Origin of the sequence: Niveibacterium sp. 24ML (genome assembly GCF_026586805.1) — a bacterium.
Lineage (GTDB): Bacteria > Pseudomonadota > Gammaproteobacteria > Burkholderiales > Rhodocyclaceae > Niveibacterium.
Genome location: NZ_JAPFHA010000005.1, coordinates 57,672 through 113,695 on the forward strand (window position 1 = coordinate 57,672; position 56,024 = coordinate 113,695).

Sequence of the window (56,024 nt, forward strand, 5' to 3'; positions counted from 1 at the left end):
GAACCATGCTGCCTTCATACTCGGCCAGCGCCTTGGTCAGCGCGTGGCGCATCTCCAGATCAAGGTGGTTGGTCGGCTCGTCGAGCAGCATCAGGTTGGGCTGGCCGCGCACCAGCAGCGCCAGCGCGAGCCGCGCCTTTTCGCCACCGGAGAACGGCCCGATCGGCGTGTCCGCCATCGTGCCGCGGAAATCGAAACCGCCGAGGTAGTTGCGCAGATCCTGTTCGCGCGTCTGCGGTTCGCGGCGAATGAAGTGCGCGAGGGGGGATTCGTCTTCGCGCAGTTGTTCGAGCTGGTGCTGGGCGAAGTAGCCGACCGCCAGCCCGCGCGCCTCGGTACGAACCCCGCCGAGCGGGGTCGTGTCGCCAGCGAGTAGCCGGATCAGCGTGGATTTGCCGGCGCCGTTGGGCCCCAGCAGACCGATCCGCATGCCGGGCCGCAGCGTCAGCTTCACATGCTCCAGCACCCGTTTGTCGCTGTAGCCGGCGGCGATGTCGTCGAGCACCAGCATCGGGTCTGGCGCGCGCTCAGGCGCCGGGATCGTGAAGTCGAAGGGCGTATCGACGTGCGCGGCGGCAATGCGCTCCATGCGGTCGAGCGCCTTGATCCGGCTTTGCGCCTGGCGCGCCTTGGTGGCCTTGGCGCGGAAGCGGTTGATGTAGCTTTCCAGGTGCGCGACTTCGCGCTGCTGGCGCTCGAACATCGATTGCTGTTGCGCCAGTTGTGCCGCTTTCTGGCCTTCGAAATCCGAATAGTTGCCGGTGTAGAGCGTGAGTCGCTGATCGGTAAGGTAGAGCACATGATCCACCGTGCCGTCGAGGAAATCGCGGTCGTGCGAGATCAGCACCAGGGTGCCGCGGTAGCTGGCCAGCCACTTTTCGAGCCACACCACTGCATCGAGGTCGAGGTGGTTGGTTGGTTCGTCGAGCAACAGCAGATCGGAGCGGCACATCAGCGCCTGCGCCAGATTCAGCCGCATGCGCCAGCCGCCCGAAAAGCTCGCGACCGGTCGCTCGATCTCGTTCGGCAGGAAGCCGAGGCCATCAAGCAGTGCGGCGGCGCGGGCGCGCGCGCCGTAGGCGTCGATTTCGAGCAGCCGCGCATGGATTTCGCCGATGCGGTGGCCGTCGTGCTTCTCCTCGGCTACCTTCAGCTCGGCCTCAAGCCGGCGCAATTCGGCGTCGCCATCCAGCGCGTACTCGATCGCCGGCTGATCGAGCGCCGGCGTTTCTTGCGCAACGTGCGCGATCGTCCAGGTGGCCGGCATCTCAAGGTCGCCGGACTCGGCGTGCAGCAGACCGCGCAAGGCCGCGAACAGCGTCGACTTGCCACTGCCGTTGGCGCCGACCAGGCCGATTCGCCAGCCGGGGTGGATCTGCAGGCTGGCGCCGTCGATCAGGCGCTTCGCGCCGCGCGCGATGACTAGGTTGCGAAAGAGGATCATTCGAGTGCCCGGCAACAGCAAAAACCAACGATTGTAACGGCGCGTTGCACTGCAAAATCGGCTATCTTTCAGCCTCTGCGTTTTCCGTCGGTCCCATGCCGCGCCTAGCTCCACCGATCCTGTTTGCCTTGCTCGCCATCGCGATGCCGGCGCTTGCCGAGCTCGACCCGCTGGCGCGCGACAAGTCCGACCTGCAACAAGCCGAAGCGCTGCGGGCAAAGGCCGCGGAAGAGTTCGCCACGATTGAACGCGACCGCGTTGCGGGGCAGGCCGTGTGCGCGAAGAAGTTCCTCGTCAATCGCTGCCTGGACCAGCTCAACGATGAACTGGTCTTGCGCCGCAAGGCGGTGCGCGAGAAGGAAACCGCCGCCGGCAACCTGGAGCGTGCAGTGAAGGCGCGCGAAGTGGCTGCCCGCGAGGCCGAACGCGAAGCGGCGCGCCCCGCACGGGCCGAGAAGCGTGCTGAGGAATCCGAGGCATACCGCGCCGACGACAAGAAGCGCCGCGAGGAAATCGCCCGCAAGCAGGCCGAGCACAACAAGCGCATCGCCGAAGGCCCGGCGCGCGCCGAGATGGCCTTGGCGGATCGTGCCGCGCGTGACGCGGCCCTTGCGCAGAAACGCACAAAAGAAGCAGAGGCGGCCGCCGCGCGCGCCAAGCAGGCGCAGGAAGATCGACAGCGCTACGAACTCAAGCGCCAGAAGTACGAGGCCAAACAGGCGTCGAAGCCGGCAGCCAAGCCCAGCGATCTGCCCCCGCTCGAAGAGCAGGGCGGGCCGCTCCCCCAGAACGCAGCGCCTCCGCCGCCGCTTGCGCCGGCCCAGACGCCCCCGGCTGACGGCGGGATGCCGCCGCCGCCCCCCCCGCCGCCGGCCTTGTAAGCGGGCGTTGCTACCTTTCACAGGCGCTACACGCCTCATCAAGACATGAAACGACCTTTCACCATTGCAGCAATTCTCGCCTTGGCCGCAAGCAGCACCAGCCAGGCTCAGACCGTCAGCTTTACCGCGCAGTACGAGGTCAGTGCCTCAGTTGATGCGCGGCGCGCGAAAGACCACCCCGATGCCGCCCGCTATGCAGAAAAGCTGATCGGCATGTTTGGAGGTGCGATCCCGGTTGGCACCATGACCGACACCGTGAGCCTCGCGCCCACCAGCTACCGCGTCAATTCCACCGTGAAGGCGGCGTCGATGATTGCAGCCTTGCTCCCCGGCGACACCGCAGTGCGGACCAGCGAGGGAAGCGCCGGCGGCGGCTACCTGACGTCGCGCCGCTTCACCGAGAAGCGCGGAAACGGCGAGCCTCGGCTGGTCACGCTGGATTACACCAGCAAGGTTGCCGCGTACTACAAGGGTGGCAAGATCACCAAGCGCGAGGCGATCAAGTACCGCACCGCAGACGTGGCCGCTTTGCCCTACCTGTTCTACAAGCAGCCGCTGCCCAAGGCTGAAACAACGATTGCGGCAACCGATGGCATCTCCACCCGCCTGATGAGTTTTGTTCCCGGCAAGGACACCGCGAAAGTCGCGGGCGTGATGGTTCCGGCGGTGAAACTGACGCGCAAGCGCTACGCCAAGGATGACCCGATGGTCGAGATCTGGTTGCGCGAGAGCGATGGCTTCCCGCTGCGTGTGCGGCTTGATCTGAACGCCAAGTACGGTGTGATCTTCGACCAGCGCCTGTCAGCAATTCCCGCACTGCCCAAGTGAATCTGCTCAGGCGCCGCCCACCCGCACTTCGGCTTCGAGGCCGCCTTGCGGGTGGTTTCGCAGGCGCAGTTGGCCAGCCTGGGCGCTGACCAGGTTGGCCGCGATGGCCAGCCCCAGGCCGGTGCCGCCGGTTTCGCGCGAGCGTGAATTTTCCAGGCGGAAGTAGGGCTTGAGCACGTTCTCGAGTTGATCTGGCGGAATGCCGGGGCCGTGGTCGCGCACCCTCACCACCACGTCCGCTTGCTCACGACTGACCTGAACGGTTGCGCTGCCGCCGTACTTGACTGCGTTGTCGATCAGGTTGAGGAAGACGCGCCGCAAGGCGTTGGCGCGTGCGGGCACGATGATGCCGGTCCAGCCCTTGAAGTCCACTTGCTGGCCGGTCTCGCGCGCGTCGTCGCACAGGGTTTCGAGCAGGGCCGATAGATCGATCCGTTGTGCCTGCTCCTGGGCATCGAGGCTGCGTGCGAAGTCCAGGCCCTCGTCGATCAGGGTCTGCATCGCGGCGAGGTCTTCCCCCAGCTTGCCGCGCAGGGCTTCATCGTCGACCAGCTCAAGGCGCAGGCGCATGCGGGTGAGCGGGGTCTTCAGGTCATGCGCAATCGCGGCCAGCATCTGGGTGCGTTCATCGATCTGACGGCGGATCTGCGCCTGCATGGCATTGAACGCGTGCGCGGCATGCTGCACTTCGGTCGGCCCGTGTTCGTCGAGCGGTGCGCGCTGCAGATCGCGGCCCAGCCCGGTGGCGTGTTCGGCGAGCGCGCGCAGGGGCCGGGTGGCGATCCGCACCGACAGCCAGGCCAGCAGCACCAGCATGCCGATGCCGATCACCCAGGGTACCCACTCGGCGTCGCCCAGTTTGATCCAGCGGGTGGTGTATTCCACCCGCACCGGCTGGCCGTCGGCCAGCTTGAGCTCTGCGGCGAAGCGCTTGGCGAGGTTTTCACAGTCCGGGTTGGCCTCGGGCGTGCACGGATGTGGCGGCAGGGCTTCGAGCCTGACCTTGCCGGGCGCGCGCCGGATGCCGCGAGCGAGCTTGTCGCTGAGTGCCGCATCGATCTCGCTACCGGCGCCCACGGATTCAGGGAAGCTCACGGCCAGCCGCTCGAAGCTGATCGCCGCCGCTGCGCTGGGGCGCGCCTCGGGCGGCAGGGTGTCGAGCACCCGTACCACGTCGCTGATGCGTTCAACCGCCGAACTGCGGCCGAGCTGTTCCAGTTCGCTGGTGTAGAGCTGCTCCATCACCCAGCGTGACAGGAAGGTGGCCGCGACAATGCCGCCCACCATCAGGAAGAAGATGCGTACCGCGAGCGAGCGCGGCACCAGGCGTGGCTTGAGCTTCATGCCGCGGGCTCGCTATCGACCGGCACCGCGAACACATAGCCTTCGCTGCGCACGGTCTTGATCAGGCGCGGGCTGCGGGCGTCCTCGCCGAGACGGGTGCGCAGGCGGCTGACCTGCAGGTCGATCGAGCGATCGAAGGGGTCGGCGTCGCGGCCCTTGGTCAGATCCATCAGTTGATCGCGGTTGAGCACGCGGCCCGGGTGGGTGAGAAAGGCGTTGAGCAGGCGGAACTCGGCGCCGGAGAGGGGCACCAGCACGCCGTCCGGCGTGCGCAACTCGCGCGTTTCAACCGTCAGCACCCAGCCTTCGAAGCGGAAGTTGCGCGCCGGCGGGCTGCTCAGGTTGGCGGGCAGCGATTGCGCACGGCGCAGCACGCTGCGGATGCGGGCGAGCAGTTCGCGCGGCTCGAAGGGTTTGGGCAGGTAGTCGTCGGCACCCATTTCAAGGCCGAGGATGCGGTCCACCGGTTCGCCGCGCGCGGTCAGCATGATCACCGGGGTGCGGTCACCGGCGCCCCGCAGTGAGCGGCACAGCGAGAGGCCGTCTTCGCCGGGCATCATCAGATCGAGTACCACCAGATCGATTCGCGATGCGGCCATGACTTCGCGCATCTGGCGACCTTCGCCTGCCAGGCTGACGCGGCATTCGTTGCGGCCAAGATAGGCGGCGAGCAGGGCGCGGATCTCGCGGTCGTCGTCGACGATGAGGATGTGCGGCAGAGTGTCCATGCTGCATTTATACCGCCATCGACCCCCCGTTTGGGCGAACCCGGTATCGCTTGGTGTCGCGCGCATGAGGCGATACAGAAAGATACACGGCGCCGGGTGAGCGAAATCTGCCTGCCATGCGCGGGCCCTCTAATGCCGCCGTGTGCTGCCTTGCCCGACGCTGGCGCCAAGCTGCAGCGCATCCGACGCCTGCCGGTTCCGGGCGCTCAGAGAGACGAGGAAGACATGCCACAGACCATTCTGCAGAAAGCCGCCCTGCTGACGGCCGCAACGCTCTGCTTCGGCGCCGCGCAGGCGCACGAGGCCAAGCAGGCCCCGCCGCAGAAACCCGCGTTCAGCGCCAGTATCCCGAGCGGAAAGATTGTCGTGATCGGGCACCGCAAGGCCTTGCAGGCGAAAGCCAAAGCGCCGAGCGCCACGCCCCCGGCGCCGCTTGCCGCCGCCAGGCCGGCCGCAGCGTCCGCCACGCCGTGTCGCGGCTAGCCGCGGCGCCTGCCGGCTTGTAGGGTCTTGCGCCGCGGCGGCCTCACAAAGGCTGGCCGCGGCATTCTTTTCATCGTTCGACCGCGGCGGTGTAAGCGTCGCGCAGGTCGCGCTCGCGGCCGATGCTCATGTCAAGATCGCGCACCAGGCCGTCCTGCAGCCCGTAGCACCAGCCGTGCACGCTGATCTGCTGGCCGCGTTGCCAGGCGTCCTTCATCACCGTGGTTTGCGCGATGTTCACCACCTGCTCGACCACGTTCAGCTCGCACAGGCGATCGACTTTCAGCTTTTCGTCTTCAATCGTCTCAAGCTGGGCGCGGTGTTTGTCGCGCACATCCTGAACATGCCGCAGCCAGTTATCCACCAGGCCCAGGCGCAGGTCGGCCAGTGACGCCTTGACGCCGCCGCAACCATAGTGACCCACTACCAGAATGTGCTTCACCCGCAGCACATCCACCGCATACTGGAGCACCGAGAGGCAGTTCAGGTCGGTATGGACGACCAGATTGGCGACGTTGCGGTGGACGAACACTTCGCCCGGTGCCAGATTCACGATCTGGTTTGCGGGCACCCGACTGTCGGAACAGCCAATCCAGAGGTACTCGGGGTTCTGCTGGGCAACCAGGCGGGAGAAATACTCGGCGTCGGTGGCGATCATGCCGCGCGCCCATTCCTGATTGCGTTCGAGTAGTTGATCGAGTCGTTTCATCATTGATACGCCAGTGCGGGGGGAGCGCGGATTTTACCTGCTGCCGGGCGGCTTGCCTGTACCGCTACAATCGCAACACTGCTTGGGGGACACCATGGGAATCATCACCTTCAAATCACGCGCGGCAGGCGACGTCATCATGTTTGGCAAGGTCGCGCAGGCAATGCTCGAACTGATCGGCAAGGATCCGCTCGATGCGCGGGGCATCGTCACCGTGGCGCAGCTTCCTGCCGCGATTGCCGCCTTGCGCCAGGCCGCGGCCGCCGACAAGGCGCGTGCGCCGCTGGATGATGAGGAGGCCGACCCCGCCGACGCCCCGCGCGGCATGGGCGGCCCGGTTGCGCTGTGGCAGCGCGCTGCGCCCTTGATCGAGTTGATGGAGTACTCGCTCAAGGAGGAACAGCCGGTCATCTGGGAGTGAAGCACGCTTTTCTGGGCCTGCTACTGGCCCTGGGTGTCTGCAGCGCGCGTGCGGGTGAGGCGCAGGCGCTGCTTACGGTTGTCGGTGACCATGCGCCACCCTTCCGTATCTTCGGCGCCAGTGAGCCTGGCGGGATCTACTTCGACCTGGCGCGTGCGCTCGCAAGGCGGGCGGGCTACCGTGTGCGCTTTGTTGAAGTGCCTTCTGCGCGGGCCTTGGCGATGATGCGGGCGGGCGAGGCCGACTTGATGATCGGCTTGCTGCAAACACCTGATCGTGAAGCCTTCCTGCATTACCTCTCGCCCAGTCTGCCGCCGGTCGACAAGCGCATCCTGCTGCGCAGTGGCGTGCCGCTGTCGGTCGAGCAGTACGCTGATCTTCAGCGTCTGACGATCGGCGTCGAACGCGGGAAGTCCTACTCGCCCCAGTTCGATCACGACGCGCTTCTGAACAAGGATGTGTCGGACACCTATGCGATCGCGCTGAAGAAGCTGCAGGCCGGGCGCGTTGATGCCGTGGTGATCCCCGAAGCCGAGGCCGACTGGCTGATGCGCGAGATGGGCCAGCGCTTCCCCAAGGCCAGCTACCGGATCAGTGGTTTGCCCACCTTTGTCGTGTTCGCCCGTGCCTCGCCCAACGCCCACCTGTTGCCGCGCCTGGAACAAGCGCTGCGCGAGCTGGCGGCGAACGACGAGTTCTCCGCCATCGCCCGCTCGTATCGTTGAGCCTCAGCCGGCCAGCACTTCGTTGACCAGGGCTGCGCCCGCTTCGAAAGCGCTCACGTTCTGCAAGGTCGTCGTGGCGATCGCGACCAGCGCCTCGCGCGTCAGGAAGCCCTGGTGCGAGGTGATCAGCACGTTCGGGAAGGTCATCAACCGCGCCAGCGTGTCGTCTTGCAGCGGCTGGTCAGAGAGGTCGTGGAAGAACACGCCTTCCTCCTGCTCGTACACATCCAGCCCGACGCCGCCAACCTGCCCGGACTTGAGCCCGTCGATCAGCGCCTGGGTGTCGATCAGCCCGCCGCGGCTGGTGTTGGCAATCACCACGCCACGCTTCATCTTCGCGATCGATTCCGCATTGATCAGGTGATGGCTCTGCTCGCTCAGCGGCAGGTGCAACGAGAGGATGTCCGCTTCGGCCAGCACGCGATCAAGCGAGGCATACTCGAAGCCCACCTCGGCCGCCGCCGCCGGGTTTTCGTAGGGGTCGTAGGCCAGCAGCTTGCAGCCGAAGCCCTTGGCGATGCGCAACGCGGCCTGCCCGATACGGCCGGCGCCCAGCGCGCCGTAAGTGCGGCCATGCAGGTTGAAGCCCTCCAGCCCGTCGAGCGAGAAGTTCTGGTCGCGCACCCGGTTGTAGGCGCGGTGCGTCTTGCGGATCAGCGTCAGCAGCAGCGCAAAGTTGTGCTCGGCCACCGCCTCGGGCGAGTACGCCGGCACCCGCACCACCTTGATCCCCAGCCGCGCCGCGGCCGCGATGTCGATGCCGTTGAAACCGGCCGCGCGCAGCGCCACCAGCTTCACGCCAAAGCCGGCCAGCTTGGTGAGCACCTTGTCGGTCAGGCGGCAGTTGATGAAGGGGCAGACCGCGTCAAACCCATGCGCCAGATCCGCCGTCTTGCTGTGCAGGCGCTCTTCGAAGAACTCCAGCTCATGCGCGCCAGCGGCATTGGCTTCGTTCAGCGCGCGTTCATCGTAGGGATGGGTGTCAAATACGGCGATTCGCATGGTGGCTCCGGGTGTGGGTTCAATCAGGGGCGGGCGTCGCGGTCGATCACGACGAAGTGTTTGCGCACGGCTTCGATCACCTCAAAGCTGCCTTCAAAACCGGCGGGGATGAGGCCGGCGTCGCCGGGGCCGTATTCGCGGGTGTGGCCGGCGGTGTCGGCAATGCGCAGGCGGCCTTCGAGCACATGGAAGTATTCCTCCTTGCCGGCGGCGAAGGCGATTCGCCAGGCGCCCGGTTCGCAGGCCCAGATGCCGGCGCTGGTGAGGCCGTCGGCGCTCTCGTGCAGCGTCCAGGTCAGGCGCGCCGGGTTGCCGTGGATCAGGCGATCCGGGCGCGGGCGGTCCGGGCTGGGCGCCGGGAGAGAGTCGGAAAAGTGGATCAGGGCTGACATGGCGGATTGCCTGGAAAGGTTTGGTGACAAGACTGGCATCGAACTCGGCGGGCGGCAAGCCGATGGCTGCGCTAGCATCGCGCCAGCCTGACTTCATTCAATTCAATGCGCCCGCACGACGAAGACCCTTTCGACCCCGCCCCCGAAGCCCCCGAACCGCCCCACGACGGTGAGTGTTGCGAAAGCAACTGTGGCGAGCAGTGTGTCTGGACGCGCTACAACGCCGCAAGGGCTGAGTTCGAGCGGCAATTTGCCGCCTGGCGGGCGCGCCATCCGGCAGATGGTCGCTTTCCCTGATCAGCCGGCCTGCGTGGCGCGTAGCGGGCTGCATTCGATCAGGCCGGTGAAGCGGTCGAACAGCCAGGGGTCGAGCTTGCGGCCCCGCTCGGCTTCAAGCGTTTCCATCGTGTGTTCGTGGGGGCGGGCGTCGCGGTACACCCGCCGAGTGGCGATCGCGTCGTAGCTGTCGGCCAGGGCGATGATCCGCGCGATGATCGGGATCGATTCGCCGGCCAGGCCGTCCGGGTAGCCGGCGCCATCGAACTGCTCGTGGTGATGGCGGATTGCCAGGCCCACCTGGTCCGCCTGATCCAGGCCTAGCGTGGCCAGTATCCGTTGGCCGCGCTCAGGATGGGTCCGCATCACCGCCCAGCCCTCGGCATCGAGTGGGCCCGGGTTGTGCAGCACCTCATCCGGCACGCCCAGCTTGCCGATATCGTGCAGGCAGGCGGCCATTCGCAGCACCTTCAGTTCGCGCTGTGTCAGCCCGCAGGCAAGGCCAAGCGCGTCGGCCAGGCCGACAACCCGTTCGCAATGCGCGCGGGTGCCTTCGTCGCGCTCGCCCAACGCGGTGGCCAGCGTGCGCGCAACGCGCAGGGATATCGGATCGTGGGGGCGTCGATTCGCAGACATCGTCGGGGGGTTCGAGTCGTTGTAGTGGGGAGATTACACCCCGCGCGGCCCGCCATCACCGCCGGGCTTGATTTCCGTGGTACCGGCGCCATGCCAACGTGCTGTAATCGCAACTCGGAGTGGTGGTGCTCGGTGCGATTGCGCGAAGGAGCCAACATGAAGGTACTGCTTGCGGACATGGTGTTTGCCTTGTCCGACGCTGTGGATCTGGTAGGCGTTGACGACGACCTGCACGGCAAGCGGGTTGCCGTGATGGCGGTTGAATGCGCCGCCGAGATGGGCTACCCGGCCGAACACCGGGCGCGCCTGCTGCACGCCGGCATGCTGCACGACTGCGGCGTGTCCTCGACGCGGGTGCACGAGCACCTGGTCGGTGAATTCGACTGGAGCGGCTCGCAAGCCCACTGCCTGCGCGGCGAGGCCTTGCTCGCCACGGTGCCGCAGCTGGCCGAGCTGGCGCCGATCGTGCGCTGGCACCACACGCATTGGGCCGCGATGCCGGCGGGGCTGGACCCGGCGGTGGCGCGCGACGCCAACCTGATCTTCCTGGTCGACCGCGTCGATGCGCTGACCGCGCCCTTCTACGGCGAGCCGGACTACCTGCTGCGCAAGGAAGCCGGCCGCGCGCGGATTGCCGCAGACGCCGGCGGCCGTTTCTGCCCCGAACTGGTGGATGCCTTCATGGCCGCATCGCGGCGCGAATCCTTCTGGCTCTACCTTGAGCGCCGCTACCTGTGGCGCTACCTCCACCGCGCAGCCGAAAGCGGCCTGCAGGCCGAACTCGACCTGCCCGCCCTGCGCAGCCTTGCGCTGATGTTTGCGCAGATCGTCGATGCCAAGAGCCCCTTCACGCGCGAACATTCGCTGGGGGTTGCACGGTTGGCCCTGCATCTGGCGCGGCGCGCGGGGCTGGATGACGACACCTGCGCGCGGATCGAAGTGGCCGCGCTGCTGCACGACCTGGGCAAGCTGCGGGTGCCCGACGATGTGCTCGAAAAGCCCGCACCACTCGACGACGCGCAGCGTGCGTCGATGATGCGGCACAGCTTCGAGACCTACCAGATCCTGCTGTGGATACGCGGGCTCGACGAAATCGCGCTGTGGGCCGCCAGCCACCACGAAAAGCTCGACGGCAGCGGCTACCCCTTCCACCTGAGCGGCAGCCAGCTACCACTGCCCGCCCGCATCATCGCGGTGGCCGACATCTGCCAGGCGCTGGTGCAGACGCGGCCCTACCGCGCCTCGATGCCCGACGCAGCGGTGATGGCCGAGTTGCAACGCCTGCAGGCCAGGGGTCTGCTCGATGGGAGCGTGCTTGCGATGCTTGACGCCGAGAGCCTGGACGTCGCACGCGGCGACGCGCTCAGCCCTGGTTGAAGGCTGCCCGCGCGGCAAGGCGCCAGCGCGAATACTGCGCGCGGCCAAGATGCGCGAGCACCGATGCGATCGTCGCGAGCGTGAAGGCGCCCACCGCCCCAAGGTGCGGCAGCAGCAGCGCGAGCGTGGCGCAGAAGGCCACCACCGAAATCATGCCGCGCACCATGCCTTCGAGCAGGCGTGCGGCAAACAGCGCGCCTTCGCGGCGCTGCGAGGCGATTGCCATCACGCTCATCATCACCGGGAAGAGCGCGAGCAGCCCGCTGACCAAGGGGCCCAGGCTTGATGCGGCAAGGGTGATGCCGAGCGTGAGCAGAGCGCCCGCCAGCATCCGCCAGGCCAGCATCGGCTGGCCCGGTTTGCTGGCATTTGCCGCGCCGTGCGGGAACAGGCTTGGCAAGGCGATCACCGCCGCGAGCCCGAGCAGCAGTGCGAGTCCGTCACCGGGTTTGATCAGCAGTACCAGCGCGGCGGCGGCCGCCCAGCTGAGCATCGCAACTGCCTGGGCGAGGGGCCAGTCATGCCGCACGGCGGTGCGCGCGTAGGCGAGCGCAAAGGCCGTTGAGGCGGGTACCGCGGCGAGGGCGCCGATTGCCGCGTCGGCGGCGAAGCCCTTGCCTTGTTCCCAGGCCAGCAGGCCCAGGATCGGGCCGACGATGATCGGCAAGCCGGCAAGAAAACCGGCGAGCCCCGCACCCCAGCGTCGCCCGGCTTCGGTGACAGCGCCGATCAGCAGCGGCACCAGCGTGAGCTTGAGCAGCAGCAAGCCGCTCATGGCTGTAGCATCAGGCCGGCGGGTGCGTCTGGACGAAGCTGGGGCGGGCAAGGATCTTGTCGCCCCACGTGGCCAGCGCCGGGTACTTCTGCTTGACCCCGGCTTTAGGGAAGCGGAAGTCCAGCCAGCCCCACATGCAGCCCACCGCGATATCCGCCAGCGTGATGTTGCCGCCAACGAACCACTCGCGCCCTGCAACGCGGGCTTCGAGCGCGGCAAGCCCTGCTTCCACCTTGCCCCAGTGCCGCGCGCACCAGGCTTCGCTTTGCTGCGCGGCCGGCCGGCGGCCTTCGAGCAGCACCAGCACGCCGGCATCGAGCACACCGTCGGCGAGCGCTTCGATCTGCTTCACCTCCACAGCGCCAAGGCGGTCCGAGGGCAGGAAGTAGGGGCTCGCCGAGAGGGTTTCGAGGTACTCTGCGATGACCGGCGAATCGAACCAGCAGCGGCCGTCGTCGGCGAGCAGCGCGGGCACCTTGCCAAGCGGATTCACCTTGCTCACCGCGCTGTCAGGCTCATGCGGATTGTCGGCAATCATGGCGAAGGGCAGGCCCTTTTCCAGCAGCAGGACGCGGATCTTGCGGGCGTAGGGGCTGGTCAGCGAAGCAATCAGTTGCATGGTGCAGTCTCCAGAAGCGGCGCTATTCGCGCCAGGCGCGCACGATGATGTCGCGCAGGATGTGCAGGCGGGCGTGGAAGAAATGATCCGCGCCCGGTATCACGACGACCGGCACTTCAAGCGGTTGCGCCCAGGCAAGCACGTTTTCCAGCGGTACCGTTTCGTCGCGGTTGCCGTGGATCACGATGGCGTCGGGCGTGACTGCTTCGGTGTCGTAGGTGCGCGCGCCGTCGATGAAGCCCGATGCCGTGCCCACCAGCACCAGCCGCTTCACCGGCCGCCCGGCCTCGGCGAGGCGCTTGGCGACCCGAGTCTGCACAAACGCACCGAAGGAAAAACCGGCCAGCACCAGCGGCCCGTCGCCATAGTTCGCTTGCGCCCAATCGATCAGGGCCAGCACGTCGGTGGACTCGCCGTCGCCATGATCGTGCGTCCCGGCCGTGCCACCCACGCCGCGAAAGTTCGGCCGCAGCGTGCAGTAGCCCAGATCGCGCATCGTGCGTGCCAGCGTGTGGGCCACCTTGTTGGTGTTGGTGCCACCAAACAGCGGATGCGGGTGGGCAACGATCGCCAGCCCGTGCGCGCCTTCGGGCGTATCGCGCAGCACCTCGATCGGCCCGACCGGCCCATCGACGAAGATCTTCTCGGTCGGCAGCGCCTTCCTCATGCCTGGGCCTCCTGCGTGCGCCGGGCCGCAAAGCGCGTGAGCATGCGGGCTGTCATTTCAGCTTGAGCCGTTCGACGACCTTGCCGCCGACGATGTGCGAATCGACGATCTCGTCGATGTCGCTCTTGTCGACGTAGGTGTACCAGGTGCCCTCGGGGTACACCACCAGCACCGGGCCTTCGTCGCAGCGATCAAGACAACCGGCCTTGTTCATCCGCACCTTGCCCGGCCCGCTGAGCTTGAGCGCCTTTATGCGGTCTTTCGCATAGGCCTGCAGTTCAGCCGCGCCGTGGTCGGCACAGCAGGATTCGCCCTCCGGGCGCTGGTTGCAGCAAAAGAAAACATGGTGCTTGAAGTAACTCATTGAAGAGATCTCGAAAGAGAGGCGGCCGGTGACCGCGCGATTCCTGGATGCGTTGCGAAGCTGCAGCGGTCGAACTGCCCGCCGAAGACGATAACGAACCCGGATGCTAATCCATGCGCGTGCAGCGTGCCCGAGCAAGCGCGCGTATCTCACGCAACTCGCGGCTCGCGAGGCCCGCTTTCGCTGCGCAGGGGCACTCGTCTACCCAAGAGGGAGTCGGCGTCGGCTCGTTTTACATCCAGCCATTTGGCATTCTGATTGAATGCGTCAAGCCCTCGATTTCACGAGCTTTATCGCCTATGGCCCACAACCTGCTTGTGTCCTCGCGGCAGCGTTTTGGCCTACCGCTACGTTCCCCCAAAACTTGAAACTGTGGAGTCTTTGATGAACCGCTTCATCCGTAATTCACTTGCCGCGATTGGTTTTGCGGCGCTGGCAATTCCTGCTCAAGCAGGTCTGATCATCGGCGGCGACGCAGTCGATAAGGCTTCGGCCACCTCGATCGTTGACATCGTATTTGCCATCGACACCTCCGGCTCGATGATCGACGACATCGCCGCCATTGGCGCTGCGGCAAACACCGCCGTCAAGAACCTCCAGTGCCCGATGACCGACTGCTACGTCCGTGCGCGTTTCATGGGCATCAGCGGCACATCGGGTTCGTTGTTCAACGAGTCCGTGCGCAACTACGTGCTCGCCAAGGGCGGTTCACCGATCACCAACAACACCGAAGACAACGGCTGGGCCGTTGTTGATCTCGTGAAGTACTTCGATTGGGGCTCCGATGCAGCTGCCGGCCAGAAGAACTACCACGCAATCGTGACCATCGGTGACGAAGGCACAGAGAACGGGGAACCGGTAAACGCCCTTGATTTCGTCGCAGCGAAGGCAGCGAACGAAGCGGCGATCAACGAGAGCGTGCTGCTGTTCTCCTGGGTGACCGATGACCCGTATCCCGGCGTTCCCAACCTGTTCAAGGCCATGGCCGTGGGCGGTAACCCGGGTAATGGCGATACCTACGGCAACACCGGTGGCGCCTACCTTGCTGGTCTGCAGGGTGTCGATGTCCAGACCCGTCTGCAGGAAATCATTTGTGACGCCGCCACGGGCAACGACGTGCCGGAACCGGCATCCCTGGGGCTGGTGCTGCTCGGGCTTGCTGGTCTGAGCCGCATGCGCCGTCGCTAAACGGCATTGGCGCGCAGGCGCCATTCGCCCAAAGTGACAAAACGGCCCCGCTTCGCGGGGCCGTTTGCTTTGGCGCGCAGCGGGCGAGCCAGGGGAAGGCGTACCAGGCGCAGCTGATATCCTTGAACCAACACTTCGCAGACGTTCCGGCATGACATTCCTCAACGCCCGAATTGCGCTCCTTGCCTTGCTGTGGCTGCTCGTGTCACCTGTGAGTGCGACAGAAACCTGGCAAGCGCATACCGCGCTGAATCGCCACTTCAAACAGGCCGGCCTGGTCGGCACCATCGTCGTGTTCGACGATGCCAGCGGCGCCTGGGCCGCATCCGATTCGGCCCGCGCCTACGCCCGCTACCTGCCGGCCTCCACCTTCAAGATCCCCAACACCCTGATCGCGCTCGAAAGCGGCGTCGTGGCCGACGAGCAGGCGGTGTTCAAGTGGGACGGCAAGCGCCGCTTCCTTGACGCCTGGAACCAGGACCAGACGCTGCAGTCCGCCTTCCAGGTTTCGGCGGTGTGGACTTACCAGGAGATCGCCCGCAAGGTCGGCGCGCCGGCGATGCAGCAATACCTGTGGGCCTTCCGCTACGGCAATGCGCGGCCCACGCCCAAGCTCGACAGCTTCTGGCTCGATGGCGATCTGCGGATCTCGGCGGTCGAGCAGATCGAATTCCTGCGCCGTTTCAACGAGGGCGCCTTGCCGCTCTCGCCGCGCACCACCGCAATCGCCCGCCGCATCATGCTGCGCGAAGAGGCCGACGGCCTGCGCCTGTTCTACAAGACCGGCTGGGCCGACGACGCGAAGCCGCCAATCGGCTGGTTCGTCGGCTGGCTCGAACGGCCCGCCGGCAAGGTCTACTTCGCGCTGAACATGGACATGCCCAAGGGTATGGAGCAGGCCCCGCTGCGCGAGAAAATTGCCCGCGCCGTGCTGAACGAACTTGGCTACCTGCCGGCACGCAGCAACTGAGGCTCGCATTCGGGGCTGGTGTTTTGTACAGTGTCGAGTCCGGCGCGCGAACCAAGTGCACCGGACCCGCTCGAACAGCCATCGCCATCCGCGGCGGCAAAGACCAAGAAGGCTCCACCATGACACGCCAGGCCCCCGATTCCGCCAACACCATCCAGATCCGTGGTGCGCGCCAGAACAACCTGAAGAATCTGGACATCGACCTCCCGACCGGCGAGCTGATCGTGGTGACCGGGCCCTCCGGCTCGGGCAAGAGTTCGCTGGTGTTCGACACGCTCTACGCCGAGGGCCAGCGCCGTTACGTCGAGACCTTCTCGCCCTACGCGCGGCAGTTCCTTGACCGCATGGACAAGCCGCAGGTCGATCGCATCGACGGCGTGCCGCCCGCCATCGCCATCGACCAGACCAACCCGGTGCGCACCTCGCGCTCCACGGTCGGCACGATGACCGAGCTGAACGACCACCTGAAACTGCTGTTCGCGCGCTGCGGCCACCTGCATTGCAAGCGCTGCGGCGCGCCGGTGAAGCGCGATAGCGCCGAGACCATCGCGGCGGCGCTCACCGAGCGCACCAAAGACGAGGACCCGCGCCTCGCGCTGGTCGCGCCGGTGGCGATTCCCGCCAACTTCAGCGAGGCCGAGATCCGCGCCGCGCTCGAAGCGCAGGGCTACGCGCGGATGCAGCCGGTGGGCGAGCGCACGATGGCGGTCGTGGTCGACCGCTTCCGTTTTTCCAACGCCGAACCCGCGCGTCTGGCCGAGGCGCTGGAGGCGGCGCTGCGGCTGGCGAACGGCCGTGTCGAGGTGCATGTCGGCGGCGAGGTCGTCGCGGATGCGAGCAAGCCGGTGTGGAAGTTCTCCAGCGACCTGCACTGCGCCGAGTGCGACATCCACTACGCCGACCCCACACCGGCGCATTTCTCCTTCAACAGCGCGGTCGGCGCCTGCGAGGCCTGCCGCGGTTTCGGCCGCGTCATCGGCATCGACCCCGGCCTGATCATCCCCGACGAGTCAAAGAGCCTCGCCGACGGCGCGATCAAGCCCTGGCAGACCGAGAGCTACAAGGAATGCCAGACCGACCTCGCCAAGTTCGCCAAGAAGCATGGCGTGGCGATGGACATCCCCTGGCGCGACCTGCCCGAGGAACACCGCCGCTGGGTCTTCGAGGGCGACGAGGGTTGGGTGAATTGGGACAAGTCCTGGCCCGGCAAGTGGTACGGCGTGCGCCACTTCTTCGACTGGCTGGAGACCAAGGCCTACAAGATGCACATCCGGGTGCTGCTGTCGCGCTACCGCGCCTACACGCCCTGCACCGTGTGCGACGGCGCGCGGCTCAAGACCGAGCCGCTGCTGTGGCGTGTCGGCACCCGCGAAGACGCGGACCGTGCGCTGGCACCTAACCTGCACCGCTTCCGCCCGCACGGGGTGGCGATGCGCGCCGAGGTGTTCGACACGCTGCCCGGCCTCAATGTGCAGGACGTGATGCAGCTGCCGATCGCGCGTGCCAAGCAGTTTTTCGACACCCTCGCGCTTCCCGGCAACCTCGACCAGGCCACCGAGCAGCTGCTGGGCGAAATCCGCAGCCGCCTCGGCTTCCTCTGCGATGTCGGGCTCTCCTACCTCACGCTGGATCGCCAGAGCCGCACGCTCTCCGGCGGCGAGGTGCAGCGCATCAACCTCACCACCGCGCTGGGCACCTCGCTGGTGAATACGCTCTTCGTGCTCGACGAGCCGTCGATCGGCCTGCACCCGCGCGACATGGACCGCATCAACGGCGTCATGCACCGCCTGCGCGACGCCGGCAACTCGCTGATCGTGGTCGAGCATGACCCGGCGGTGATGTTCGCCGCCGACCGCATCCTCGACATCGGCCCCGGCCCCGGCAAGCAGGGCGGCGAGATCGTGTTCTGGGGCACACCGGACGAACTCCGTGCCCGTACCGACACGCTCACTGCCCAGTACCTCGGCGGCCACCGCCGCGTCGATGCGGGCCTCGCGCCGCGCGAAGTGGCCGAGTGGACGCCGCGCCTCACCTTGCGCGGTGCGCGCGCCAACAACCTGCGCGGCGTCGATCTCGCGCTGCCGCTGCACCGCTTCGTCGCGGTCACCGGCGTGTCAGGTTCCGGCAAGTCCACGCTGATCCAGGACGTGCTCTACCCGGCGCTGCAGAAGCACTTCGGCCAGGCCAGCGAGGCGCCCGGCGCCTTCGACGCGATCGACGGGCTGGACGAAATCACCGGCGTGGTGATGGTCGATCAAACGCAGATCGGCAAGACCACGCGCTCCAACCCGGCCAGCTATGTCGGCGCCTTCGACAGCATCCGCAAGCGCTACGCCGCGCTGCCCGAAGCCGCACAGCGCGGCTACACAGCGGGCACTTTCTCCTTCAACGCCGGCGACGGCCGCTGCCCCACCTGCGGCGGCAACGGCTTCGAGCATGTCGAGATGCAGTTCCTCTCCGACGTCTACATCCGCTGCCCGGACTGCGACGGCCGCCGCTTCCGTGCCGAGGTCATGGAGGTGAAGCTCGAAGGCCGCTCGATCGCCGACGTGCTCGACATGACCGTGGCCGAAGCGCTGGACTTCTTCTCGAAAGACGCCGAGCTGGCGCGCGCGCTGCAGCCGTTGGTCGACGTGGGGCTGGATTACCTCACGCTCGGCCAGCCGGTGCCCACGCTCTCCGGCGGCGAGGCGCAGCGCCTCAAGCTCGCCGGTCACCTCGCGCAAACCGCCGAGGCGCTGCACCGCAAGGGCAGCAAGGCGAAGAAGGCGGCACCCAAGGAACATCTACTTTTCCTGTTCGATGAGCCGACCACCGGCCTGCACTTCGACGACGTCGCCAAGCTGCTGCGCGCGCTCTCCAAGCTCGTCGATGCCGGCCACTCGGTGCTGGTCATCGAGCACAACCTCGACGTGATCGCCGCCGCCGACTGGGTGGTGGACCTCGGCCCCGAGGGCGGCGACGGCGGCGGTGCCATCGTGTTCGAAGGCAGCTCGGCGGCGTTGCTCGATGCCGACACCCACACCGGCCGCGCGCTTGCCGACTACCGCGCGCGCATTGCTGCGCCGGCGGGGTTCACCACAAAGGCCCAAAGAGCCACTAAGGGCCACGAAGAAAAGCCGGGTAGTTCCTTTGTGGCCCTTGGCGGCCCTTCGTGCCTTCGTGGTGAAGCATTGCTCGCCGCCGAGCCCCGAGCGCAGTACGTCCCTGCGCGGCGCGACGCGATTGGTGTGGAGCGTGCGCGCGAGCACAACCTGAAGAACGTCTCGGTCGAGATTCCGCACCGCCGCTTTACTGTGGTTACCGGCGTGTCGGGTTCGGGCAAATCCACGCTGGCCTTCGACATCGTCTTCGCCGAAGGCCAGCGCCGCTACCTCGAATCGCTCAACGCCTACGCGCGGCAGTTCGTGCAGCCGGCCTCAAAACCGGACGTCGACGCGATCTACGGCATTCCGCCCACGGTGGCGATCGAGCAGCGAACCAGCCGTGGCGGGCGCAAGAGCACGGTGGGCACGCTCACCGAAATCCACCACTTCCTGCGCCTGATGTTCGTGAAGCTGGGCACCCAGCATTGCCCGGATTGCGACTGCGCGATCGAGCCGCAATCGCCCGACGCCATCGCCGCGCGCCTGCTGCGCGATTACAAGGGCCGCGAGGTCACGCTGGCCGCGCCGCTGGTCATCAACCGCAAGGGCCTCTACACCGACCTCGCGAAGTGGGCCGCCAGCAAGGGCTACGGCCAGCTGCGGGTGGATGGCGACTTGCTGCCTACCAAGCCCTGGCCGCGGCTGGACCGCTTCAAGGAACACATCATCGAACTGCCGGTCGCCACGCTGAAAGTCGGCGCCCGCAACGAGCCCGAGCTGCGCGAAGCGCTCGCCAAAGCGCTGGAGTTCGGCAAGGGCGTGCTGCACCTCATCCACGACGAACAGGTCGTCGTGTTCTCCACCAAGCGCGCGTGCCCGTCTTGCGGCACCAGCTTCCCGGAACTCGACCCGCGCCTGTTCTCGTACAACTCCAAGCACGGCTGGTGCCCTGACTGCATGGGCACCGGCCACACGCTGCCCAAGTGGCTGCGCGACGCCATGCGCGACCCCGAGGGCGACGCCACCGCGGCCGAATTCACCGGCCTGCGCTACGAAGGCGAAGCGGGCGAAGACGAAGAGGTCGAGCCCGAAACCGAATGCGCCGCCTGCGAAGGCGCGCGCCTCAACCCCACCGCGCTCGCGGTGCGCTACCGCGACAACAGCATTGCGGACTATGCGCACCTGTCGGTCGAGGGGCTGGCGGACTGGGTCGGCACGCTCAAACTCGCGGGCCGCGAGGCCGAAATCGGCCGCGACATCGTCAGCGAACTCAAGTCACGCCTCGCCTTCCTGAAAGACGTGGGCCTCGGCTACCTCGCGCTGGACCGCGCCGCGCCCACGCTCTCCGGCGGCGAGGCGCAGCGCATCCGCCTCGCCTCGCAGCTGGGCACCAACCTGCGCGGCGTCTGCTACGTGCTCGACGAACCCTCGATCGGCCTGCACCCGCGCGACAACGCCATGCTGCTCGACACGCTGCACGCGCTCGAAGCCAAGGGCAACACCGTGGTCGTCGTCGAGCACGACGAAGAGACCATCCGCCGCGCCCACCATGTCATCGACATGGGCCCTGGCGCCGGCACCCGCGGCGGCAACATCGTTGCAGAGGGCGACGCGGCGGCGCTGATGGCGGTGCCCGAATCGGTCACCGGCCGCACGCTGCGCGCGCCACTCGCACACCCGCTGCAACCGGCGCGGGTAGTCGATGCCGAGACGCCCATGGTCACCGTCGAAGGCGCAGCGCTGCACAATCTCAAGAACGTCACCGCGCAGATCCCGCTCGGCCGCCTCATCGTCGTCACCGGCGTGTCGGGCTCGGGCAAGTCCACGCTCGCGCGCGACGTGCTGCACAAGAACCTGCGCCGCCTCGTGGCCACGCAGGCCTTCAACAGCCGCACCAAGGGCGCGAAGGTGGTGCTGGAAGGCTGCGAGGCCATCATCGGCTGGCAGCCGGTCGGCCGCGTGCTCGAAGTCGACCAGACCCCCATCGGAAAGACGCCGCGCTCCTGCCCGGCCACCTACATCGGCTTCTGGGACGCTATCCGCAAGCTCTACGCGGACAGCGAAACCGCGCGCCTGCGCGGCTGGGCACCGGGCCGCTTCTCCTTCAACACCGCCGGCGGCCGCTGCGATGCCTGCGACGGCCAGGGCCAGCGCACCGTCGAAATGAGCTTCCTGCCGGATGTGAAAGTGCCCTGCGACGTCTGCAACGGCGCGCGCTTCAACACCGACACCCTCACCGCCACCTGGCGCGGCAAGAGCATTGCCGACGTGCTGGCGATGGAGATCGACGAAGCGGTCGACTTCTTCGCCGCCCACCCGACGATCCAGCACCCGCTCAAACTCCTGCAGGACGTCGGCCTCGGCTACCTCACCCTCGGCCAACCCTCACCCACGCTCTCAGGCGGCGAGGCGCAGCGCATCAAGCTCGTCACCGAACTGGTCAAGGTCAAGACCGACCCCGCCGCGCGCGCCCGCGCCAAAACGCCGCACACCCTCTACGTGCTCGACGAACCCACCGTCGGCCTGCACATGGCCGACGTCGAAAAGCTCATCCACGTCCTCCACCGCCTCGTCGACGCCGGCAACACCGTGCTCGTCATCGAACACGACCTCGACGTCATGGCCGAAGCCGACTGGATCGTGGATCTAGGCCCCGAAGGCGGCGACGGCGGCGGCGAAATCGTCTTCGCCGGGCCGGTGGCGAAATGCGTTAAGGCGAAGACGCATACGGGGAAGGCGTTGAAGGGGTTCCTCGCCTCACGGGTACGAGAAGCGTAGGTTGGGCTGAGCGATGGGAAACCCCGCCGACGTGTTGCATTGCTCGACGACAGCTAAGTAAGGACAATTCGGTCCATCCACTCAATCCGAGTCCAACTATGGCAGTTGTCACCCCTGAACAGATCCTTGACGACCTTTGTGATTCCGTTTCCGAAGCGCTGCGTGACGGCTATTTGAAGCTCGTCAGTTACGGTAAAGGCCAGGCGCGGCGGGAGTCGACGGAGAACGAAGAAAAGATCGGCAGTATCCTGCAGGCAACGGTCTCAAAGAATCCGCTCTTCAAAGGTGCGATGACATTCTCTGTTGCCCAGAATGGCAGCTGGTACGACTTTCTTGTGGAGTCGGGAGATGGGGGTATTTGGCTGCCCATCAACCTGAAGGTGTCTAGTTTGCGAGGAAACGACAACGTCGCATCGAAGGCCGGCCTCTACTATGCGATGACAGGTCAGCGCCCGGCGAATGCTGAAATCGCCAATTGGGAAGTCTTCTTCCAGAACCTCGCGGCCAACCTCAAACGTGAAGGCGCCACGAGCGATTACTATTTTCTCGTGGTCGAGAAGAGCAAAAAGGGTGTTGGGCGCGTCTTCTGGACAAGTTTGCTAAAGCTATGTGATGCACGCCCCAATGGGAGCAATCCACCGTTCCAAGCCAAGTGGAGCGCCAACATTGAGCGTTCCAGCCGATCGCGCAGCGAGGCGGTTGATTATCTGTTGAACGTTGTCGGACAGACCTTCGTCCTGCGGGCGAGGGCTTTGGACTCGTTTAAAAAGCACGTTGTGCCGTGCCTTAGCACAACGGTGCAGACGGAATGGAGCGGAGACGGTCCCGAGGTCGAGGGAGAAGTAGATTGAAGCGCAGACTTGATGTTGAGCGGTTGGGACAAGTCTTTACACCGCCGGCCGTTGTGAAACTCATGTTGGGCTTGCGCCAATGCCGGGGCCGCATTCTGGAGCCCAGTTGCGGCGACGGGGCGTTCTCGCGTCATCTGCCGGGCTGCGTGGCGATCGAGTTGGACCGACGTGTCGCGCCAGATTACGCGATTTGTGGCGACTTCTTCGCATATCCGACAAGCGAGAGATTTAGCACTGTGCTGGGCAACCCGCCCTACGTGAAGTATCAGGACATCAGCATTGAGACGCGGCGCCTGTTGGACGGTTCGCTTTTTGACGGCCGCAGCAACCTAGCGTTGTTCTTCATCGAGAAGGCGGTACGGCATCTTCAGCCGCACGGCGAACTTATCTTCATTGTGCCCCGCGAATTCATCAAACTGACGGCGGCGCGCAAGCTCAATCGTTGGCTATATGAAAACGGGACGATAACGCACTGGATCGAAACAGGCGACACGCGGCTCTTTGATGGTGCAGTCCCGAACTGCGCGATCTTTCGTTATGAGCTAGGCAACTTCACGCGGCAGACGCAGTTCCGCGAATGGCATGGAGACTGGCAGACGCGAGACTTCGTAGAGATGGATGGTCAGCTGACCTTCCCGCGTGAGCATCTGTCCGTACCCCTTGCCAGCCTATTTGAGGTCAAGGTGGGGGCGGTCTCGGGAGCCGATGGCGTTTTCGAGCACCCTGAGGGTAATGTGGAGTTTGTTTGCTCGAAGACGATCGATACGGGCCAGACTCGCCGCATGCTCTACAACGTTAAGCACGACGCACTTCAACCCTATCGCGCGCAGCTACTGCAGCGCCGGGTGCGCAAGTTTGATGACGCAAATTGGTGGATGTGGGGCCGAGCCTTCCACGACGCACCTGGCCGCCCCAGAATTTACGTCAATGGTCGCACTCGGCGTGCTGCCCCTTTCTTCACGCATCCTTGTGAGGCCTATGACGGCTCGATCCTTGCGCTCTTTCCCAAAGTCGAAGGCATGGACTTGGCCTATGCGATTAATCTCCTGAATAGCGCTGTCCCATGGCCGGACTTGGGGTTCGTTGTCGACGGCCGATTTGTCTTCAGTCAGCGCAGCCTGCAAACGCTCCTCCTGCCGGAGAGCTTCAATGCACTGCGTAGGCCTCGAGCTGTCTTGCATGAAGGTCAAGGTGCGGCCGCGCGTATCCGCAAGCGAGCCTGAGCCTGTGTGATGAGACCGCGGGCATGCGCGCGGGTGGGTCGGACCTTCGCCACACGGGGTAGCGTGACGACACGGCGGGTGTTCCCAACGACCGACTCGACCCCAACGCAGCATCGACAGGTGTACCGATCATGCCCACAGGCACTATCCGACTTCACCGTGTGCTGCGCGCGACGCCCGAGCGCGTCTATCGCGCGTTTCTGGATGCCGATGTGATGGCGAAGTGGCTACCGCCATATGGCTTCACCTGCAAGGTCCACCAACTCGACGCCACGGTTGGCGGCACTTACCGGATGAGCTTCACGAATTTCTCGAATGGCCACGGGCATTCCTTCGGTGGCGAGTATCTGGAGCTGGTGCCGTTCGAGAAGCTTCGCTACACCGACAAGTTCGACGACCCGAACCTGCCCGGCGAGATGCAGACGACGGTGACGCTGAAGCCCGTGTCCTGCGGCACCGAGATCAGCGTGGTGCAGGAAGGCGTTCCGGAGGTGATTCCGGTCGAGATGTGCTACCTCGGCTGGCAGGAGTCACTCGCGCAACTGGCGACGCTCGTCGAGCCCGATATCCCGGGCTGAGGCGCGATCCGCCCCTCACCGCAGAATCGCCCGCCCGTTTTACCGGCAGGTGGGCGACACGTCATAGCCGAGCGGCAGCTCGTAGGTGGGGCTGAGCAACGCGAAGCCCAACAGCTTCCGCTAATTCGAGGTTGCGTTGTGAATGTGTTGGTCTTCTCTGCTCTCATACCGCGCTACGTTTCCGACGGCCTGAATGACGAGAGGATCTCCAAGTGGCGCGGGTCGTTTCGACCCGCGCTGAGGCAAGGGTTGCCAAGGCTTTGGCACCAAAATGAGGGGCTACGCCCCCGGCGCAAGCTTGCAGGGGGCGTTTGAGCGAACTCAGCTCTGCGGGCCGTAGCCGCAGGTCGTCGCGTGTGCGGCATCACTGTAGACAGGGTAGCCCCAGGTCGCGCCGATGAAGTACATGCAACCGATGCGACCGTCTGCATTGCGGATCAAACGGTAGAAGTTCGCTCCGGAGACGAAGCGGTCATCGCCGATGCTGTAGAAGATGGTTGCGTTTTCCGGAGACGTTTCTTCGCTCATCAAGAGCCTGCCGTGATGGTCAACCGTGAAAAGCTTGGCTCGGGTTGCGCCGCTCCAGTCGGCGTACTCGTAGCGACCCGAAAGGGTGTGCGGATGCTCGACGCGGTTGGGGAAGGGGATAGCCAGCAGCTTGCGCTGGCTGGCCAGCCAGGTGAGGTTATCGGTGGTGAAGGCGTAGTTCGTAGTTCCCAGGTGGTCCGCGGCGGGGATGCGCCGGTAATCAACCGATACGTCGAACTCGCGAAGCAGGTTGACGACGAAGTCGCCATCTGCGACCCGTACGATCTCGTCGGCCACACCGTTGAAAACACGGAAGGGCGTCTCTTTGAGTTTGCGAAATCCTTTGCCGTATTCGCTTGCCGGAGGCGAACTGAAGAGTCCCGAGAACGCGCCGCCTGCAGGCATGACAGCCGAGAATCGGTGGGGGAAGGCGGCCGCCATCGCGTAGGCACCATAGCCACCCATACTGAAACCGCTCAGGCTGATTCGTGTCGGGTCAATCAGGTACTTGGATTGAGCGTCTTTGATGACGGCGTCGATGAACGCTTCGTCGTGGCCCCATCCGCCTTCAAGCGGTGAGACGACGATTGCCGGAACATCAGCAATTCCGTGAGCAATTGCATAGTTGACGCCATCACCGCGGAGTTCTTCCATCGTCTTCTGGCCGGAGGCCGAGGAGCCATGGAGGTACACCACCATTGGCCATACGCGTCCTCGCATGTCGAACCGACCAGAGGGCGTGTTGGCAAAGCCTTTTGGCAAGTACACCAGGTACTGCGACGACATCCCGACCGGCGTGGCCAGTGTCTGCGTTACGAAGCTTCCTGCAGACGCCGTGGGGGTCGTTTGATCCGCCGCTGCAACGGCGCGTGCTTGCACGCTTGGTTCCGCGGACGCTTGGGCTGTGGGGTTGCTGGCGGGTGTGTCTCCACCTCCACCGCAAGCCGCCAGCGCCGTTACCGATAGAAGCAGCGCAATGCGTAGACTCGCCGAAGCGGCGAAAAGTCGATCGATCTTCATTCCAACTCTCCTGTCATCGTTATATGTTGTCCAACGGCACGACGGCACATTGTTGCGGGGACGTCGAGTCCGCATTGCATGGTATTGGCACCTGAATGTTGATTGCATTTCAGTGCGAGCAGGACGTGAGCTTTTACACACGTGACCTCACTCACATGAACAGGTGCTGACAACGCGCAAAGCACGGCGAGTGCGAGCACCAGAGTCGGCGACCGTCTTGAAGGGCGACTGCCGTCCTGTGGCAATCAACTTAGCCTGTGTTCACAATTAGTCAAATCGTTTGACTGCGCATGCCAGTTGCACAAAGGACAAGTAGCTGGCATCAAGCTTGTCGTAGCGGGTGGCGATCCGTCGGTATTGCTTGATGCGATTGAAGAAGCGCTCGATCAGGTTGCGTCGCCGGTAGAGCTTGCGGCTGAACCGACGCGGCTCAATGCGATTGGCGCGGGGTGGAATCACCGCCTTGGCGCCGTTCGCTTTGATCGCATCAACGAAGGCGTCGGCGTCGTATCCCTTGTCGGCGATGAGCGCCCCGAGCGGCAATGCTTCAACCAGCTCGTGTGCGCAGGCGATATCGGCAATCTGTCCGGCAGTCAGGATCACCCGCAAGGGATGCCCCAGCGCATCGACCGCCAAATGCAGCTTGGTGCTCAATCCGCCACGGGATCGGCCGAGCGCTTGCGGCCCGGCTTTTTTTGGGCGCCGGCCGCATGCTGATGGGCCCGCACGATGGTCGAGTCGATCAGCACTTGCTTGAGTTGCGCGTCAGCGGCCAACGCCTGAGCAATGCGTTCCCACAGGCCAGCATCGCGCCAGCGTGCGAAGCGAACATAGGTCGAGTGCCAGTTGCCCAGTTGGGTGGGGAGATCGCGCCATGGGCTACCGGTCCGCGCGATCCAGAGCACTGCTTCGACAAATTTCCGATTGTCCGCTGCGGTTCGACCTCGATCGCCTGCTTTCCCGGGAAGAAACCCTTCGATCTTCTTCCACTGCCTATCACTCAACACGCTGCGATTCATCCTGATTTCTGCGCAAAGAGCAGGATGTAAACACAAATCATCAAATGTGAACAGATCCTGGTGATGGGGGCGAGGATGCGCCACCTATCACGATGCGCGCGCCCCGATCCGGTTCAATCAGTACAAGCGCACCGCGCTGTCGAACTGCCAGGTGCGGCGGATCTCGATCACGTCGTACTGGCGCGCGAGGATGCGCGAAAAGGCGGGGTAGGGGGCGTGGCTTTGCACGATGCGGCGCACCGCTTCGTCTACCTCGGGCAGGCCGCTGGACACCTCGATCTTAATCGACTCGACGCTGCCATCGCTGCGCATGGCCACCGTCACCATCGGCGGCGTGTGGCGGAGTTTGCCGAGCTCCTGCACGGTGTCGGTCGGGGTGTTGAGCTGGATGCGGCGCGCCCAGGCTTCGGCGTACTGCACCAGCGCGGCGTTCGGATCGGTGCGGCCCCACAGCCGCACGCGGCGCGCGGTGCTCAGCGAGTAGGGCAGATCGTTCGGCGTGGGCGATGCCTGGGTGGCGGCCTGGCGCCGGGCGGCTTCTTCGTCGAGCTGGCGGCCCATGGCACGGCGGCGCGCTTCGCGCTGCTCGTTTTCGTCCTGCTCGGCTTTCGCCGCCGCCGCGCGCGCGGCATCGCGCCGCGCCGCTTCCTGGCGCTCACTTTCCACTTTGGCCGCTGCGACCCGGGCGGCATCGCGTCGCTCGCCGTCAAGGCGTTCGGCCTCTGCGCGCGCGGCGGCCTGACGTGCCTCTTCGATACGCCTGGCCTCGGCCTGCGCAGCTGCCACCCGGGCGGCCTCACGGCGCTCGGCTTCAAGCCTTGCCGCTTCGGCGCGTTCGGCCGTCTGGCGCGCTTCTTCCTGACGCTGGGCTTCGGCCTTGGCGGCGGCCACCCGCGCGGCTTCGCGTCGTTCGGCCTCGGCACGCGCTGCCGCCTGGCGTGCGTCTTCCTGCCGCTGGGCTTCGAGTTGCGCGGCGGCAAGGCGGGCCGCTTGTCGGCGTTCGGCTTCCAGCCGCTGTTGCTCGGCCCGTGCGGCGGCTTGCCGCGCTTCTTCCTGCCGCAGCGCTTCGGCCTTGGCGGCGGCAAGCAGTGCTGCCTCGCGGCGCGCCGCCTCAAGGCGTTCGGCCTCGGCGCGCGCAGCGGCAAGGCGGGCGTCTTCGAGGCGCTGCGCCTCCAGTCTGGCTGCCGCCTGGCGGGCCGCTTCGCGGCGCTCGGCCTCGGCACGCGCGGCGGCCTCGCGGGCTTCGTCCAGGCGCTTGGCTTCGGCCTTCGCGGTGGCCAGCCGGGTCGCTTCGCGCCCCTCGGCCTCAAGGCGGTCGGCTTCGGTGCGCAGGGCGGCTTCGCGGGCTTCTTGCAGGCGTTGCGCTTCGAGCTTCGCCGCAGTCTGCCTTGCGGCCTCACGCTGCGCGGTTTCGAGGCGCTTCGCCTCGGCGCGCGCGGCGGCTTCGCGCGCTTCTTCCTGCCGTTGGGCTTCAAGCCGGGCGGCTGCAAGCCGCTCGGCCTCGCGTGCCGCGGCGGCCTGCCGTTCGGCTTCCCGCTTCTGTGCTTCGCGCTCTGCGGCGATCTTGCGTGCAGCCTCGTTACGTTCGGCCGCCTGTCGTTCGGCTTCGGCCTGGGCGTCCGCGCGCCGGGCTTCTTCAAGCCTTTGCGCTTCCAGCTTTGCTGCCGCAAGACGCGCCGCTTCGCTACGTTCGACTTCCATTCGCGCCGCCTCGGCGAGTACCGGGTCCGATTGCTCCGCAGGGGCGGCTGCAGCGCCGGTGGGTGCCACGGCGCCGGGAGGCTGGACGATCGCTTCGGCCACGGCCGGCGCGGTGTCGCTGGGGGCGGATTCGCCTGCGTCCTGCGCCGAAGGGTCGCGCAATGCGCCGGGTGAGCGGGTATTGCTGGCGCCGGGATTGGCCGGTGGGGGCGGTACAAGGAAGGCCGGGTTCTCCGACTTTTCCAGCGCAATCAGCGCCACGCTCGGCGTTGTTGGCGGGGCGGTGGCGGGGGCCGGGCTCTCGGGGATCAACTGGTGGCCTGAATCCGGCGTCTTCGAAGCGGGCGCTTTTGCGATGCGGCTGAGCCGCGGCAGATTCAGGATCGGGGCCTGGCGCTCGGGCGGCGGCGTGGCCGCATCATCGCTGCGTGCCTGACCGTCGGAATCAAGCCTTTGCGGGGCGGTGATCGGTGGTAGCGCGGTGAGTCCGTTTTCGACTGGCGCAGGCTTCAAGACCACCCGCAAGTCTTGCGCCGCGGCCCAGCGCTGCTGCCAGGGGATCTGCAGGCCAGGCAGGCCGAAGCCCTGCCCCCCGAAACTCAGGCTCAAAAGCAGCGCGTGCGCGAGCAGCGAGATCAGCAGCGAGAAGGTCAGCCGTCTGCGTTCAGCGTTCATGCATTGGGCCGGCGGGGTTTCCGGCCGGTGGAGTCAAGGGAGCCGAGTGCCTTGGCGGGCGCGCGGAAACGGCAAGCATAGTGCCAAAGCGCGGGGCCGACGTGGACGCGGGCGCATGCTGTTGTTGTTTGCGCAATCGCGCGGCGGTTTTCAGGGCAGTGGCGGAATCGACAGGAAGAAATCCCAGATCACGTCGTTGGCGATGATCGCCTGGCTCGGTTGCTGCCCGGAGCGCGTGGCGCCACCGCCGGGCCAGCTGTGCTTGCCGTCTTCGGTGACGCACAGCTCGACCTTGGCGCCGCCCTTGCAGCCCTCGTGCACTTCGCAGCGCGCGCCGGCACGGACGAGCACTGCGCGTGGGGTGCCGCTGCACTGGTTGCGTGCGACCCAGTTCGAGATGGTTTGCGGCACGGACACGAACTGCGTGACCTTGCTCTCGTCGCGGAATGCACCCGGCCCAGCGCCCCCCTCGAACAGCACATGGTCATCGTTGCGGGCGTGGATATGCAGGATCGAAATCGGCCGCGCCGGCGCGCAGGAGAGGGTGTTGTCGGTGCCCGCAACCGCCGCGATGCCAGCGAAGAGATCGCTTGCCTCGCAGGCCAGCCGGTGGCTCAACATGCCGCCGTTGGACATGCCGATTGCGAAGATGCGTCCGGCGTCGACCGCGTAGCGCCGCTGCAGGTCGGCGACCACGGTACGCGCGAAGGCGACATCGTCGACCCGCGCATCGCGCGCCTTGCCGCAACACGCCCCGGCGTTCCAGGTCGCAAGCTTGTCGCCCAGCGCGCCGGTGCCGTTGGGGAAGGCGACGATGAAGCCGGCACGATCGCTCTTGCCGACGATGCCGTAGTGCTCGTCCTTGGCTATGTGCTGCATGTCGCCGCCGCCACCATGGAAAGCGAGAATCAGCGGCGTTGGCCGCGCAGGGTTGTAGCTGGCCGGGAGATGCACCAGGTAGCGCCGCGCCGTGCCGCCGACGTCGATGCTGTGCTCGCTGGTGCTGCCCGCGGTCGCAGCCGGATTTCGCCGCTGCTTCAGAAACTCGCGTAGCGGCCCGTCGGCGTGGGCCTTGGCGCTCAGCAGTCCGGCGATCGCAATCAAGCCGATTGCGCAGCGCAGGGCATGGCGGTCAAGTAGTCGCGGCATGGTGGTGCTCCTCATTGCAAAGCCGTTCCTCATCGGGCGCGGGTGCCACGGGCAATCGGCCCCCATGCTATCGGCGCGGGTGGCGGCTGTCATGCGCCGAGATGAGCCGTGCCCTGCGGTGTTACGGCTGCTCTGCCCGGAACACGTCACAACTGCGCGCATCGGGCAGTGCTGCCGCTGGCGCGTTGAGCAGCGCGGCCGGAAAAGCCGTGCGCCATTGCTCGGGTGAATGCGTGTGTGGCCACCAGCGCAGCGTCACCGTGTGGCCTTTGGCGTGCAGGCGTAGCGCGAAGCACGCCGTGGCGAGCGCAAACGGCGGTTCGAGCGCGCCCGCGCTGAGGTCGAAACGCGCGCCCGGCGCATCGGGAATGGCGTATTGCGACACCATGATCGGCGACATCACGATGGCGCGCCCGAACAGTTCGGGGTGGCGCAGCGCCATTGCGGCGGCCCAGTCCGCACCGTTTGAAAAGCCGGCAAGCGTTCGGTCTGCGGGTGTGTTGCTGGCGCCGAAGTTTGATTCGGCCCAGGGCAGAAGCGTTTCGATGATGAAGCGTTCATGCGCCGCAAAGCGCGCGGGGTTGCTCGGCAGGCCCTCGTGCTTCGGAAAGTCCACGTACTCGGCAAAGCGCTCCGCCGGATCGGCCTCGATCCCGACCACCACCATTGCCGGCAGGCGGCCCGACTGCATGGCCGTGAGCAGTTCGTCGCCAAAGTGCGCCGCACCGTCTGCGATGTAGATGACCGGGTAGCGCTGGCTGGCTGCGTGTCCTGGCGGCAGCCAGACCTTCACCTGGCGGCCTTGCGCAAAATGACGGCTCGGCAGCGTGACGGTTTCGACTGCGCCTCGTTGGGCGCTGCGCGGCAGGGCTTCGGGGCCGCTGAAGTGAATTGTGTCGTGAAGCTCATCGCCTCCTGCGCGGGTGGCGATGAAGGTGAAGCGCTCGGTCAGCGATGCAAGATGCGGAACCCGCACACTGGCCGCCCATTCGTCCACTGCAACGGGATGCAGTGCGAGTGCGTAGTTGCCATAAGTGCCTTCAACCTGCACCGCGGAGGCGGCCCCGCGCCAGCGAAGATTTAGCGTATCGCCACGGTGGAGAATCCGCCCGCCGCTAAAGTCATGCGGCGGCTCGGGCCTGTTCGTCGCGCTTGTCAGGCAGGCGAGGTAGGGCATAGCCGTGCTGGCCGAGCAGTCCGGCAAGCTGCTCTGATCCGCACTGGCCTTGGCGAGCCAGAATCCTGTGAGCAGCGCAAGGCAGGCCGGCGTGAGCCTTTGGCGCATCCGGTGGGGAAGGGCGCAATTCAAACGCGACTGGCGGCCGGAGATCGGCGCCGCGATCGACATCGCCAAGGCGAAAAACAGCCCGAGGGCTACCTGGCCCATGCTCATGCTGCGTTCCATCGGCGCTGCCCTACCCGGCAATCCGGCCAAGATTCGTCACCCATGCATCGGCCGCGCGCGCGCTGAGCGTCACTGCATTGCTGCTTCCAGCCAGCCGAACTTCGAAGCGCGGCGCTTCAGGTGCGTCGGGATAGCTGCCCGTGCGTAGCCCGATCATCAGTTCGCCCTTGGCCTCGTCCCACTTGAGTTCGGTGGTGGCGTATTCGCCGTGCTCGTAGTGGTAGCCGTCGCCGGCGTCTTCGTAGAGCGTGAAGCTGGCGTCGGCGCCGGGGTAGACCCGCAGTTCCAGCGCCCGCCCAATCTGTTCCTCGCTGCGGGTGACGGCGTCGCCAAGCGGCAGGATGCTGCCTGCGCGGACGAAGAGCGGGATCTGCGAAATCGGCGTTGGCACCGTGAGCGTCTGCCCGCCGGTGTGGTGTTCGCCGCTGTGGAAGTCGACCCAGTTGCAGCCGGCGGGCAGGTAGACCTGGCGCCTTGGCGGGACGAGTTCGCTCTTCGGTGCGTGGCCGGGCCGGCGCCAGGACAGGCTGATCTGCGCGGCGCCCTGGTGGTGGAAGTAGTCGACGCGCAGGGGCAGCGCTGTGCCGGCCAGCAGGGTGCGGCGCACCGTCCAGGTAGCGAAGCCCTGCTTGTGCCAGCCGTCGATCAGCAGTTCGTCGCCCAGCCACAGGCGGCGGCCGTCGTTGCCGGCGAGCAGGAATTCGTAGTCGCCGCTTTCGGGCACTGTGAGTTCGGCTTCCCAGCGCAGGCTGTAGTCGGCGAAGGGCAAGCCCGGCGGCGGGCCGCCAGCCCAGTTGCCGCTCAGTTCGTCCATGCGTTTGTCGAACACCGGCGTGTCGAAGTCGCAGCCGGTGAAGCCGCGCCATGCGAGTCCGGGCGCGCCGTCGGGCGCACGCAGGTGTTCAGCCGGGATCACTTCGGCTTCGCGGCGTGGCTCGAAGAACATCGGTTCGAGCACCGGGCAGACCATGATCGCCGGGCCGAACATGAACTGGTCGGCGATGCCGTAGGTGGCCGGGTCGGCGCGGAAATCCATCGCGAGCGGGCGCATCAGCGTGCCGCCGTTCTGCGTGATGTCCCAGGCGATCGAGTAGATGTAGGGCAGCAGCCGGTAGCGCAGTTGTGCGGCGGCGAGCAGGGCTTCGTAGGTGTCGCTGCCCGGTTCGCCGAAGTGCCATGGCTCGCGCGCTGTGTTGGTGCCGTGCGAGCGGAACAGCGGGCAGAAGGCGCCGTACTGGAACCAGCGCACGTAAAGCTCCCGGTAGGCCGGATCGGCGTTGCCATCGGGGAAGCGGGCGCCGAGCCCGGTGGTGAAGAAGCCGCCGATGTCGGTGGTCCAGTAGGGCATGCCGGCGGCGGCGAAGTTCAGGCCCGCGGCGACCTGTTCGCGCAGCACCTTCCAGGTGGCCGCGATGTCGCCGGACCAGCTTGCCGCCGCGTAGCGCTGTTGCCCGGCAAAGCCCGAGCGCGACAAGGTGAACACCCGCTTGCCGCTGTTCATGGCGCGCTGGCCTTCGTACACCCCGCGTGCGGTGTACAGCGAATAGCCGTTGAGTACGCGGCGCCAACTGCCGAGCGCGGTGTCGCGCTGCGCGTAGCAGGCCTTCACACCGTCCATCAGATCGTGGGTGGAGACGAACTCCGGCTCGGTGCCGTCCATCCACAAGGCATCGACGCCTTTGTCGATGAGCCCGCGCTTCACATGCTTCCAGTAGATCGCGCGGCCTTGTTCGTTGAAGGCGTCGTAGATGTGGCCCTTGGCCCAGTGTGGCGATTCGAACAGCTCGCCGGCCGCCTTGAGCTCATCGAACAGCGCGCAGCCTTCGCCCACCACCGGCCACAGCGTGGTCATCAGGCGCAGGTGATGCTGCGCGTGCAGCGCGCGGATCATCCCCTCCGGGTCGGGGAAGACGGTGTCGTCCCACTCCATGCAGCTCCAGGGTTTGTCGCCCCAGTACTTCCAGTCCTGGATCAGCGCGTCGATCGGGAAGCCGGTGTCGCGGAATCGCTGCGCTGTGGCGAGCAGCTCGGCGCGGTCGACATAGCGTTCCTTCGATTGCCAGTAGCCGTAGGCCCAGCGGGGGAACAGCGGCGCCGCGCCGGTGAGCTGGCGGAAGCCGGCGACGATGCGGTCGAAGTCCGGCCCCCACACGACGTAGTAGCGGATGCCGTCGGCGCAGTCGCTCGCGAAGCTAAATTTTCCGTCTGCACTTTTGAATCGCGTCAGCGCCATCGAATCCCACAGGATGCCGAAACCTGCGGTGGACACGAGAAACGGCACGGCAATGCCCTGGTTCGACTGCGCCAGCAAGACCTCGCGATTGCGCCAGTCCCACGCGCCGCCGGGGTACTGGCCGAGTCCGAACAGCGCGTGAGCCGGGTCCGCCTGAAAGGTCTGTGAAACCGCAAGTGCCTCGTCGCCGGGCAAGCACTGGTGCTCGCCTGCCGTGAGCCATGTCGTGCCATCGGGGCCGGTGAAATGCAGCGTCTCATCTTGCCACCGCAGGCGCAGCGGGGCGTTCTCGTCGATGGCGCCTGCAAGCAGCGCGGCGGCTTGCGGCAAAACGAACAAGGAGTCCGTGAGCACGTGGCCGTCCGGTGTGATGCTGACGCTGATGATGTTTGCGGTCACCGCGTGGGCCGACAAGTGTGCAGACCGAACGCGCTTGCTCAGGATGATCATGGTTTACCCCTATCCGTGCCGGTTCTCTCGTCGGTGAACGCCGAGGCTGCAACAGGGGAAAACTGTGCTTTCTGGCAAAAATGACGGTTGCGTGACGCACGTCTGCTCTTGCTCAAGGCCGCCGGAAGCTCGCCCCTCTAATCTGCGCTACCCCGACCCCCCCTGTAAGCACTTCGTGCTTGCGGCAATCGACACGATAAGGACCCCCCATGCCAAACGCAATCCGACGCGCGCTCCTTGCCATTGCCATCTTCGCCAGCCTTGCCGCAAAGGCCAGCGAAACCCATGGCGTGACCGAAAAGGAAATCCTCATCGGCCAGACGGCCGCGCAGAGCGGCGCCGCCGCAGAGCTGGGCCGCGATGTGCGGATCGGCATCGACGCCTGCTTCAAGGAAGTGAACGCCAAGGGTGGCGTCAATGGCAGGCAGCTCAAGCTGGTGTCGCTCGACGACGGTTATGACCCCGCGCGCGCTGCGGCCAACGCCAAGCAGCTGATCGAGAAGGACAAGGTTTTCGCCCTGCTCGGCAATGTCGGCACGCCGACTGCACTGGCGGTGCTGCCGATCATGAACGAAGCCAAGGTGCCGCTGGTGGGGCCGTACACCGGGGCCGAATCGCTGCGCGGGCCGGACAGCGGCCTTATCTTCCATGTGCGCGCCAGCTACGGGGACGAGGCGCAGGCGATCATCAAGTCGATTGCCAACCCGGCCGGCCGACGCCTGGCGGTGATGTACCAGAACGATGCCTTCGGCAAGGCCGGCCTCGCCGACGTCGAGCGCGAACTGGCGCGGCTGAAGGTTGGACTGGTCGCCAAGGCCACCGTGGAACGCAATTCCACCGATGTCAGCGCCGCGGTGGACGCGATCACCCGCGCCAACGCCGATGGCGTGATCGTCATGAGTGCCTACAAATCCACCGCCGCCTTCGTGCGCGAGATCAAGCGCCGCGATCCGCAGTCGACCATGCAGTACTGGGCGGTGTCCTTCGTGGGCGGCAAGCAGCTGGCCACCGAACTGGGGCAGGACGGCCGCGGCGTAACCGTGTCGCAAGTCGTGCCCTTCCCCTGGGGCGATGTGATTCCGGTGGTGCGCGAGCACGCCAAGGCGGTGCCCGCCGAGCAGGTGTCCTTTGCCACGCTTGAGGGCTACATCGCTGCCCGCGTGATGGTCGAAGGCCTCAAGCGCGCCGGCCGCAACCCCACCCGGGATGGCCTGGTGCAGGCGCTGGGCGCCGCCGGCAAGATCGACGTCGGCGGCTTCGCGGTGCAGTACTCACCGAACGAGCGCAAGGGCTCGCACATGGTTGATCTGACCATGATCGGCCGTAACGGCTTCATTCGCTGATCGGCTTCGCCACGCCGGGGGTGAGACTCGCCCCGGCTTGGCGGATAATCGGCGCGGATGCGACGCCGCACCGCCCGGTGCCGATGTGTCGCCGCTTCGATCAGGAGTCTGAATGCCGCGCCGCTACTGCCTTGTTATCGCATTGCTGCTTTGCACTGCCGCGCCGCTCGCGAGCGCTGCGCCGCTCAAGATCCTTGGCTTCGAAGACATGTCCTGCGTGGCCTGGAATGCGTCGAAGTCCGATGCCGAATTGCGTGCGCAGTACATTGCCTGGGTGCGCGGCTTCCTCAGCGGCCACAACTACGGGCGGCAGGGCGAGCAGGTGTCGGTGATCTCCAACGGTACCGTCGAGACCTACGTCAATCGCTACTGCGCCGAGAAAACCCGCAGCAGCTTCGCCGAAGCGGCGCAGCGGATGAGCGATCAGTACTCCGGCCGCAACGCGGCCATCACCAAATGAAAAAAGGCCGCAGAAGCGGCCTTTTTCGTAGGCGTTGCGCTCAGAGCTTGGGGATGCGGATGCGGCTAATCATCAGTGAGCCGGAAACCGCAAACATCAGCGCCAGCGGGTGCAGCATGAAGCCGCCAATCGTCACCACGCCGCCCCACAGCGCGGCGCCAAGCGCATCGTTCGCCGCCGCCGCGGCCAGCACCGCCACCAGCGCGAACGAGGTGGGAATCGGCGTGCCTTCGAAGTGCTTCACCTTGCCCGCATCGTCGCTCATCGATTCGGCGGTGACGTTGTAGCGCGCCAGGCGGGACACGCCGCAGGCCACGAAAAAGACCAGGATGACGCGGTCCCACAGGCCCTGCATGCCGGCCGCGTAAGCGATTGCCGCCGGTGCCACGCCGAAGGAGATGACGTCGGCGAGCGAGTCGAGCTCACGCCCCATCGCCGAGCTCTTCTGCCGCCAGCGCGCGATGCGGCCGTCGAGCACATCGAACACCAGCGCCAGCGGGATCAGCGCGCAGGCGAAGTAGAAGTGCTTCACCTCCTGCAACTGCAGGTAGCTCATCACCGCAAACAACGCCCCGACGCCGCAGCAGGCATTGCCCAGCGTGAACCAGTCCGCGAGGTGGAACTCGCGGATCATCGAAAAGGGCTTGGGTTTGTTCATGACTTCAGAAGCTCCGTGAAGCGTGCGCTCAGGCGGCGCCAAGCGAGGCCATCGCCTCGCCCATGCGGATCGCGCCGGTGGGGGCCCACGCCGGGTTGAAACGCAGCGGGCCCTTGGGGAAGAGCATCACGACGGTGGAGCCGAGCAGGAAGCGGCCCATTTCGGCACCCTTTTCCAGCACGATGTTCTGGTCGTCGTAGCGCCATTCGCGCACTTGGCCGGGGCGCGGCGGATTGACCACGCCATGCCACACGGTGGCCATGCTGCCGACGATGGTGGCGCCCACCAGCGTCAGCACGAAGGGGCCGGCATCGGATTCGAATACGCACACCACCCGCTCGTTGCGCGCGAACAGGCCCGGCACGCCACGCGCAGTGGTCGGGTTCACCGAAAACAGATCGCCCGGCACATGAATCATCCGCGTCAGGCGGCCCCTGGCTGGCATGTGGATGCGGTGGTAATCGCGCGGGCTCAGGTAGAGCGTGGCGAAGTGGCCGTCGTCGAATTGCTTCGCCAGCTGCGCATCGCCGCCGACCAGCGCGGTGGTCGAGTACTGGTGGCCCTTGGCCTGGAAGATCTGGTCGCGTTCGATCGGGCCGAACTGGCTGATCGCGCCATCCACCGGGCACAGCAGATCGGCGTCGGCGAAGGGGCGCGCATCGGGCTTGAGGGCGCGGGTGAAGAACTCGTTGAAGCTCGGGTAGCTGGTGATGTCCGGGTTGGCCGCCTCGGCCATGTTCACCTGGTAGCGGGCGACGAAGCGGCGGATCACGGCGTGCGTCAGCCCGCCGCCCTGCCAGGACGCAAACGCGCCGGCGAGCCGGGTCAATGCCAGTTTGGGCAGCAGGTATTGGGGCAGGACTTTATGGCGGTCGGACACGGGGCTTCCTGTTCGGTGTTGGGGGGCGTGGGCAGGCTCAGGCGCGCGGCAGCTGGGTTTCGGCGTAGAGCGCCGCGCCCACGATACCGGCCTGGTTGAGGAAGCTGGCTGCCACGACCGGCGCTTTCACGGTGATCTGTTCGGAGAACTTTTCCAGCTTCGCGCTGGCGCCACCGCCGAGGATGATCAGATCGGGCCAGAACAGCGCCTCCATCGTGCTCAGGTAGGTGTTGAAGCGGATGCCCCAGCCCTTCCATTTCAGGCCGTCGCGGTCGCGTGCCGCTTCCGACGCGAAGACCTCTGCTTCCAGCCCGTTGGCGAGCAGGATGTGGCCCAGCTCGGTGTTCGGCAGCAATTGCCCGTTGGTGAAGAAGGCGGTGCCCAGGCCGGTGCCGATGGTCACGATCAGCACCACGCCGTTATGGTCGCGCCCGGCGCCGAAGCGCATCTCGGCCAGCCCGGCCACGTCGGCGTCGTTCGCGAGGTAGCAGGGGCAGCCCGTCTGCTCGGCAAAGTAGTCGGCCACCGACAGCCCGATGAAGGATTTGTCGATGTTGGCGGCGGTGCGCGCCACGCCATGCTGGATCGCCGCCGGGAAGCCGATGCCGACCGGGCCATCCCAGTCGTGCTGGCGCACCAGTTCGCGCAGCGTCAGGCCCACCGCTTCAGGCGTGGCAGGTTGCGGGGTTTCAAGGCGGATACGTTCGCTCAGCAGTTGGCCGGTTTCGGTATCGACGATTGCGCCCTTGATGCCCGAACCACCGATGTCTACGCCCAGAATTTTCATGTGAGGTCTCCGCTGCCCGCGTGGCCAGTTTTTTCAAGCCCCGGATTATCACCGACGCGGCGCCGGTTTAGCCAAACCGCGTGCGGTTTTCCTCGCCCAGCGCGAGCAGCGCCGCGATGTTGCGGGCCACCTGGCGCAGGTTCTCGCCGGCCTGCGCGATCGCCGCCTCCAGGCTCTGCGGCGTCTGGAGTGCGGCGAAGGCGGCGTCAAAGCCGAGGCGGCGCAGATCGTCCGGGCTGCACGCGATGCTGCCCCCAATCGCGATCACCGGCTTGCCGTGGCCTTGCGCGATGCGGGCGACGCCGCTGGCGGCCTTGCCGGCAAGCGTTTGCGTGTCGATGCGCCCCTCGCCGGTGATCACCAGATCGGCATCGCGAATCGCCGCATCCAGCCCGAGCAACTCACCCAGCACCTCGATACCGGGCCGCAGCGTCACGCCGAGGCCGGCGATTAATCCCGCGCCGATGCCGCCGCCCGCGCCCGCGCCGGGCAGGCTGGCCACGTCCGCGCCGAGGTCACGCTGCACAATGGCCGCAAAGTGCGCCAGCGCGGCGTCCAGTTGCGCCACCATCGCCGGCGTGGCGCCTTTCTGCGGGCCGTATACCGCCGACGCGCCTTGCGCCCCCAGCAGCGGATTGCGCACATCGCACGCCACGTCGATCACGCAGTCGGCCAGCCTTGGGTCGAGCGATGTGGCGTCGATGCGGGCAAGCTTGGCCAGCGCCGCACCGCCCTGGGGGATTTCGTGCCCGGCCTCGTCCAGCAAGCGCATCCCGAGCGCCTGCAGCAAACCGGCGCCGCCATCGTTGCTGGCGCTGCCGCCGATGCCCAGCATCAGGTGCCGCGCGCCGGCATCCAGCGCGGCGCGGATCAGCTCGCCGGTGCCGAAGCTGCTGGCGCGCAGCGGGTCGCGCTGCGGCGGTGGCAGCAGTGCAAGGCCGCTGGCGGCCGCCATCTCAACGATGGCGGTGCCGCTGGCCGTGAGCCCGAAGTGCGCGCTCATCGGCTCACCGAGGGGGCCGGACACGGTGCGTGCCAGGCGCTGCCCGCCCAGCGCGGCGAGCAGGGTGTCCACCGTGCCTTCGCCGCCGTCGGCCAGCGGCAGCTGCACACACTGGGCTGCGGGCAGGGCATCGTGGATGCCGGCGGCAATTGCGGCGGCAACCGCTTGCGCCGAAAGGCATTCCTTGAACGAATCCGGGGCGATGACAATTTTCATGGTGGACAGGCCGGCGGGAGCAGTGCGCAGACTCTAGCAAGCCAAGCCGGGAAGGCGCCCCTACAATTGCAGCCAGACCTTTCCGCGCGACCCCATGAGACAGCTGCTCTTGATCCCCGCCCGCATCGCGGCGCGCCTGCGCCAGGACGAACTGCTGCTGATCCTGGTGCTGCTGTGCGTGGCCTTGAGCGTGATGGAGCCGGCGGCGGTAGCCGGCTACCACCGGCTGATCGACTGGCCGACGATCGCGGCACTCGCCGGCCTCTTGCTGCTCACGACCGGGCTGGAGGAAAGCGGCTTCCTCCAGCACGCCGCGTTTCATGTTGTCACCCGCATGCACACCGAGCGCCACCTCGCCTTGCTGCTGGTGGCGGTGTCGGCGGCGCTGGCGACGGTGCTGACCAACGACATCGCCTTGTTCATCGTGGTGCCGCTGACGCTGGGCCTGCATGGCATGGCGGCGCTGCCCACTTCGCGGCTGGTGATCTTCGAGGCGCTCGCGGTGAACGCCGGCTCGGTGCTCACGCCGATGGGCAACCCGCAGAACCTCTTCCTGTGGCATCGCTCGGGCGTGTCCTTCGGCAGCTTTGTCGGCGAGATGCTGCCGCTTGCGGCAATTTTGCTCGGCACGCTCTTCGTCTTCACCTGGCTCGCCTTCCCGGCGCGGCGGATCGACACGCATGAAGACATCGCGCCGCCGCCGCTCGCGCGCCGCCTGCTGTGGGCGAGCCTGTTGCTGTACCCGGCTTTCCTGCTGCTGCTCGATGCGCGCCAGCCCTGGCTGGGCCTTGCGCTGGTCGGCGGCGTCTTCCTGCTCGCCTTCCGCGCGGTGGTGAAGGAAGTCGATTGGGCGCTGATCCTGGTCTTCATGCTGATGTTCATCGACCTGCGTCTGGTGGCGGCGCTGCCTGTCGTGCAAGACGCAGTGGCGGCGATTGGCCTGCACGAGCCGCAACGGCTCTACCTCGCAGGCGTCGCGGTCTCGCAGCTGATCAGCAATGTGCCGGGCGCGATCCTGCTCGCACAGCACAGCGACAACTGGCGCGTGATCGCGTGGGCGGTGAACGTTGGTGGCTTTGGCCTGCTGATCGGCTCGCTCGCCAACCTGATCGCGCTGCGCCTGCTGGGCGACCGGCGTGCCTGGCTCGGCTTTCACGCCTGGTCGCTGCCCTTCCTTGCGCTGGTCGCCAGCCTCGTCTGGGCCTGGCTGTTCTGGCGCGGGGTGGCGCGATGATCGCGCGCAGCCTGTGTGCGGCGCTGCTCTTGGGCTTTGCGCTGCCGGCGGCGGCGATCCTCGGTGGCGTGCCGGACGGCGACGCGCCGGATTCCCCGGCGCGGCGAGTGGACCCGGACGGCTGCGCATCGCCCTGGGCGGGGGCGGTCAGCGTGCTGATCGGAAACGGTGTGTTCTCCGGCGTCGTGATTGCCGACCGCTGGGTGCTCACCGCCGGCCATGTGGCCGCGGGGCAGCGGCATTCGCCCGCGGCGGTGCGGGTGAGGGTGCCGTGTGGCCCGCTGCTCGCCAGCGTGGCCGAGGTGGTGCCGCATCCGGCTTTTGCCGGTTACAAGTCCGATCGCATCAATTTCGACGATCTGAGCCTGCTGCGCCTGAGCGAGCCGCTGCCACCCGACGTGCCGCGCTACCCCTTGTTCGAGCGCGCACCGATGCGCGGTATGTTGCTGACCTTGGTGGGCTACGGCGCGGGCGGCAACCCGCGCGAAGGCAGCACGGTGCCGGCGAAGGCCGACACCAAGCGGGTTGGCGAGAACGCGCTGGACCAGCTCGTGCAGCGTGCCGACAAAGTGGCGGCCGCTTACCTGTGGGACTTTGACAGCAGCGACCCGGCGGCCAGCCTGCTCGGCGGGCCGGGCCTGGGCAACCAGCGCGAGGCGACGGTGGCGGGCGGCGATTCGGGCAGCCCGGCCTTCGTGAAGGATGGCGCGGGCTGGGCGCTGCTGGGCATCAACACCTTCCAGATCCAGTTGCCGGCCAAGCCGCCGAAGATCTCGATGCCGCCGCCGAAGTTTGGCTCCGGCGGGGGTGGCATGCTGGTCGCGCCCTACGCGGCGTGGATCCGCAGCGTGATCGAGGCCGCGCCCTCGCCCTGAAAACGCCGAGGGGGGCCGGTTTCCCGGCCCCCCTCGGTTCTGGCTGCGGCGTGCCGCTTAGCGGGCGCGGCGGCGGCGCGCGGCAGCGCCGATGAGGCCCAGGCCAGCCAGCAGCATGGCGTAGGTTTCGGGTTCCGGCACGGCGTGCACTGCGGTGAGCGTGAAGGTCACGTCACCTGCGCCGCTGCGGGTCGATTCAAAGGTGTACAGATCGCTGTGCGCACCGGGGTGGCCGAGCGTTTCGCTGTAGGCGGTGGTGAAAGCCGGCGTATTGCTCTCCGCCCACACGTAGCTGAAGGCATTGCCGGTGGGGGCGTCGCCGCTGTGCGGCGCGACAACGTGCTGAGCGTTGATGCCGGCCGTCAGCAGCGAGAACGAACCAATCAAAGGCACGCTGACCACTTGGGTGGCGGCGCTCAGGTCCACATCCCAGTACTTGAGTTGCGGCGTCGAAAAGAAGTCGAGCGACGAGGTGGCGGTTGCCAGATTCCAGGTCCACTGCAGCTTCAGGTTGGTCATCGTGTCGGTGATGACGGTGGGCGTAAGGTCGAGCGACAAGGCTGCCGGCATCGGCGTGACTTTGCCCGCCGGGACGGCGAGAGCGTGCGCGTTGCTGGCAGCAAAACCGGCTGTCAGCAGCGAAAGCGCAAGGGCGAGAGGCTTGAGGCGCATCAGAAGACTCCTAGGGGGTATTCGTGATTGTCGGAACAACAAACAAAGCTTGCAGCGCAATAAGCAAGTCCAGTGCCCGTTTCCCCTGCAAGCTCGCGTCCCGCATTGGTCGGACGCTTCGGTGGGCTAGGGCGATCCGCCCGTCGTGCGGCCAAGGCAGGCGCCGCGCGCCGCTGCGGGGAAGATGACGACGGCAGATCCTGCGGCACTGCAGCAATGCTTTGTGGTGGGCGGCGCGGCACGAAGCCGACGACTGTAAAAATGACCGACGCCGATCCGCGCCAGACATCCTGTTTGCCGGATCGGATCTGCGGCCCCTTTCTGCCGCGTGCGCGCGGGCCTGTGCCCGTGGCCATGACAAGTGTCGCGGGCTCGCCCACAATCGCAGGCTTTGGTTTGCAGGAGTCGACGTGCAGCGAGGTTTCGCCGGAAGGCTGATCGTATGGAGTCTGGCCGTCGCGGTGCCGGCGCTGGGGTGGGCGGCGGTGCCGGCGATTCCCGGGATCACGTCGGTGCCGGGCGCGGCGGCGCCCGCGGCGGAGGCATCAGCGCCGGTTTCCGCCGGCATGGATGAAGCGGGCATCCGGGCCCGGTTGAGCGCGGCCGAGGAGGAGCTGGCCCGCGTCACTTCCGGCGATGCCGCAGGCGCCAGCGCACCGCCCGATGTGCCCAAGGACGAAGTCTACGCGCGCACCTTCATGCTGCAGACCCTGGTGTCGGCGTATCAGGCCCAGCTTGATGCGCTGCAGCGACTTGCTTTGCAGCGCAACGCCGCGGCAAACGGGGAGGGCCTGTTGAGGCCCGGTGAGGGGCTGCCCGAGAAGCCGCCGTATCCGGTGCCCGTGGTCGACGATCTGCGCCAGCGCCTGCAGACCGCGTCGCAGCAGATCGACGTGATGGAAATTGAGCACGGGCTGGCCGAGACCAATCTGGCGGCGGTTCGCGTTGCGCACCAGCGCGCCGAGAAGGCGCTGCGCGAAAGCACCGAAGCGCTCGAACGCAACCGGGATCCGGCGGCCACCGCGCGCTTGAAGTGGCGCTATCGTCTGGCCGAGCTTGAGCTCAGAAGCTATGGCGCGCTGTTGCAGGGGCGGGAGCTCGAACGGCAGTCGCTCGACCTTGAACGTGCGCAGGCCAATGCGCGCTTTCGCGCGCTGCAGGAACTGCTGACCCAGGCCGAGCGTGACATCCGTTTCGATCAGAAGGACCTGGACACGCTGATCGCCCGCGGCGAGAACCGGCGTCGCGAACTGGCGGTCGAGATCAATGCGGCGCGTCTGGAGGTGAAGGCGCATCAAGAGCGGATTGCCAAGCTGGAGGCGGAGGTTCTGCCGCAGCAGGCCGCCGTCAAGCAGGCGAGCGACGCGCTCGATGCGGCGCTGGTGGCCCGGACCGGCGAGACCGCAGCGTCGGCGGCGCGTCAGAAGGCAGTGCAGGCGCACGAGCTGGCCCTGAACAAGGCCCGCGCGCAGGCCGATGCCACCCGCGCGGCTCTGGAGCTGGAGCGCTTCCGCGCCGAAACCGCCCTGCTGCGGGTCGAATCGCTGAGCCGGCTTGAAATGTCGATGCAGCTGCAGCGCACCTTCTGGGAGCTGCGCTTTGCCGCATCGCAGCCGGGCGCGTCGGCGGAAGCGACCAAGCGCTTGCATGAAGGCACGGCAGCGCTGCTGACCCGGCTTGCCGAACCCGAAAACATGGTGCGCGCCGAACTCAAGCTGACCATGAATCAAGCCACGGCGGTGCAGGGTCGCCTGAGTGATCTGAACGACACGCTGATGGTGGATGACCGTGCCTACCTTGCCAGCATTCGAGAGCGCATCGACATCCACATCCGCGCCCTGGCCGAGCTGGCGCAGCTGCGCCAGCTGGTGGAGCGCTGGGTGGCGGAGTTCGACAGCCAGGCAGCGGATCGCAGCGCGCGCGCAAAGTGGGACGACGTCCGCCACGGCATCGAAAGCCGGATCGATGCGATGTGGTCTTACGAGCTGACCACGGTTGATGAGAGCCTGGTGGTGGATGGCCAGATGGTGCCGATCAAGCGTGGCATCACCGTTGGCAAGGTGGCGATTGCCCTGCTGACCCTGGTGCTGGGCTTCTGGCTCGCGCGGCGCCTGGCGGTGCTGATCATCCATAACGTCCATCGGCGCCTTGGCACGCCGCTGCCAACGCTGCAGACAGCGAGCAACTGGATCCTCTCGGTGGTCTTCGTGATCCTGGTGGTGATCAGTCTTGCGATGGTGCGGATACCGCTGACGGTGTTTGCCTTCCTCGGCGGCGCCATTGCGATCGGCCTTGGTTTCGGCATGCAGACCCTGCTCAAGAACCTGATGAGCGGGCTCATGTTGCTGGCCGAGCGCCCGTTCAAGCTCGGTGACTTCGTCGAGGTGGGCGGCATGCGTGGCACGGTCACCGACATCGGCGTGCGGGCGAGCACGATCCGCAACGCGGACGGCATCGAGACGCTGGTGCCGAACGCCAGCTTCGTCGAGCAGAACGTCACCAACTGGACCTATTCGTCATCCAAGGTGCGTTTCGCGGTGCTGGTGGGTGTGGCCTACGGCACGCCCACGCGGACGGTGGCCGACATGCTGCTCGAGATCGCCGGGCGCCACGGCAAGATCCTCAAGGATCCGGCGCCCGAGGTGCTGTTTGAGGACTTTGCCGCTGACGCGCTCAACTTCGGCCTCTACTTCTGGCTCGATCTGGAGACCGGCGCAACCGGCCGCGCGGTGTGCAGCGATGTACGCTTCATGATCGACAAAGCCTTCGGCGACGCCGGCATCTCGATTGCCTTCCCGCAGCGCGATGTGCATCTGGACAGCGCCAGGCCGCTTGAAGTCCGCCTGATTGGCCCGGCGCCGGGGGCCGAGGCCTAGGGAAGGCCTGAATAAGTGGCTGCGACGGCGCATCGCTGCGTTGCGGCGTGCTCGCTCCCGCGCCTATCCCTTTGATATGCCTTGGTCGCTGCGCGCGCGGCGCCTTGCGCTGCATCCCTCTCGCTCACTCATTCATACCTTCCCTGGCGCGGGCTTTCGGCGCCGGGCGCGGTGGGCAGCCGGCGCGCAAGATACTGGCGCAGTGCCTCGATCGCATGGCGCACCTTTGCCGGCTGCGCCTCGCGCTGCGGTGTCACCGCCCACACCCCGATCGGCGGCAGTGACCATTCAGGCAGCACCCGCACCAGCGCGCCGCTGGCCAGATCGGCCGCCACGTCGGCCTCGACCTGGCGCGAAATGCCGAGGCCTTCGCGCGTCAGCGCCAGCACCGCCTGCTGGCTGTTGCTCGCGCTGCGGCCAAGGATGCGGACCTGGCGCTGCGCGTTGCCGCATCGCAGATCAAGCATTTGCGGCTCGCCCAGCGGGGTGAGGATCAGCCAGTCGAGCTGCGCGAGGTCTTCCGGCTCGCGCGGCACGCCCGCCTGCGCAAGCCATCCCGGCGTGGCGCACAGCAACTCGTTCCACTGCGCCAGCGGCCGCGCCACCAGCGAGGAATCGGCGAGGCGGCCGACGCGGATCGCCAGATCGATGCGTGATTCGATCAGATCGATCCGCTCGTCCGCTGCGAAGATCCGCAGGCTCAGCTGCGGATTGGCGCGCAGCAGGGGCGCCAGCGCCACCCCCAGGTGGGCGCCGGCAAAGCTCATCGGTGCGGCGATGCGCAGCTCGCCGACCGGCGCGTCGCGTTGTTCGGCCAGGCGCTGCTCGGCGCGTTCGGCCGCCGCCAGCATCTCTGCGCAGCCTTCGTAGAAGCTGCTGCCGGCGGCGCTGAGCGTTAGGCGGCGGGTCGAACGGTGCAGCAGCACCACGCCGGTTTGCGCTTCCAGTGCGCGGATCGTCTGGCTCACCGCCGAGGTGCTCATGCCCATCACCCGCGCGGCGGCGCTCATCGAACCGAGTTCGACCACGCGCGCGAATGCGGCCATTGCCTTGAATTTGTCCATCGGGTTTCCGCCTTGCCGAGCTTATTGTGAAGCCATGATTCACAGTCATTGCAGTCTAGCCCGACTAATCACGCAATTGTGAAGCGCCTATCGTTCGCCGTGTCGCGCCGGGTTTGCCGGCGCCCCCACACGAAAGGGTCTTCACATGAAAATCGCACTCATCGGCGCCACCGGTTTTGTTGGCGCAGCACTGCTGACCGAAGCGCTGGCGCGCGGCCATCAAGTGACCGCGCTGGTCCGTGACATCACCAAGCTGCCGGCACACCCGCAGCTCAGCGCACGCGCGGTGGACGTTTTCGACGCCGCCGCGCTGGCCGGCGCCTTGCGCGGTCACGACGCGGTGCTGAGCGCCTACAACCCCGGTTGGGGTACGCCGGACATCCGCACGAAGATGGCCGATGGCGGCGCCGCCATCATCAACGCGACGCGTGCCGCCGCAGTGCCGCGCCTGCTGGTGGTGGGCGGTGCCGGCAGCCTGGAAGTGGCGCCCGGCCTGCAGGCGCTGGATACGCCGGATTTCCCCGCCGCATGGAAGGACGGCGCCGAGGGTACGCGCGACTTCCTGATCCGCCTGCGTGATACGCAGGACCTGGACTGGAGCTTCCTCTCGCCGGCCTTCGATCTGTTCCCGGGCGAGCACCGCGGCAGCTACCGCGTCGGCGGCGATCAGGCTTTCTTTGATGCCGAGGGCAAGAGCCGCATTTCGGCGGCTGACTATGCGCTGGCGATGATCGACGAGCTGGAAGTGCCGCGCCACACCGGGCGCCGGTTCTGCGTCGCGTACTGATCGAGCGTCGGGGCGGCGCCGTTTTCAGCCGCCCCGCGCGACGTATTCCGCTGTTGTTTGAAGATTTGCCCACCTTGAAGCTGTTTGTCCCGTGAAAATGCCAGGCGCATCACCTGCAAACAAACTTCCAGAAAGGTGTATCAAGCATGGCTTGCAGATCAATCCTGAACGCGTCGGCGCTGCTGACCCTGCTGCTGGTGACGGCCTGCGGGGGCGGCGGTGGTGAAGCGACACCGGCTGCGACGACCACGACGCCGCCGATTGCGCAAACGCCGGTCACCGAGGCCGCGACCGCCGGCGCCCGCCTGCAGGCGAGCGCCGCAGGCTATGCGCTGGACACACCCGACGTACCGGTCAGCGCTTACCAGCAGACACGCTGGAAGGCCTTTCTGGTGGCCGGCAACACGCAGGAACCGGTGTTCGACAACTTCGTGCTGAGTTTCAGCAAGTGGCTGGGCCAGCGCGGCGTGTCGTCGATCGAGATCCTGCAGGCCAAGAGCCCCAACGTAACCCTGCGCAGCAGTTCCGAGAACATCCTCAGCGCATTGGTGCGTGGCGCGCCGGGGCCCAACGAAGGCTGCCTCGTCTACATGACCTCGCATGGATCGGGCGATAGCCCGCAGGCCAAGGGTGGCTTGTGGCTGGCGCCGGCCGGCGGCCGCGAAGAAACCCTCACGCCCGTCGCTCTCAACGAGATGCTGGGCAATTCATGCGGCACGCGGCCGACCGTGGTGGTGCTCTCCGGCTGCTACACCGGGGTCTACATGAATGATGCAATTGCCGCGCCCAACCGCATCGTGCTGACCGCCGCGCGGGCAGACCGCACCTCCTTCGGTTGCGAGGCCACCGGTGACTACACCTTCTTCGACAAGTGCGTGCTGCAGAATCTGGACACCGCCGGCACGGTGCAGAAGCTGACCGAAAAAGTGCGTGCCTGCGTCGGCAAGCGCGAAGCCGATGAGAAGTTCACGCCATCCGAGCCACAGGCCTTCTTCGGGCGCGACATGCGTGACCTTGCTTTGCCCGCCCTGCCCGCTGCCACCGCCAGTGAGCTGGCAGCGCTCGATTCGCAGCCCTGATTGGCGGTGTGCCGCGTGCGCAATGCCGCGCACGCGGCGCTCAGTTGGATGTTGCTGCCTTTCGGCAGCCAGTGAGCTGCCTCTTGCGGAATGCCAGGATGCCCGGTTTGGCAACGAGAAAGTCTCCCGCGCAGTGCAGGCAAGGTGACAGTCGTATTTGAGGATCAGCTTCAACGGTGCCGGCGCGCGGCGAGAACGGGCACAACACAGTAGGCCGTAGCGCCGGGCGCGTGGGGAACATGGCGGGAACCGGAACGGCGACCCGAGCGTCTAGTCACGGTCGATCTCAGTGCGAAGCTGATTGCTGGCGCGCGGCATTCAGGGCGGCGCACCTTTCCGGTGCGGCCGTGCGCGAGGGAATTTGATGCGCCAGCTTGGTGCCTGGTGATCGATGGGGTGTCGACAATGGTGCCGTGACGTGCGTTTGGCACACCGGAAGTGCACATTTCCCCGCGAAACCGGGCTGGCACGGTTTTCGCAACCACGATGAAGCCGGTCCGCAACGAAGCGGGCCGTACGCGGAGGCGAGCATGGGAGCAAGTGGGGCGTTCTTCGACGAAATGAGCGGGGCTGACGGTACGACCCGTCCGCACTACGCGGCTTTCGAGCGCTGGTTGAACAGTACGGCGCCCGAGCGCATCGAGCGCAAGCGCGTGCAGGCCGACGCGCTGTTCCGGCGCGCGGGCATCACCTTCGCCGTGTATGGCGAAGCAGCGGGTACCGAACGGCTGATTCCGTTCGACATGATTCCGCGCATCATCCCGGCGGACGAGTGGACACAGCTCTCGGCCGGCTTGCGGCAGCGGATCCGCACCCTCAACGCCTTCCTGCACGACATCTACCACGATCAGGAAATCCTCAAGGCCGGCATCATCCCGGCCGAACAGGTGCTCAAGAACGCCCAGTACCGCCCCGAGATGCACGGCGTGGATGTGGCCGGTGGCATCTACTCGCACATTTCCGGCGTTGATATCGTGCGTGCCGGCGCCGGCGAGTTCTACGTGCTCGAAGACAACCTGCGCGTGCCCTCCGGCGTGTCCTACATGATCGAAGACCGCCGCATGATGATGCGGCTCTTCCCGGACGTTTTCGCCAAGCACCGTGTCGCACCCGTCGAGCACTATCCCGATCTGCTGCTCGATACCTTGCGGACGGTGGCGCCCAACGGCGTGCTTGACCCGACCGTCGTCCTGCTGACGCCGGGCAGTTACAACAGCGCCTACTTCGAGCACGCCTTCCTTGCCCAGCAGATGGGGATCGAACTGGTTGAAGGGCGTGATCTGTTCGTCACCAATGAAGGCGTGTTCATGAGCACGACCCGCGGACGCCGCCGGGTCGACGTGATCTACCGCCGCATCGATGACGACTTCCTCGATCCGCAGGCCTTCCGCAAGGATTCGATGCTCGGCGTGCCCGGCCTGTTTGCCGCCTACCGCGCCGGCAAAGTGACGCTTGCCAACGCCATCGGCACCGGCGTGGCCGACGACAAGTCGATCTACCCCTATGTGCCCGACATGGTGCGCTTCTACCTTGGCGAGAAGCCGCTGCTCAACAACGTGCCGACCTACATGTTGCGCAAGCCGGAGGATCTGGCCTACACGCTGGAGCACCTGCCCGAGCTGGTGGTCAAGGAAGTCCACGGCGCCGGCGGCTACGGCATGCTGGTCGGGCCCGCCTCGACCAAGGCCGAGATCGAAGCCTTCCGCGCCCGCATCATCGCCGAGCCGGAAAAGTACATTGCGCAGCCCACGCTGGCGCTGTCGACCTGCCCCACCTTCGTTGACTCGGGCGTTGCGCCGCGCCACCTCGATCTGCGGCCGTTCGTGCTTTCTGGCAGCGAGGTTCACTTCGTGCCCGGCGGCCTCACGCGGGTCGCGCTCAAGGCCGGTTCGCTGGTGGTGAACTCCTCGCAGGGCGGGGGTACCAAAGACACCTGGGTTCTGGAGTCCTGACATGCTGTCCCGCACCGCAGACAACCTCTACTGGATGGCGCGCTACATGGAGCGCGCCGAGAACCTCGCGCGCGTGCTCGATGTGCACCACCGCCTCTCGCTGCTGCCGCAAAGCGCCGGCGAGATCGAGCGGCAGTGGACCGCCACACTCGACATCATGGGCATGCTCGGCAGCTTCCGTGAGCGCGAGCTTGCCGTGTCCACCGACACGGTAATGCACTTCATGATGTTCGATCGCGACAATCCGTCGAGCATCGTTTCCTGCCTGCGTGCCGCGCGCGAAAACGCGCATACCGTACGCGGCACGCTGACATCCGAACTGTGGGAGGCGATCAACGCCACCTGGCTCAAGCTCAACGATTTCGCGCCCGCACGCCTGGCCGAAACCGGGCCGACCGAGTTCTTCGACTGGGTCAAGCACCGCTCGCACCTCTCACGCGGCGTGACGGTGGGCACCATGTTGCGGGACGAAGCCTTCCACTTTACCCGCCTTGGTACCTACATCGAGCGCGCCGACAATACCTTGCGCATTCTCGATGTGAAGTACCACCTGCTGCTGGGCGCGCACGCGCCCAACGACAGCGCCGTCGATTACTACCAGTGGAGCGCGCTGCTGCACTCGGTATCCGCCTTCGAGATCTACCGTCGCGTCTATCGCGACCAGATCACGCCGACCCGCGTCGCCGAGCTGCTGCTGCTGCGGCCCGACATGCCGCGCTCGCTGGCTTACTGCATGCGCGAGGTCTACGGCCTGCTGCAGGCGGTGGCCAACGGGCGTTCGTCCGAAACGCAAAGGCGCGCAGGCGAACTGGAGGCGAGCCTGCGCTTTGGCCGCGTCGAGGAACTGATTGCCGACGGGCTGCACGAATACCTCGATACCGCGCTCAACCGCATTCTCGATCTCGGCCAGCGCATCTCGAACGACTTTCTCGTCCCGGTCACCACCTGAGGAGGCATGTCATGAACGATTCTCGTCCGCTGACCCCAACCGCGCCCTCAAGCGTCCAGGCTGCGCCGCTGCTCGCGCTGTGGCGCGATCGCCTCGAAGATACGCCGGTCGGCTTGCAGTCCGAGGCGGTTCGATTTGCACCCGAGCCCTGGCAGGTGACCCCCGCCGAACGCGACGCCTTGCCGGGTTGATCCACGCGCGCGGCGGCCCCATCGGGCCGCCGCGCAGATGCTGCTGGCCGCAGGGCGCCAACGCGGCGACAATGCCGCATTTCCTCGACTCACCCCCGTATCCATGACTTACTGCGTCGGCATGCTTCTCGACGCTGGCATCGTGTGCCTTTCCGATTCGCGCACCAATGCCGGCGTTGACCACATCAATTCCTTCCGCAAGCTCAACGTCTTCGAGCGTCCGGGGGAACGGGTCATGGTCCTGATGACGGCCGGCAACCTGGCCATCACGCAGTCCATCGTCACGATGCTCAACGAGCGCCTCGCCAGCACCGAAGGCAACAGCCTGTGGAGCGTGCCCAATCTCTTCGAAGCCGCCCGTCATGTCGGCGAGACGATCCGCGAAGTGCACCGGCGCGATGCCGAATCGCTGCAGGCCTTCGGCATCGACTTCTCTGCCAGCCTGATCCTCGCCGGGCAGATCCGCGGTGAGCGGCCGCGCCTTTTCAGCATCTACGCCGCCGGCAACTTCATCGAAGCCACGCCCGAAACGCCCTACTTCCAGATCGGTGAATCCAAGTACGGCAAGCCGATCATCGACCGGGTCATCAACCGCAGCACGACGCTCGACGAAGCGACCAAGTGCGCATTGATCTCGATGGACTCGACGATCCGCTCCAACCTCTCGGTCGGGCTGCCGCTCGATCTTGCGCTGATCCGCACCGACGAATGCCGCATCGCCATGCACCACTCGATCGACCAGCGCGACCCCTACTTCAGCATCGTCCGCAGCGAATGGGGCCAGGCCTTGCGTGATGCCTTCAACGCCTTGCCAAACCCTGACTGGTTGCGCAAGCCGGGCGCGACGAATCCGTCCTGAGCCTGTCGCCACCGGGCGACGCCGCGGGCGGGCGACCGTCGCAGGTGCCTGCTTAGGCCACTGATTAGCAAGGCATTCGCTTTCGGTGGAAAGCGTGATGTAGCCGGAAAAGTGTCACGGATTCACGACGCTCGTGAAGGCTATAGTCACCGTTCCCTCCAACGGACTGCGCCCATGTCATCGCGCTCGAAATCCAGGCATCACGACCAGGTCGAGATCGGGCGCGTCCGTCGCGTCGTCCGCTTTGGTTTCATCGAGTGGGACTGGCTCTCGTCGATCAAGCTGCCGGTTGGCACGCGGGTCCGGGTGATTGGCGGCAAGGGTTACGGCGGGCGCACCTTCTGCACTGCCTTGCGCGAAAAAGGCATCTGCGCGGACTGGCGCGTGCCGCGCGATCATGGCCTCCCCGGCTTCCATCGCAACGCCGTGGTGCTGGTCGGCCGCGTGCCGGAGATCGAGCACGCGCGCGGCCTGCTGCTCAGCGCGGGGGTTAGCGGCAAGGCGATCGAGGCGCTCGCGATCCGTATCAGCGAACTGGAGCTGGGCGAGTTCATTACCCTGCGTGGTTTCAGCGCCCACTTCACGCTGATCGCCAAGGCCGCACCCAAGCCCTTACCGATTTCAAGCGGTCAGACCACCGAGGCGCACGGCGCCTGAACCCCGCTGCCCCGTTGCGGCCTCCGCCTACGGGCTTGGGGCCGGCGCGGCAAGCGCCGCAGGCTTGCTGGCCTGGGTGGGGTCGTAGCCGAAGCGCCACGCCGCGTAGCCGCTGACCGTCAGCGGTACTAGCGGTGCGCCGGCGCCCGGTGGGGTCGGGGCGCCCACCATTGCTGGCCCGAGTGTGCGTTTCGGCGTGCGCATCGGTTCGCCGGGGGCGATGACCGCCACCCCCATGATGCCGCCGCCCGGTGCCGGTATCGGCGCCCATTCCGCGCGGCCGGTCAGCGGGTTGCGCGGAATGCGGCGCAGATGGCGCACGGTGTGCGGGAAGCGCGGGTCCTGCAGCAGATGTCGCAGCTCGCGCGGGTAGGTCGGCGCGCCCTTGGGGCTGGCTTCGTAGTAGCGCTTGAAGGCGCGGCTCAGTTCATCGCCTTGCGCTTGCAGTTCCGCCTCCTGGCTGCGCTGGGCCACGGTGGCGGCCAGTTCCATCGTCTTTGCCGATACCGCGCCAAGTATCGCCAGCAGGATCAGCAGGCCGATGTAGCTGAAGCCGCGCTGCTGCTTCATAGCTCGGAGAAGGCCCGTCCATCGCGGGTGGCGCCGCTGGCGCTGCTGTGCAGATCGTAGACGCCGCCGTGGCGCCCGCCTGGCGGGGCAACCAGTGTCCACGCGTTATTGCTCTCGCGCACCGGGTCGTAGGGCAGGTCGCGCAGGTAGCGCCGCTCGACCAGCGCCTCGAGTGATTCGGGGTAGCGGCCGCGGTCGGCGAGATGCTTGTCGATGGCGTCGCGGGTGGTGCGCAGGTTCTCCACCAGCACCCGCTCCCGCGCCAGCTCGGCACTGCCGAAATAGCGCGGCAAGGCCAGCGTGAGCAGCAACGCCACGATGGCCAGCACCACCAGCAGTTCGATCAGTGTGAAGCCTTGCTTGCGCGCCATGCTTACCATTCCGAGTAGGGCGTACCGTCGAGGCCGATGCCGGGCGACTGCGAAAACACGTCGAACACATCTTCACCGGCGCGCGGATGATCGGGCCCGCTCGCGTAGCTGCGGGTTGCCCAGGTGGCGGCTGGTTCGGCGTAGCTGTCGGGGTTGGTCGGGTCACGCGGGATGCGGCGCAGGAAGTAGATCTTGCCGCCCTTGGGCGTCTTGATGTCGGGCACGCCCTGCACCAGCACGTCGAGTGTCGGTGGATAGCCCGAAGCGCCGGCGCGCGGTGCGATGCGGCCATCGTCGCTGGCCTGTTTGTAGGCGTCGATCGCGTTGCGCAGCGTGCGCAGCGCGCTGCGCAGTTCGGCCTCGCGCGCGCGCTGCAGCGAGAGCTCGGCCACCGGCATCACCAGCGCGGCGAGCAGCGCCATGATGGCGAGCGTCACCAGCAACTCGATCAGCGTGAAGCCGGCCGTGCGGGCTTTCATCGTGCCGCTGCACCTTCACCGACAAGCGCGAAGCGGTACTCGCGCGCCGCCACGGCGGGTAGTTCGGCGGCGCTGGCGGGGGGCACGGCAAGCTGCGTGGCGCTACGCAGCGCAAGGCGGCCATCGCCATTGCGCGCAGCCGGCGCGACGGGTGTGGCGGGGGCTGGTGCTGGTGCCGCGGGCGCGGCCGTGGGGGCCGCTTGCGTGGCGGGTTGCGCCGGTTGTGTGGCGGCCGGGGCGCTGGGCGGCGGTGGCGGCACCACGCTGGCGCCGCTTGCCGGCGGCGGAATCTCGCCCAGGCTCAGCGCCTTGAGGCTGGCCTCGGTGCCGGCTTCGAACTCGGCATCGCGCGCCGCGGGCCGCTGTGCCGGGCGCACGATGCGCGGCGTGATCGAGAGCACCACTTCCGATTGGCGCGATTCGTCGGTCTGCGAGCCGAACAGCCGGCTCATGCCGGGAATGTCGCCAAGGCCCGGAATCCGCACGCCGCCGCTGCTCTGGCTATCGTCGATGAGGCCGGCGAGCACCTGGTTCTCACCATCGTGCAGGCGCAGCATGGTGTCAGCGTTGCGGGTGCCGAGCTGGTATAGCACGGTGCCGTCTTTCTGCTGGGTGCGGTCGATGATGTTGCTGACCTCCAGCGCCATCTTGATCGTGACTTCGCCATCGGGCGAGACGGTCGGTTCCACTTCGAGCTTGAGCCCTACGTCGAGGTAAGACACCGAACCGGCAACAAACCCGGTCGAGGTGGTGGTGTTGGTGACGCTGGGCACCTTCTGGCCGACCACGATCTTGGCCTTCTCGCGGTTGAGCACGCGGATGCGCGGATTGGCCAGCACGCGCACGTCCGACACGGTGCGGTTGGCGTTGATCGAGAGCGGGTCGATTGCCACGCCGATATCGCCGGTGCCCAGGTCGAGCAGATCCTTGAGCGTGAGCGACTTGCCGTTCGAGGCCAGCGGCGTCAGCGTCGCGCGGCCCGGATACTCGATGCCGAGTTTGAGGAATCGCGTGCGCTGTACTTCGAGGATCTCCACTTCGAGCATCACCTCGGGCGGCGCCTGGTCGTGCAGCAGGATCAGGCGTTCGGCCATGCGTAGCGCTTCGGGCGTGTCGCGCACGATCAGCATGTTCTGCTTTTCGTCCACCACCACATCGCGGGTTTTCAGGATCGTGCGCAGCGTGTTGGCCACGTTCTTCGCGTCGCCGTTGGCGAGCATGAAGGTCTTCACCGCAAGCGCCTGGTAGTCGCGCAGCTTCTGCGTGGTGGCCGGGTAGATCAGCACCGAGCTGGCGTCGAGCACCCGCTGTTCGAGCTGGTTGGTCAGCAGTGTCAGCGCGAGCGCGTTGGCCACGGTGCTGTTGCGCAGGAAGATCGTGGTGCGCTGGTCGCCGCGCACTTCGCGGTCGAGCACGAAGTTCAGGCCCGATGCGCGCGAGATCACCTCGAACACCTGGTTCAGTTGCGCGTCGCGGAACTCGATCGAGATCGGCTTGCGGAAGGCTTCCGAGAGCCGCTGCTCGCTCGCGCCGCGCG

Annotated in this window: 51 protein-coding genes and 1 pseudogene (2 of these 52 cut by a window edge); 25 read left to right on the forward strand and 27 right to left on the reverse strand. The window is 66.5% G+C overall.

The features are described from left to right. Positions 1-1,444 carry the 5' portion of an ATP-binding cassette domain-containing protein gene (locus OPU71_RS05900; protein WP_267726116.1) on the reverse strand. 470 nt of this gene lie to the left of the window's left edge, so only the first 1,444 of its 1,914 coding nucleotides appear in the window; its start codon is at positions 1,442-1,444; its stop codon lies off the left edge, out of view. Positions 1,445-1,539: 95 nt separating this feature from the next. Between OPU71_RS05900 and OPU71_RS05905 the strand changes: the two genes are divergently transcribed. Beyond that, entirely contained in the window at positions 1,540-2,325 is a 786-nt protein-coding gene (locus OPU71_RS05905; RefSeq protein WP_267726118.1) for a hypothetical protein, read from the forward strand. 45 nt (positions 2,326-2,370) lie between these two features. After that, positions 2,371-3,153, forward strand: a complete 783-nt coding sequence (locus tag OPU71_RS05910; RefSeq protein ID WP_267726120.1) for a DUF3108 domain-containing protein — start codon at positions 2,371-2,373, stop codon at positions 3,151-3,153. A gap of 6 nt (positions 3,154-3,159) precedes the next feature. On the opposite strand, the gene OPU71_RS05915 is transcribed toward OPU71_RS05910, so the two are convergent. Both OPU71_RS05915 and OPU71_RS05920 read right to left on the reverse strand, forming a co-directional pair. Further along, positions 3,160-4,497, reverse strand: a complete 1,338-nt coding sequence (locus tag OPU71_RS05915) for an ATP-binding protein (RefSeq protein WP_267726122.1) — start codon at positions 4,495-4,497, stop codon at positions 3,160-3,162. Next, a complete protein-coding gene (locus OPU71_RS05920) occupies positions 4,494-5,225 on the reverse strand; it encodes a response regulator (protein WP_267726124.1) in 732 nt (243 codons plus the stop codon). Before OPU71_RS05920 ends, OPU71_RS05915 begins: the two co-directional genes overlap by 4 nt. Positions 5,226-5,450: 225 nt before the next feature. Here OPU71_RS05920 and OPU71_RS05925 point away from each other — a divergent pair, with 225 nt between their 5' ends. Further along, on the forward strand, positions 5,451-5,708 hold the full coding sequence (locus OPU71_RS05925) for a hypothetical protein (RefSeq protein WP_267726126.1): 258 nt from the start codon (positions 5,451-5,453) through the stop codon (positions 5,706-5,708). A 70-nt stretch (positions 5,709-5,778) separates the two neighbouring features. Here the strand turns inward: OPU71_RS05925 and can are convergent, their stop codons facing one another. After that, on the reverse strand, positions 5,779-6,420 hold the full coding sequence (can, locus tag OPU71_RS05930) for a carbonate dehydratase (RefSeq protein WP_267726128.1): 642 nt from the start codon (positions 6,418-6,420) through the stop codon (positions 5,779-5,781). 91 nt (positions 6,421-6,511) lie between these two features. Between can and OPU71_RS05935 the strand changes: the two genes are divergently transcribed. Beyond that, a complete protein-coding gene (locus OPU71_RS05935) occupies positions 6,512-6,838 on the forward strand; it encodes a DUF1840 domain-containing protein (protein ID WP_267726130.1) in 327 nt (108 codons plus the stop codon). Further along, positions 6,835-7,563: a substrate-binding periplasmic protein gene (locus tag OPU71_RS05940; RefSeq protein ID WP_267726132.1), complete on the forward strand. Its 729-nt coding sequence runs from the start codon at positions 6,835-6,837 to the stop codon at positions 7,561-7,563. The genes OPU71_RS05935 and OPU71_RS05940 overlap by 4 nt, the downstream gene beginning before the upstream one ends. A gap of 3 nt (positions 7,564-7,566) precedes the next feature. Here OPU71_RS05940 and OPU71_RS05945 read toward each other — a convergent pair whose 3' ends face one another. Both OPU71_RS05945 and OPU71_RS05950 read right to left on the reverse strand, forming a co-directional pair. Continuing rightward, positions 7,567-8,565 carry a 2-hydroxyacid dehydrogenase gene (locus OPU71_RS05945; protein WP_267726134.1) on the reverse strand — a complete coding sequence of 333 codons (999 nt, stop codon included), beginning with the start codon at positions 8,563-8,565 and terminating at the stop codon, positions 7,567-7,569. 23 nt (positions 8,566-8,588) lie between these two features. Beyond that, complete coding sequence (locus tag OPU71_RS05950; protein WP_267726136.1) at positions 8,589-8,957, reverse strand: cupin domain-containing protein; 369 nt, start codon at positions 8,955-8,957, stop codon at positions 8,589-8,591. A gap of 105 nt (positions 8,958-9,062) precedes the next feature. On the opposite strand from OPU71_RS05950, the gene OPU71_RS21325 reads away from it, so the two are divergent. Continuing rightward, the gene (locus OPU71_RS21325; protein WP_420712363.1) at positions 9,063-9,254 is read left to right on the forward strand and encodes an oxidoreductase-like domain-containing protein; all 192 of its coding nucleotides are present in this window, start codon (positions 9,063-9,065) and stop codon (positions 9,252-9,254) included. Here the strand turns inward: OPU71_RS21325 and OPU71_RS05955 are convergent, their stop codons facing one another. After that, positions 9,255-9,869, reverse strand: a complete 615-nt coding sequence (locus OPU71_RS05955) for an HD-GYP domain-containing protein (protein ID WP_267726138.1) — start codon at positions 9,867-9,869, stop codon at positions 9,255-9,257. Between the two features lie 156 nt (positions 9,870-10,025). Here OPU71_RS05955 and OPU71_RS05960 point away from each other — a divergent pair, with 156 nt between their 5' ends. Next, the gene (locus OPU71_RS05960) at positions 10,026-11,246 is read left to right on the forward strand and encodes an HD-GYP domain-containing protein (protein ID WP_267726140.1); all 1,221 of its coding nucleotides are present in this window, start codon (positions 10,026-10,028) and stop codon (positions 11,244-11,246) included. On the opposite strand, the gene OPU71_RS05965 is transcribed toward OPU71_RS05960, so the two are convergent. The 4 genes from OPU71_RS05965 to OPU71_RS05980 are packed head-to-tail and all read right to left on the reverse strand — an operon-like array spanning position 11,233 to position 13,671. After that, positions 11,233-12,021, reverse strand: coding sequence for a hypothetical protein (locus OPU71_RS05965; RefSeq protein ID WP_267726143.1), 789 nt, complete (start codon positions 12,019-12,021; stop codon positions 11,233-11,235). The genes OPU71_RS05960 and OPU71_RS05965 overlap by 14 nt on opposite strands. Before the next feature lie 10 nt (positions 12,022-12,031). Further along, positions 12,032-12,640 carry a glutathione S-transferase gene (locus OPU71_RS05970; protein ID WP_267726145.1) on the reverse strand — a complete coding sequence of 203 codons (609 nt, stop codon included), beginning with the start codon at positions 12,638-12,640 and terminating at the stop codon, positions 12,032-12,034. A gap of 22 nt (positions 12,641-12,662) precedes the next feature. Then, positions 12,663-13,307, reverse strand: coding sequence for an alpha/beta hydrolase (locus OPU71_RS05975; RefSeq protein ID WP_267726147.1), 645 nt, complete (start codon positions 13,305-13,307; stop codon positions 12,663-12,665). Positions 13,308-13,359: 52 nt separating this feature from the next. Beyond that, positions 13,360-13,671 carry a (2Fe-2S) ferredoxin domain-containing protein gene (locus OPU71_RS05980; RefSeq protein ID WP_267726150.1) on the reverse strand — a complete coding sequence of 104 codons (312 nt, stop codon included), beginning with the start codon at positions 13,669-13,671 and terminating at the stop codon, positions 13,360-13,362. Between the two features lie 336 nt (positions 13,672-14,007). Between OPU71_RS05980 and OPU71_RS05985 the strand changes: the two genes are divergently transcribed. From OPU71_RS05985 to OPU71_RS06010, 6 genes are all read left to right on the forward strand, one after another. Then, on the forward strand, positions 14,008-14,859 hold the full coding sequence (locus OPU71_RS05985; RefSeq protein WP_267726153.1) for a PEP-CTERM sorting domain-containing protein: 852 nt from the start codon (positions 14,008-14,010) through the stop codon (positions 14,857-14,859). 151 nt (positions 14,860-15,010) lie between these two features. Further along, entirely contained in the window at positions 15,011-15,829 is an 819-nt protein-coding gene (blaOXA, locus tag OPU71_RS05990) for a class D beta-lactamase (protein ID WP_267726155.1), read from the forward strand. A gap of 119 nt (positions 15,830-15,948) precedes the next feature. Continuing rightward, positions 15,949-21,693 (forward strand): excinuclease ABC subunit UvrA, encoded by a 5,745-nt coding sequence (uvrA, locus tag OPU71_RS05995; protein WP_267726158.1) that lies wholly within the window; start codon positions 15,949-15,951, stop codon positions 21,691-21,693. Positions 21,694-21,791: 98 nt separating this feature from the next. After that, positions 21,792-22,544 (forward strand): hypothetical protein, encoded by a 753-nt coding sequence (locus tag OPU71_RS06000; protein ID WP_267726160.1) that lies wholly within the window; start codon positions 21,792-21,794, stop codon positions 22,542-22,544. After that, a complete protein-coding gene (locus tag OPU71_RS06005; protein ID WP_324256037.1) occupies positions 22,541-23,767 on the forward strand; it encodes a class I SAM-dependent methyltransferase in 1,227 nt (408 codons plus the stop codon). The genes OPU71_RS06000 and OPU71_RS06005 overlap by 4 nt, the downstream gene beginning before the upstream one ends. Positions 23,768-23,898: 131 nt before the next feature. Next, entirely contained in the window at positions 23,899-24,345 is a 447-nt protein-coding gene (locus OPU71_RS06010; RefSeq protein ID WP_267726165.1) for an SRPBCC family protein, read from the forward strand. Between the two features lie 321 nt (positions 24,346-24,666). Here OPU71_RS06010 and OPU71_RS06015 read toward each other — a convergent pair whose 3' ends face one another. The 6 genes and pseudogenes from OPU71_RS06015 to OPU71_RS06040 all read right to left on the reverse strand — a co-directional run bounded on the left by OPU71_RS06015 (position 24,667) and on the right by OPU71_RS06040 (position 34,525). Further along, on the reverse strand, positions 24,667-25,893 hold the full coding sequence (locus OPU71_RS06015; protein WP_267726167.1) for a hypothetical protein: 1,227 nt from the start codon (positions 25,891-25,893) through the stop codon (positions 24,667-24,669). A gap of 267 nt (positions 25,894-26,160) precedes the next feature. Beyond that, a pseudogene (locus tag OPU71_RS21330) lies at positions 26,161-26,912 on the reverse strand (IS5 family transposase). A 117-nt stretch (positions 26,913-27,029) separates the two neighbouring features. Further along, positions 27,030-29,288 (reverse strand): TonB C-terminal domain-containing protein, encoded by a 2,259-nt coding sequence (locus tag OPU71_RS06025; RefSeq protein ID WP_267726169.1) that lies wholly within the window; start codon positions 29,286-29,288, stop codon positions 27,030-27,032. Positions 29,289-29,438: 150 nt separating this feature from the next. Beyond that, a complete protein-coding gene (locus tag OPU71_RS06030; protein WP_267726173.1) occupies positions 29,439-30,437 on the reverse strand; it encodes an alpha/beta hydrolase family esterase in 999 nt (332 codons plus the stop codon). Between the two features lie 121 nt (positions 30,438-30,558). Then, positions 30,559-31,830 carry an alpha/beta hydrolase gene (locus OPU71_RS06035; protein ID WP_267726175.1) on the reverse strand — a complete coding sequence of 424 codons (1,272 nt, stop codon included), beginning with the start codon at positions 31,828-31,830 and terminating at the stop codon, positions 30,559-30,561. Positions 31,831-31,852: 22 nt separating this feature from the next. Next, positions 31,853-34,525, reverse strand: a complete 2,673-nt coding sequence (locus tag OPU71_RS06040) for a TIM-barrel domain-containing protein (RefSeq protein ID WP_267726178.1) — start codon at positions 34,523-34,525, stop codon at positions 31,853-31,855. Positions 34,526-34,734: 209 nt separating this feature from the next. Between OPU71_RS06040 and OPU71_RS06045 the strand changes: the two genes are divergently transcribed. Together OPU71_RS06045 and OPU71_RS06050 are read left to right on the forward strand one after the other, a co-directional pair. Further along, positions 34,735-35,868 carry an ABC transporter substrate-binding protein gene (locus OPU71_RS06045; RefSeq protein ID WP_267726180.1) on the forward strand — a complete coding sequence of 378 codons (1,134 nt, stop codon included), beginning with the start codon at positions 34,735-34,737 and terminating at the stop codon, positions 35,866-35,868. 112 nt (positions 35,869-35,980) lie between these two features. Further along, on the forward strand, positions 35,981-36,328 hold the full coding sequence (locus OPU71_RS06050; RefSeq protein ID WP_267726182.1) for a hypothetical protein: 348 nt from the start codon (positions 35,981-35,983) through the stop codon (positions 36,326-36,328). Positions 36,329-36,368: 40 nt separating this feature from the next. On the opposite strand, the gene pssA is transcribed toward OPU71_RS06050, so the two are convergent. The 4 genes from pssA to OPU71_RS06070 form a co-directional block, all read right to left on the reverse strand. After that, a complete protein-coding gene (gene pssA, locus OPU71_RS06055; RefSeq protein WP_267726184.1) occupies positions 36,369-36,986 on the reverse strand; it encodes a CDP-diacylglycerol--serine O-phosphatidyltransferase in 618 nt (205 codons plus the stop codon). Between the two features lie 28 nt (positions 36,987-37,014). Then, complete coding sequence (gene asd / locus OPU71_RS06060; RefSeq protein ID WP_267726186.1) at positions 37,015-37,866, reverse strand: archaetidylserine decarboxylase; 852 nt, start codon at positions 37,864-37,866, stop codon at positions 37,015-37,017. Positions 37,867-37,903: 37 nt separating this feature from the next. Next, a complete protein-coding gene (gene ppgK / locus OPU71_RS06065; protein ID WP_267726188.1) occupies positions 37,904-38,653 on the reverse strand; it encodes a polyphosphate--glucose phosphotransferase in 750 nt (249 codons plus the stop codon). Between the two features lie 67 nt (positions 38,654-38,720). Beyond that, positions 38,721-39,872, reverse strand: coding sequence for a glycerate kinase (locus OPU71_RS06070; RefSeq protein ID WP_267726190.1), 1,152 nt, complete (start codon positions 39,870-39,872; stop codon positions 38,721-38,723). Between the two features lie 94 nt (positions 39,873-39,966). Here OPU71_RS06070 and OPU71_RS06075 point away from each other — a divergent pair, with 94 nt between their 5' ends. Further along, entirely contained in the window at positions 39,967-41,106 is a 1,140-nt protein-coding gene (locus OPU71_RS06075) for an SLC13 family permease (protein ID WP_267726192.1), read from the forward strand. Next, positions 41,103-41,981, forward strand: a complete 879-nt coding sequence (locus tag OPU71_RS06080; protein WP_267726195.1) for a trypsin-like serine protease — start codon at positions 41,103-41,105, stop codon at positions 41,979-41,981. Before OPU71_RS06075 ends, OPU71_RS06080 begins: the two co-directional genes overlap by 4 nt. Positions 41,982-42,038: 57 nt before the next feature. Here OPU71_RS06080 and OPU71_RS06085 read toward each other — a convergent pair whose 3' ends face one another. Continuing rightward, positions 42,039-42,653, reverse strand: a complete 615-nt coding sequence (locus OPU71_RS06085) for a PEPxxWA-CTERM sorting domain-containing protein (RefSeq protein WP_267726220.1) — start codon at positions 42,651-42,653, stop codon at positions 42,039-42,041. A gap of 410 nt (positions 42,654-43,063) precedes the next feature. On the opposite strand from OPU71_RS06085, the gene OPU71_RS06090 reads away from it, so the two are divergent. Continuing rightward, positions 43,064-45,529: a mechanosensitive ion channel domain-containing protein gene (locus tag OPU71_RS06090; RefSeq protein ID WP_267726222.1), complete on the forward strand. Its 2,466-nt coding sequence runs from the start codon at positions 43,064-43,066 to the stop codon at positions 45,527-45,529. Positions 45,530-45,657: 128 nt separating this feature from the next. On the opposite strand, the gene OPU71_RS06095 is transcribed toward OPU71_RS06090, so the two are convergent. After that, the gene (locus OPU71_RS06095; protein WP_267726224.1) at positions 45,658-46,593 is read right to left on the reverse strand and encodes a LysR family transcriptional regulator; all 936 of its coding nucleotides are present in this window, start codon (positions 46,591-46,593) and stop codon (positions 45,658-45,660) included. A 145-nt stretch (positions 46,594-46,738) separates the two neighbouring features. Here OPU71_RS06095 and OPU71_RS06100 point away from each other — a divergent pair, with 145 nt between their 5' ends. The 7 genes from OPU71_RS06100 to OPU71_RS06130 all read left to right on the forward strand — a co-directional run bounded on the left by OPU71_RS06100 (position 46,739) and on the right by OPU71_RS06130 (position 53,067). Further along, the gene (locus tag OPU71_RS06100) at positions 46,739-47,380 is read left to right on the forward strand and encodes an NAD(P)-dependent oxidoreductase (protein WP_267726227.1); all 642 of its coding nucleotides are present in this window, start codon (positions 46,739-46,741) and stop codon (positions 47,378-47,380) included. Positions 47,381-47,526: 146 nt separating this feature from the next. Then, positions 47,527-48,459, forward strand: coding sequence for a C13 family peptidase (locus tag OPU71_RS06105; RefSeq protein WP_267726229.1), 933 nt, complete (start codon positions 47,527-47,529; stop codon positions 48,457-48,459). 530 nt (positions 48,460-48,989) lie between these two features. Beyond that, the gene (locus OPU71_RS06110; protein ID WP_267726231.1) at positions 48,990-50,411 is read left to right on the forward strand and encodes a circularly permuted type 2 ATP-grasp protein; all 1,422 of its coding nucleotides are present in this window, start codon (positions 48,990-48,992) and stop codon (positions 50,409-50,411) included. A 1-nt stretch (position 50,412) separates the two neighbouring features. Beyond that, on the forward strand, positions 50,413-51,360 hold the full coding sequence (locus OPU71_RS06115) for an alpha-E domain-containing protein (protein ID WP_267726233.1): 948 nt from the start codon (positions 50,413-50,415) through the stop codon (positions 51,358-51,360). An 11-nt stretch (positions 51,361-51,371) separates the two neighbouring features. Further along, positions 51,372-51,551 carry a hypothetical protein gene (locus OPU71_RS06120; RefSeq protein WP_267726235.1) on the forward strand — a complete coding sequence of 60 codons (180 nt, stop codon included), beginning with the start codon at positions 51,372-51,374 and terminating at the stop codon, positions 51,549-51,551. A 103-nt stretch (positions 51,552-51,654) separates the two neighbouring features. Next, positions 51,655-52,410 (forward strand): proteasome-type protease, encoded by a 756-nt coding sequence (locus tag OPU71_RS06125; protein WP_267726238.1) that lies wholly within the window; start codon positions 51,655-51,657, stop codon positions 52,408-52,410. A gap of 174 nt (positions 52,411-52,584) precedes the next feature. After that, complete coding sequence (locus tag OPU71_RS06130; RefSeq protein ID WP_267726240.1) at positions 52,585-53,067, forward strand: hypothetical protein; 483 nt, start codon at positions 52,585-52,587, stop codon at positions 53,065-53,067. 27 nt (positions 53,068-53,094) lie between these two features. Here the strand turns inward: OPU71_RS06130 and OPU71_RS06135 are convergent, their stop codons facing one another. The 4 genes in view from OPU71_RS06135 to OPU71_RS06150 are tightly spaced (at most 2 nt apart) and all read right to left on the reverse strand, a layout consistent with a single transcriptional unit that may run on beyond the window. Next, complete coding sequence (locus OPU71_RS06135) at positions 53,095-53,637, reverse strand: type II secretion system protein (RefSeq protein ID WP_267726242.1); 543 nt, start codon at positions 53,635-53,637, stop codon at positions 53,095-53,097. Continuing rightward, positions 53,634-54,008 (reverse strand): type II secretion system protein, encoded by a 375-nt coding sequence (locus OPU71_RS06140; RefSeq protein WP_267726244.1) that lies wholly within the window; start codon positions 54,006-54,008, stop codon positions 53,634-53,636. Before OPU71_RS06140 ends, OPU71_RS06135 begins: the two co-directional genes overlap by 4 nt. Before the next feature lie 2 nt (positions 54,009-54,010). Further along, positions 54,011-54,487, reverse strand: a complete 477-nt coding sequence (locus tag OPU71_RS06145) for a type II secretion system protein (protein WP_267726246.1) — start codon at positions 54,485-54,487, stop codon at positions 54,011-54,013. Next, positions 54,484-56,024: the 3' portion of a secretin N-terminal domain-containing protein gene (locus OPU71_RS06150; protein ID WP_267726248.1), read on the reverse strand. It continues 508 nt past the right edge of the window; only the last 1,541 of its 2,049 coding nucleotides appear in the window; the start codon falls outside the window, past its right edge; its stop codon occupies positions 54,484-54,486. Before OPU71_RS06150 ends, OPU71_RS06145 begins: the two co-directional genes overlap by 4 nt.

Bases quoted from the DNA above. Each gene is read 5' to 3' on its own strand.
- OPU71_RS05905 (WP_267726118.1), top strand. From the start codon at position 1,540: ATGCCGCGCCTAGCTCCACCGATCCTGTTTGCCTTGCTCGCCATCGCG.
- OPU71_RS05910 (WP_267726120.1), top strand. From the start codon at position 2,371: ATGAAACGACCTTTCACCATTGCAGCAATTCTCGCCTTGGCCGCAAGC.
- OPU71_RS05915 (WP_267726122.1), bottom strand. From the start codon at position 4,497: ATGAAGCTCAAGCCACGCCTGGTGCCGCGCTCGCTCGCGGTACGCATC.
- OPU71_RS05920 (WP_267726124.1), bottom strand. From the start codon at position 5,225: ATGGACACTCTGCCGCACATCCTCATCGTCGACGACGACCGCGAGATC.
- OPU71_RS05925 (WP_267726126.1), top strand. From the start codon at position 5,451: ATGCCACAGACCATTCTGCAGAAAGCCGCCCTGCTGACGGCCGCAACG.
- can (WP_267726128.1), bottom strand. From the start codon at position 6,420: ATGATGAAACGACTCGATCAACTACTCGAACGCAATCAGGAATGGGCG.
- OPU71_RS05935 (WP_267726130.1), top strand. From the start codon at position 6,512: ATGGGAATCATCACCTTCAAATCACGCGCGGCAGGCGACGTCATCATG.
- OPU71_RS05945 (WP_267726134.1), bottom strand. From the start codon at position 8,565: ATGCGAATCGCCGTATTTGACACCCATCCCTACGATGAACGCGCGCTG.
- OPU71_RS05950 (WP_267726136.1), bottom strand. From the start codon at position 8,957: ATGTCAGCCCTGATCCACTTTTCCGACTCTCTCCCGGCGCCCAGCCCG.
- OPU71_RS21325 (WP_420712363.1), top strand. From the start codon at position 9,063: ATGCGCCCGCACGACGAAGACCCTTTCGACCCCGCCCCCGAAGCCCCC.
- OPU71_RS05955 (WP_267726138.1), bottom strand. From the start codon at position 9,869: ATGTCTGCGAATCGACGCCCCCACGATCCGATATCCCTGCGCGTTGCG.
- OPU71_RS05960 (WP_267726140.1), top strand. From the start codon at position 10,026: ATGAAGGTACTGCTTGCGGACATGGTGTTTGCCTTGTCCGACGCTGTG.
- OPU71_RS05965 (WP_267726143.1), bottom strand. From the start codon at position 12,021: ATGAGCGGCTTGCTGCTGCTCAAGCTCACGCTGGTGCCGCTGCTGATC.
- OPU71_RS05970 (WP_267726145.1), bottom strand. From the start codon at position 12,640: ATGCAACTGATTGCTTCGCTGACCAGCCCCTACGCCCGCAAGATCCGC.
- OPU71_RS05975 (WP_267726147.1), bottom strand. From the start codon at position 13,307: ATGAGGAAGGCGCTGCCGACCGAGAAGATCTTCGTCGATGGGCCGGTC.
- OPU71_RS05980 (WP_267726150.1), bottom strand. From the start codon at position 13,671: ATGAGTTACTTCAAGCACCATGTTTTCTTTTGCTGCAACCAGCGCCCG.
- blaOXA (WP_267726155.1), top strand. From the start codon at position 15,011: ATGACATTCCTCAACGCCCGAATTGCGCTCCTTGCCTTGCTGTGGCTG.
- uvrA (WP_267726158.1), top strand. From the start codon at position 15,949: ATGACACGCCAGGCCCCCGATTCCGCCAACACCATCCAGATCCGTGGT.
- OPU71_RS06000 (WP_267726160.1), top strand. From the start codon at position 21,792: ATGGCAGTTGTCACCCCTGAACAGATCCTTGACGACCTTTGTGATTCC.
- OPU71_RS06010 (WP_267726165.1), top strand. From the start codon at position 23,899: ATGCCCACAGGCACTATCCGACTTCACCGTGTGCTGCGCGCGACGCCC.
- OPU71_RS06015 (WP_267726167.1), bottom strand. From the start codon at position 25,893: ATGAAGATCGATCGACTTTTCGCCGCTTCGGCGAGTCTACGCATTGCG.
- OPU71_RS06025 (WP_267726169.1), bottom strand. From the start codon at position 29,288: ATGAACGCTGAACGCAGACGGCTGACCTTCTCGCTGCTGATCTCGCTG.
- OPU71_RS06030 (WP_267726173.1), bottom strand. From the start codon at position 30,437: ATGCCGCGACTACTTGACCGCCATGCCCTGCGCTGCGCAATCGGCTTG.
- OPU71_RS06035 (WP_267726175.1), bottom strand. From the start codon at position 31,830: ATGAGCATGGGCCAGGTAGCCCTCGGGCTGTTTTTCGCCTTGGCGATG.
- OPU71_RS06040 (WP_267726178.1), bottom strand. From the start codon at position 34,525: ATGATCATCCTGAGCAAGCGCGTTCGGTCTGCACACTTGTCGGCCCAC.
- OPU71_RS06045 (WP_267726180.1), top strand. From the start codon at position 34,735: ATGCCAAACGCAATCCGACGCGCGCTCCTTGCCATTGCCATCTTCGCC.
- OPU71_RS06050 (WP_267726182.1), top strand. From the start codon at position 35,981: ATGCCGCGCCGCTACTGCCTTGTTATCGCATTGCTGCTTTGCACTGCC.
- pssA (WP_267726184.1), bottom strand. From the start codon at position 36,986: ATGAACAAACCCAAGCCCTTTTCGATGATCCGCGAGTTCCACCTCGCG.
- ppgK (WP_267726188.1), bottom strand. From the start codon at position 38,653: ATGAAAATTCTGGGCGTAGACATCGGTGGTTCGGGCATCAAGGGCGCA.
- OPU71_RS06070 (WP_267726190.1), bottom strand. From the start codon at position 39,872: ATGAAAATTGTCATCGCCCCGGATTCGTTCAAGGAATGCCTTTCGGCG.
- OPU71_RS06075 (WP_267726192.1), top strand. From the start codon at position 39,967: ATGAGACAGCTGCTCTTGATCCCCGCCCGCATCGCGGCGCGCCTGCGC.
- OPU71_RS06080 (WP_267726195.1), top strand. From the start codon at position 41,103: ATGATCGCGCGCAGCCTGTGTGCGGCGCTGCTCTTGGGCTTTGCGCTG.
- OPU71_RS06085 (WP_267726220.1), bottom strand. From the start codon at position 42,653: ATGCGCCTCAAGCCTCTCGCCCTTGCGCTTTCGCTGCTGACAGCCGGT.
- OPU71_RS06095 (WP_267726224.1), bottom strand. From the start codon at position 46,593: ATGGACAAATTCAAGGCAATGGCCGCATTCGCGCGCGTGGTCGAACTC.
- OPU71_RS06100 (WP_267726227.1), top strand. From the start codon at position 46,739: ATGAAAATCGCACTCATCGGCGCCACCGGTTTTGTTGGCGCAGCACTG.
- OPU71_RS06105 (WP_267726229.1), top strand. From the start codon at position 47,527: ATGGCTTGCAGATCAATCCTGAACGCGTCGGCGCTGCTGACCCTGCTG.
- OPU71_RS06110 (WP_267726231.1), top strand. From the start codon at position 48,990: ATGGGAGCAAGTGGGGCGTTCTTCGACGAAATGAGCGGGGCTGACGGT.
- OPU71_RS06115 (WP_267726233.1), top strand. From the start codon at position 50,413: ATGCTGTCCCGCACCGCAGACAACCTCTACTGGATGGCGCGCTACATG.
- OPU71_RS06120 (WP_267726235.1), top strand. From the start codon at position 51,372: ATGAACGATTCTCGTCCGCTGACCCCAACCGCGCCCTCAAGCGTCCAG.
- OPU71_RS06125 (WP_267726238.1), top strand. From the start codon at position 51,655: ATGACTTACTGCGTCGGCATGCTTCTCGACGCTGGCATCGTGTGCCTT.
- OPU71_RS06130 (WP_267726240.1), top strand. From the start codon at position 52,585: ATGTCATCGCGCTCGAAATCCAGGCATCACGACCAGGTCGAGATCGGG.
- OPU71_RS06135 (WP_267726242.1), bottom strand. From the start codon at position 53,637: ATGAAGCAGCAGCGCGGCTTCAGCTACATCGGCCTGCTGATCCTGCTG.
- OPU71_RS06140 (WP_267726244.1), bottom strand. From the start codon at position 54,008: ATGGCGCGCAAGCAAGGCTTCACACTGATCGAACTGCTGGTGGTGCTG.
- OPU71_RS06145 (WP_267726246.1), bottom strand. From the start codon at position 54,487: ATGAAAGCCCGCACGGCCGGCTTCACGCTGATCGAGTTGCTGGTGACG.